Annotated in this window: 33 protein-coding genes and 1 riboswitch; of the genes, 25 read left to right on the forward strand and 8 right to left on the reverse strand. The window is 71.8% G+C overall.

Annotated elements, in window-relative coordinates; translation table 11 throughout:
* The first annotated feature begins 216 nt into the window (after positions 1 to 216).
* The gene (locus ABZ318_RS20935) at positions 217 to 3,117 is read left to right on the forward strand and encodes a vitamin B12-dependent ribonucleotide reductase (RefSeq protein ID WP_356903970.1); all 2,901 of its coding nucleotides are present in this window, start codon (positions 217 to 219) and stop codon (positions 3,115 to 3,117) included.
* Between the two features lie 140 nt (positions 3,118 to 3,257).
* Here the strand turns inward: ABZ318_RS20935 and ABZ318_RS20940 are convergent, their stop codons facing one another.
* The gene (locus tag ABZ318_RS20940) at positions 3,258 to 3,788 is read right to left on the reverse strand and encodes a TerD family protein (RefSeq protein WP_356903971.1); all 531 of its coding nucleotides are present in this window, start codon (positions 3,786 to 3,788) and stop codon (positions 3,258 to 3,260) included.
* Between the two features lie 229 nt (positions 3,789 to 4,017).
* Here ABZ318_RS20940 and ABZ318_RS20945 point away from each other — a divergent pair, with 229 nt between their 5' ends.
* From ABZ318_RS20945 to ABZ318_RS20960, 4 genes are all read left to right on the forward strand, one after another.
* Positions 4,018 to 4,761, forward strand: coding sequence for an arylamine N-acetyltransferase (locus ABZ318_RS20945; RefSeq protein ID WP_356903972.1), 744 nt, complete (start codon positions 4,018 to 4,020; stop codon positions 4,759 to 4,761).
* Positions 4,762 to 4,803: 42 nt separating this feature from the next.
* Positions 4,804 to 5,409 (forward strand): YdbC family protein, encoded by a 606-nt coding sequence (locus ABZ318_RS20950; protein ID WP_356903973.1) that lies wholly within the window; start codon positions 4,804 to 4,806, stop codon positions 5,407 to 5,409.
* 94 nt (positions 5,410 to 5,503) lie between these two features.
* Positions 5,504 to 6,163 (forward strand): histidine phosphatase family protein, encoded by a 660-nt coding sequence (locus tag ABZ318_RS20955; protein ID WP_123455766.1) that lies wholly within the window; start codon positions 5,504 to 5,506, stop codon positions 6,161 to 6,163.
* A gap of 12 nt (positions 6,164 to 6,175) precedes the next feature.
* Positions 6,176 to 7,084 carry an ADP-ribosylglycohydrolase family protein gene (locus tag ABZ318_RS20960; protein WP_356903974.1) on the forward strand — a complete coding sequence of 303 codons (909 nt, stop codon included), beginning with the start codon at positions 6,176 to 6,178 and terminating at the stop codon, positions 7,082 to 7,084.
* Positions 7,085 to 7,138: 54 nt separating this feature from the next.
* Here ABZ318_RS20960 and ABZ318_RS20965 read toward each other — a convergent pair whose 3' ends face one another.
* A complete protein-coding gene (locus ABZ318_RS20965; protein ID WP_356903975.1) occupies positions 7,139 to 8,677 on the reverse strand; it encodes an MFS transporter in 1,539 nt (512 codons plus the stop codon).
* A gap of 148 nt (positions 8,678 to 8,825) precedes the next feature.
* Between ABZ318_RS20965 and ABZ318_RS20970 the strand changes: the two genes are divergently transcribed.
* The 3 genes from ABZ318_RS20970 to ABZ318_RS20980 all read left to right on the forward strand — a co-directional run bounded on the left by ABZ318_RS20970 (position 8,826) and on the right by ABZ318_RS20980 (position 11,010).
* Positions 8,826 to 9,443: a TetR/AcrR family transcriptional regulator gene (locus ABZ318_RS20970; protein ID WP_356903976.1), complete on the forward strand. Its 618-nt coding sequence runs from the start codon at positions 8,826 to 8,828 to the stop codon at positions 9,441 to 9,443.
* A 117-nt stretch (positions 9,444 to 9,560) separates the two neighbouring features.
* Positions 9,561 to 10,271, forward strand: coding sequence for a ribonuclease HII (locus ABZ318_RS20975; RefSeq protein WP_356903977.1), 711 nt, complete (start codon positions 9,561 to 9,563; stop codon positions 10,269 to 10,271).
* A gap of 106 nt (positions 10,272 to 10,377) precedes the next feature.
* On the forward strand, positions 10,378 to 11,010 hold the full coding sequence (locus ABZ318_RS20980; RefSeq protein ID WP_356903978.1) for a hypothetical protein: 633 nt from the start codon (positions 10,378 to 10,380) through the stop codon (positions 11,008 to 11,010).
* A gap of 66 nt (positions 11,011 to 11,076) precedes the next feature.
* On the opposite strand, the gene ABZ318_RS20985 is transcribed toward ABZ318_RS20980, so the two are convergent.
* Both ABZ318_RS20985 and ABZ318_RS20990 read right to left on the reverse strand, forming a co-directional pair.
* Entirely contained in the window at positions 11,077 to 11,706 is a 630-nt protein-coding gene (locus ABZ318_RS20985) for a hypothetical protein (RefSeq protein WP_190159119.1), read from the reverse strand.
* A 231-nt stretch (positions 11,707 to 11,937) separates the two neighbouring features.
* Positions 11,938 to 14,121, reverse strand: a complete 2,184-nt coding sequence (locus ABZ318_RS20990; protein WP_356903979.1) for a RecQ family ATP-dependent DNA helicase — start codon at positions 14,119 to 14,121, stop codon at positions 11,938 to 11,940.
* Positions 14,122 to 14,262: 141 nt separating this feature from the next.
* Between ABZ318_RS20990 and ABZ318_RS20995 the strand changes: the two genes are divergently transcribed.
* The 7 genes from ABZ318_RS20995 to ABZ318_RS21025 all read left to right on the forward strand — a co-directional run bounded on the left by ABZ318_RS20995 (position 14,263) and on the right by ABZ318_RS21025 (position 24,666).
* A complete protein-coding gene (locus ABZ318_RS20995) occupies positions 14,263 to 15,714 on the forward strand; it encodes a DUF4192 domain-containing protein (RefSeq protein ID WP_356903980.1) in 1,452 nt (483 codons plus the stop codon).
* 115 nt (positions 15,715 to 15,829) lie between these two features.
* Positions 15,830 to 17,914: a glycogen debranching N-terminal domain-containing protein gene (locus ABZ318_RS21000; RefSeq protein WP_356903981.1), complete on the forward strand. Its 2,085-nt coding sequence runs from the start codon at positions 15,830 to 15,832 to the stop codon at positions 17,912 to 17,914.
* Between the two features lie 109 nt (positions 17,915 to 18,023).
* Positions 18,024 to 18,788 carry an NUDIX domain-containing protein gene (locus ABZ318_RS21005; protein ID WP_356903983.1) on the forward strand — a complete coding sequence of 255 codons (765 nt, stop codon included), beginning with the start codon at positions 18,024 to 18,026 and terminating at the stop codon, positions 18,786 to 18,788.
* Positions 18,789 to 18,910: 122 nt separating this feature from the next.
* On the forward strand, positions 18,911 to 20,731 hold the full coding sequence (locus ABZ318_RS21010; protein WP_356903984.1) for an ABC transporter ATP-binding protein: 1,821 nt from the start codon (positions 18,911 to 18,913) through the stop codon (positions 20,729 to 20,731).
* 160 nt (positions 20,732 to 20,891) lie between these two features.
* Entirely contained in the window at positions 20,892 to 21,779 is an 888-nt protein-coding gene (locus tag ABZ318_RS21015) for a FadR/GntR family transcriptional regulator (protein ID WP_356903985.1), read from the forward strand.
* Between the two features lie 377 nt (positions 21,780 to 22,156).
* Entirely contained in the window at positions 22,157 to 23,704 is a 1,548-nt protein-coding gene (locus ABZ318_RS21020; protein WP_356903986.1) for an RNA polymerase sigma factor, read from the forward strand.
* Between the two features lie 143 nt (positions 23,705 to 23,847).
* Positions 23,848 to 24,666, forward strand: coding sequence for a serine protease (locus ABZ318_RS21025; RefSeq protein ID WP_356903987.1), 819 nt, complete (start codon positions 23,848 to 23,850; stop codon positions 24,664 to 24,666).
* 205 nt (positions 24,667 to 24,871) lie between these two features.
* On the opposite strand, the gene ABZ318_RS21030 is transcribed toward ABZ318_RS21025, so the two are convergent.
* On the reverse strand, positions 24,872 to 25,105 hold the full coding sequence (locus ABZ318_RS21030; RefSeq protein ID WP_030687247.1) for a hypothetical protein: 234 nt from the start codon (positions 25,103 to 25,105) through the stop codon (positions 24,872 to 24,874).
* A gap of 433 nt (positions 25,106 to 25,538) precedes the next feature.
* Here ABZ318_RS21030 and ABZ318_RS21035 point away from each other — a divergent pair, with 433 nt between their 5' ends.
* The 5 genes from ABZ318_RS21035 to ABZ318_RS21055 all read left to right on the forward strand — a co-directional run bounded on the left by ABZ318_RS21035 (position 25,539) and on the right by ABZ318_RS21055 (position 32,013).
* Positions 25,539 to 27,656: a DNA topoisomerase IV subunit B gene (locus ABZ318_RS21035; RefSeq protein ID WP_356903988.1), complete on the forward strand. Its 2,118-nt coding sequence runs from the start codon at positions 25,539 to 25,541 to the stop codon at positions 27,654 to 27,656.
* A gap of 238 nt (positions 27,657 to 27,894) precedes the next feature.
* Positions 27,895 to 29,010: a histidine kinase gene (locus ABZ318_RS21040; RefSeq protein ID WP_356903989.1), complete on the forward strand. Its 1,116-nt coding sequence runs from the start codon at positions 27,895 to 27,897 to the stop codon at positions 29,008 to 29,010.
* Between the two features lie 74 nt (positions 29,011 to 29,084).
* Positions 29,085 to 29,840: a response regulator transcription factor gene (locus ABZ318_RS21045; RefSeq protein WP_356904000.1), complete on the forward strand. Its 756-nt coding sequence runs from the start codon at positions 29,085 to 29,087 to the stop codon at positions 29,838 to 29,840.
* Positions 29,841 to 29,947: 107 nt separating this feature from the next.
* The gene (locus ABZ318_RS21050) at positions 29,948 to 30,424 is read left to right on the forward strand and encodes a DUF485 domain-containing protein (protein WP_356904001.1); all 477 of its coding nucleotides are present in this window, start codon (positions 29,948 to 29,950) and stop codon (positions 30,422 to 30,424) included.
* Complete coding sequence (locus ABZ318_RS21055) at positions 30,421 to 32,013, forward strand: cation acetate symporter (protein WP_356903990.1); 1,593 nt, start codon at positions 30,421 to 30,423, stop codon at positions 32,011 to 32,013. The genes ABZ318_RS21050 and ABZ318_RS21055 overlap by 4 nt, the downstream gene beginning before the upstream one ends.
* Positions 32,014 to 32,030: 17 nt before the next feature.
* Here the strand turns inward: ABZ318_RS21055 and ABZ318_RS21060 are convergent, their stop codons facing one another.
* Positions 32,031 to 32,720 (reverse strand): response regulator, encoded by a 690-nt coding sequence (locus ABZ318_RS21060; RefSeq protein WP_356903991.1) that lies wholly within the window; start codon positions 32,718 to 32,720, stop codon positions 32,031 to 32,033.
* Positions 32,717 to 34,441: a sensor histidine kinase gene (locus ABZ318_RS21065; RefSeq protein ID WP_356903992.1), complete on the reverse strand. Its 1,725-nt coding sequence runs from the start codon at positions 34,439 to 34,441 to the stop codon at positions 32,717 to 32,719. Before ABZ318_RS21065 ends, ABZ318_RS21060 begins: the two co-directional genes overlap by 4 nt.
* Before the next feature lie 111 nt (positions 34,442 to 34,552).
* On the opposite strand from ABZ318_RS21065, the gene ABZ318_RS21070 reads away from it, so the two are divergent.
* Positions 34,553 to 35,605, forward strand: a complete 1,053-nt coding sequence (locus tag ABZ318_RS21070; protein WP_356903993.1) for a GTP-binding protein — start codon at positions 34,553 to 34,555, stop codon at positions 35,603 to 35,605.
* Positions 35,606 to 35,635: 30 nt separating this feature from the next.
* Here the strand turns inward: ABZ318_RS21070 and ABZ318_RS21075 are convergent, their stop codons facing one another.
* Positions 35,636 to 38,092, reverse strand: a complete 2,457-nt coding sequence (locus tag ABZ318_RS21075; RefSeq protein WP_356903994.1) for a DNA topoisomerase IV subunit A — start codon at positions 38,090 to 38,092, stop codon at positions 35,636 to 35,638.
* Positions 38,093 to 38,273: 181 nt separating this feature from the next.
* Between ABZ318_RS21075 and ABZ318_RS21080 the strand changes: the two genes are divergently transcribed.
* The 4 genes from ABZ318_RS21080 to ABZ318_RS21095 all read left to right on the forward strand — a co-directional run bounded on the left by ABZ318_RS21080 (position 38,274) and on the right by ABZ318_RS21095 (position 43,044).
* Positions 38,274 to 39,629 carry a pitrilysin family protein gene (locus ABZ318_RS21080; RefSeq protein WP_356903995.1) on the forward strand — a complete coding sequence of 452 codons (1,356 nt, stop codon included), beginning with the start codon at positions 38,274 to 38,276 and terminating at the stop codon, positions 39,627 to 39,629.
* Positions 39,626 to 41,023, forward strand: a complete 1,398-nt coding sequence (locus ABZ318_RS21085) for a pitrilysin family protein (protein ID WP_356903996.1) — start codon at positions 39,626 to 39,628, stop codon at positions 41,021 to 41,023. The genes ABZ318_RS21080 and ABZ318_RS21085 overlap by 4 nt, the downstream gene beginning before the upstream one ends.
* A gap of 200 nt (positions 41,024 to 41,223) precedes the next feature.
* Positions 41,224 to 41,389: riboswitch (cyclic di-AMP (ydaO/yuaA leader) on the forward strand.
* Between the two features lie 12 nt (positions 41,390 to 41,401).
* Complete coding sequence (locus tag ABZ318_RS21090; RefSeq protein ID WP_356903997.1) at positions 41,402 to 42,172, forward strand: M23 family metallopeptidase; 771 nt, start codon at positions 41,402 to 41,404, stop codon at positions 42,170 to 42,172.
* 188 nt (positions 42,173 to 42,360) lie between these two features.
* Positions 42,361 to 43,044, forward strand: coding sequence for a GntR family transcriptional regulator (locus ABZ318_RS21095; protein WP_356903999.1), 684 nt, complete (start codon positions 42,361 to 42,363; stop codon positions 43,042 to 43,044).
* Positions 43,045 to 43,211 lie beyond the last annotated feature (167 nt).

A 43,211-nucleotide genomic window follows, 5' to 3' on the forward strand; every position in this document is an offset into this window, starting at 1 on the left:
GTGCAGATCTGCGTGTCGCGGCTGCGCAAACTCCTCGCCGGCGCGGACGGCGAGGTCTCGATCACGACCCGGCCGCCGGGGTACGCTACAACGGCTGACGTGCCCCGGGCGACCCCCTGTGGTCCCTGTGGCAGCAGTACAGAACGACGTACAGAAGACGGTGCCCTGGGACTATCTGGGTGCCAAAGTGTGTTTTGCCCGTATATGGGAGGCGGCATGACAGAGACGGCGAGCGGCCCGGCACGTGGTTCCCGCACCAAGGGAGCCAAGTCGGCGAGCAAGGGCCTGCGCATCGAGCGCATCCACACCACCCCCGGCGTGCATCCGTACGACGAGGTGGCGTGGGAGCGCCGTGACGTCGTCATGACCAACTGGCGCGACGGCTCGATCAACTTCGAGCAGCGTGGCGTCGAGTTCCCCGACTTCTGGTCGGTGAACGCGGTCAACATCGTCACCAGCAAGTACTTCCGCGGTGCGGTCGGCACCCCGCAGCGCGAGACCGGTCTCAAGCAGCTCATCGACCGGATCGTGAAGACGTACACGAAGGCCGGCGAGGACTACGGCTACTTCGCCTCGCCCGCCGACGCCGAGATCTTCGAGCACGAGCTGGCCTACGCCCTCCTGCACCAGATCTTCAGCTTCAACTCGCCGGTCTGGTTCAACGTCGGCACGCCCCAGCCCCAGCAGGTCTCCGCCTGCTTCATCCTGTCCGTCGACGACTCCATGGAGTCCATCCTCGACTGGTACAAGGAAGAGGGCATGATCTTCAAGGGCGGCTCCGGTGCCGGCCTGAACCTCTCCCGCATCCGCTCCTCCAAGGAGCTGCTCTCCTCCGGCGGCAACGCCTCCGGCCCGGTCTCCTTCATGCGCGGCGCCGACGCCTCCGCGGGAACGATCAAGTCGGGCGGTGCCACCCGCCGCGCGGCCAAGATGGTCATCCTCGACGTCGACCACCCCGACATCGAGGACTTCATCGAGACCAAGGTCAAGGAGGAGGAGAAGATCCGCGCCCTCCGCGACGCGGGCTTCGACATGGACCTGGGCGGCGACGACATCACGTCCGTCCAGTACCAGAACGCCAACAACTCCGTCCGCGTGAACGACGAGTTCATGAAGGCCGTCGAGGCCGGCGGGAAGTTCGGCCTGCGCGCCCGCATGACCGGCGAGGTCATCGAGGAGGTCGACGCCAAGGCGCTCTTCCGCAAGATGGCCGAGGCCGCGTGGGCCTGTGCCGACCCGGGCATCCAGTACGACGACACGATCAACCACTGGCACACCTGCCCCGAGTCCGGCCGCATCAACGGCTCGAACCCGTGCAGCGAGTACATGCACCTGGACAACACGTCCTGCAACCTCGCCTCGCTGAACCTGATGAAGTTCCTCAAGGACGACGGCAAGGGCAACCAGTCCTTCGACGTCGAGCGCTTCGCCAAGGTCGTCGAGCTCGTCATCACCGCGATGGACATCTCCATCTGCTTCGCCGACTTCCCCACCCAGAAGATCGGCGAGAACACCCGCGCCTACCGCCAGCTCGGCATCGGCTACGCCAACCTCGGCGCCCTGCTGATGGCCACCGGCCACGCGTACGACTCCGACGGCGGCCGCGCCCTCGCCGGCTCCATCACCTCCCTGATGACCGGCACCTCGTACAAGCGCTCCGCCGAACTCGCCGCGGTCGTCGGCCCGTACGACGGCTACGCCCTCAACGCCGAGCCGCACCAGCGCGTCATGCGGCAGCACGCCGACGAGAACACCAAGGCCGTCCGCATGGACGACCTGGACTCGCCGATCTGGGCCGCCGCCACGGAGGCCTGGCAGGACGTCATCCGCCTCGGCGCCAAGAACGGCTTCCGCAACGCCCAGGCCTCGGTCATCGCCCCCACCGGCACCATCGGTCTCGCGATGTCCTGCGACACCACCGGCCTCGAGCCCGACCTCGCCCTGGTCAAGTTCAAGAAGCTCGTCGGCGGCGGATCGATGCAGATCGTCAACGGCACCGTCCCGCAGGCCCTGCGCCGCCTGGGCTACCAGGAGGAGCAGATCGAGGCGATCGTCGCCCACATCGCCGAGCACGGCAATGTGATCGACGCCCCCGGCCTGAAGACCGAGCACTACGAGGTCTTCGACTGCGCCATGGGCGAGCGCTCCATCTCCGCGATGGGCCACGTCCGCATGATGGCCGCCATCCAGCCGTGGATCTCGGGCGCCCTCTCCAAGACCGTGAACCTGCCGGAGACGGCCACGGTCGAGGACGTCGAGGAGGTCTACTTCGAGGCCTGGAAGATGGGCGTCAAGGCGCTCGCGATCTACCGCGACAACTGCAAGGTCGGCCAGCCGCTCTCCGCCAAGAAGAAGGAGAACGAGAAGGCCGAGGTCACCGCGAAGTCCGAGGCGACGATCCGCGAGGCCGTCGAGAAGGTCGTCGAGTACCGCCCGGTCCGCAAGCGCCTCCCGAAGGGCCGCCCGGGGATCACCACCTCCTTCACCGTCGGTGGAGCCGAGGGCTACATGACCGCCAACTCCTACCCGGACGACGGTCTCGGCGAGGTCTTCCTGAAGATGTCCAAGCAGGGCTCCACCCTCGCCGGCATGATGGACGCCTTCTCCATCGCCGTCTCCGTCGGCCTGCAGTACGGCGTCCCGCTCGAGACCTACGTCTCGAAGTTCACCAACATGCGCTTCGAGCCCGCCGGCATGACGGACGACCCGGACGTGCGGATGGCGCAGTCGATCGTCGACTACATCTTCCGCCGCCTGGCGCTGGACTTCCTGCCCTTCGAGACCCGCTCCGCCCTCGGCATCCACTCGGCCGAGGAGCGTCAGCGCCACCTGGACACCGGCTCGTACGAGCAGCCCGACGACGAGGACGTCGACGTCGAGGCCCTCGCCCAGTCCGCGCCCCGCGCCCAGGAGCTGAAGGCCGTCGCCGCCCCGGCCCCGGTGGTCAAGGCCGAGGTCCCGGCCCCGAAGCAGGCGCACACCTCGGCGGAGCTCGTCGAGATGCAGCTCGGCATCAGCGCCGACGCTCCGCTCTGCTTCTCCTGCGGCACGAAGATGCAGCGCGCCGGCTCCTGCTACATCTGCGAGGGCTGCGGCTCGACCAGCGGCTGCAGCTGACCCCGCTCCGGTGCGCTGAGGGGCGGAAGCCGCTGAGCGCACCGGATCGCCCGTGAGGGGGTGCCGACCACCGGTCGGCGCCCCCTTCGCACGTTGGCCGACGGGAGTTCGGCGCCCCTTCTCGTGTGCGCCGCCGGGCGTCAGGACACCCCGGAGCCCAGGAGCGTGCCGAAGGTCTGCGGGTCGGCGTCGAAGCCGCGGGTGATCGAGCGGTACGTCCAGCCGTCCGTCCCGTCACGGGTGAATTCCACGACCGTCGCCGAACGGGCCCCAAGGACGTCCGCGAAGTCATGGGTCAGCAGGTCGGTGTAGCCCTCGCGGACCCGTATGCCCGTGTTCGCTATGTCGCCGAAGGTCAGCCGCCCGCCGCCCTGTTGTATGGCCACGCCCACCACCACGCGCGCGTACCGCGCGTCCAGCCGGTCCAGCTCCAGGGTCATGGCCTCGTCGTAGCCGAACCCCTGGCCCGTGCGGCTGTCGCGGTGGAGCGTGATCGTGCCGTCCGGGGAGCGACTGCCGAAGTGCACCAGATGGACCGGCGCGCCGTGCGGGTCGCCCACTGCGAAGACCCCGGCGACGAGATCCAGGTCGTGGGCCGGCGCGCCGGCCGGGGCGGGGTCCCACTTGAGCGTGACCTCGACGCGTCCCACCCCTTTGTTGAGTCCGCTCATGGTGCTTCCCCTCTCCGCGTGCGCCCCCGCGCACGCCTCGCCTCGTACCGTCGACCCGTCCAAAAGCCCTTGGTCATGGGCCGATTGCTCATGGTGTCATGTGCCTACGACAGAGGACCCGGCGCTTGAGGGGGAGAGCGGTTTGTGGAGCGGTGACGAGCTGGATCTCGACGCATATCTGGCTCGAATCGGATACGACACCGGACAGGGCGGGGAACTCGCTCCCGACGTGCGGACCTTGACGGCCCTGCACCGGGCGCACGTCGCGGCCGTTCCGTTCGAGAACCTCGACGTCGCCCTCGGGCGGCCGGTTCCCCTGGACCTGAAGAGCCTCCAGGGCAAACTCGTCGAGCGGCGCCGGGGAGGCTACTGCTACGAGCAGAACTCCCTCTTCGCGGCGGCCCTCGAACGGATCGGCTTCCAGGTGGCCGGCCGCGGCGCGCGCAACCGCTCGCGGGGCGCGGCCCTGCCACCGGTCACCCACGCGCTCCTCGCGGTCACGGCCGAAGGCGAACAGTGGATCGCCGACGTCGGGTTCGGCTGGCAGGGGCTGCTGGAGCCCGTGCCGCTGCGAGACGGCGTGCGCGTGGAGCAGGGCGGCTGGACGTTCGGCGTCCACGTCGAGGACGAGGGCGTCCACGTGCTGCGCTCGCTGCGGCCGGAGGGCTGGAAGGACCTGTACGCGTTCTCGCCCCAGGCGTATCTCCCCGGTGACTTCACCGTCCTGAACCACTACAGCTCCAGCCATCCGCAGTCGCGCTTCCTCGGCCAGGTCGTGGCCCAGCGGCCGGGCGCGGACGCCGGCAGATCCCTGTTGCGCGCGACGTTCTCGATCCTGCGCCCGGACGGATCGGCCGAGGAACGGATCGTGACCGCCGGAGAGTTGGCCGCGGCCCTGGAGGCCGAGTTCGGCATCGAACTGGACGCCGAGGAGCGCGCGGGTCTGGAGCGACTGCACGCGGAGGGAGCCTGACGGGGTCTGCCGGGGTGCTCTCCGGCCCCGTACGATGGCGCGGTGCTGGTCAAGTGGATTCGCTGCACCGTGGTGGACCGTCGAGGGTTCGAGCGGGGGCAGCGGAAATGGGCGGGGCTGCTCGGTGAGCCGGGATTCCGGGGACAGGGCGGCGGGTGGAGCCGGGGTCGCCCGGACGTCGCCCACATCTTCGCGTTCTGGGAGAGCCGGGCCTTCTACGATTCGTTCATGGCCCGGTCGCACGACCGTCTGGCGGCCGCGCAGGCGGGCACGTTCAAGGACATCCAGGTCAAGCTCTTCGACCACCGCTTCGACGTGAAGACCGGGTTCGAACCGCGGTTCGCCGACGCGGACGTGGCGCGGGTGGCGCACTGCCGGGTCCACGAGGACCGTGCCGAGCACTTCGCGCTCATGCAGGAGAAGGTGTGGAACCCGGCCATGGCCGGGTCTCCCGGCATGTTGCGGGGCCTGTTCGGCGAAGCGCCCGGCAGCGAGTTCCTGGTGCTCTCGATGTGGCAGTCCGCCGCCGAGCACGGAAAGTACCGGGTCGAACGCGTGGAGCGGCTCGGGCTGCGGGCCCGTACCGCGGCCGACGTGGCGGCGCTGAACGGAGACGTGGTGCAGCTCGAACCCTCCTGGACGGTCTGAACCCGCCGACGCCGTCCCGGGGCATCTCCCTCGGATGGACTCCGGGCGCCACCTCGGCTGAGCCCGCAGGAGAGCGGCGATCTAGGGTCGGGGTATGGCACGACCGCGGCGCATCGTTCTCGTACGGCACGGAGAGTCCGAGGGCAATGTCGATGACACGGTGTACGAACGCGAGCCCGACCATGCCCTGCGACTGACCGAGACCGGCCGGCGCCAGGCCGAGGAGACGGGGGAGCGGCTGCGGGAGCTCTTCGGCGAGGAGCCGGTCAGCGTCTACGTCTCGCCGTACCGCCGCACCCACGAGACCCTCCGGGCCTTCCGGCTCCCCGCGAAGCAGGTCCGGGTGCGGGAGGAGCCCAGGCTTCGGGAGCAGGACTGGGGCAACTGGCAGGAACGCGAGGACGTCCGCCTGCAGAAGGCCTACCGGGACGCGTACGGCCACTTCTTCTACCGCTTCGCCCAGGGCGAGTCCGGTGCCGACGTCTACGACCGCGTCGGTGCCTTCCTGGAGAGCCTGTACCGCAGTTTCGAGGCGCCCGACCATCCGCCCAACGTCCTGCTCGTCACCCACGGGCTGACCATGCGGCTGTTCTGCATGCGCTGGTTCCACTGGACGGTCGCGGACTTCGAGTCGCTGTCGAATCCCGGCAACGCCGAGACCCGCATGCTCCTGCTCGGAGAGGACGGCCGGTACCGTCTGGACAGGCCGTTCGAACGCTGGCGTACCCCGGAACCGTACGGACCCACCGGATAGAGTGGCAGACCGATGACCGCTGACTCCTCATTCGACCGGCGCTTCGACCGCGCCCTGGCCAGCCTGCGCGGGCTGTCCGTGGGAGACGCCCTGGGCTCCCAGTTCTTCGTACCCTCCCACTACCCCCTGCTGAAGCGGCGCGAGCTCCCCGCCGGCCCCTGGCAGTGGACCGACGACACCGAGATGGCCTGCTCCGTCCTGGCCGTCCTCGTCCACCACGACCGCATCGACCAGGACGCCCTGGCCCGGTCCTTCGCGGAGCACCACGACTTCGACCGCGGCTACGGTCCTGCCGTCAACCGGATGCTCCGCCTCATCCGCGAGGGCGGCGACTGGCGCGAGCTGGCGGCCGCGCTCTTCAACGGCCAGGGATCCTGGGGCAACGGCGCCGCGATGCGGATCGCCCCGCTGGGCGCCTGGTACGCCGACGACCCCGAGCAGGCGACGCACCAGGCCGAGATCTCCGCGTACACGACCCACCAGCACCGGGAGGCCGTGGTGGGCGCCATGGCCGTCGCCGCCGCGGCCGCGATCGCCGCCGACCCCGCCGGACCGCCCATGCCCGAGGCGCTGCTCGACGGGGTCATCGCCCTGGTGCCGCGCAGCGCGGTCGGGGCGGGTCTGCGCCGGGCCCGCGACATGCTCGACTACGGCGATGCCGGCACGGTCGCCGCGGTCCTCGGCAGCGGCCGCCGGACGAGCGCCCATGACACGGTCCCCTTCGCGCTCTGGTCGGCAGCGCGAGGGCTCGGCGACTTCGAGCGGGTGTTCTGGACGACCGCGCAGGTCGGCGGCGACGTCGACACGACCTGCGCCATCGCCGGCGGAGTGGTCGCCTCCACCGCGGCCGGCGCACCGCCGGAGGAGTGGCTCCGGCAGACCGAGGACCTCCCGGGGTGGGTCCGGGAGAGGGCGGCCTGAGGCGGCTCGGTGTCCCCCGGCCCCGAGAGGGGGCCGGGGGACACCGGGATGTGATCAGGCCACCGGCCCCGCGGCTTCGGCGCGGCCGCTCAGTGCTTCCAGGTCGCTCTTGCGGACCCGGATCACCAGGACGGCCGTGACCAGCGCGATCAGCACCATGCCGGCGGCGGCCGTGAAGGCCGAGGAGATGCCGGAGGTCAGCACCTCGTGGCCCCAGGGCGCGGGCAGCTCCTTCGCCTTCAGCGCCTCCGCCTGCTGCTCGGGCGTCGAGTGCGCGAGGAAGTCCGGCAGCTGCCTCTCGCTCTCCTCGCGGCCGGCCGTGCCGAAGACGGTGACCAGGATGGAGAGGCCGAGCGAGCCGCCGACCTGCTGGGTCGCGTTGAGCAGACCCGACGCGGCGCCCGCCTCGTGCTGGGCCACTCCGGAGACGGCCGTGAGCGTGAGCGTCACGAAGTTGAGGCCCATGCCGCAGCCGAACACGACCATCGGACCGAGCACTCCGGTGACGTAACCGCTGTCGGACGAGATGAACGTCAGCCAGAGGAGCCCCACGCCGGTGAGCGTCGCACCGGTCACCATGAACGGCTTGGGGCCGAGGACCGGCAGGAGCCGCTGGGCGAGCCCCGCGCCGACGCCGATCGCGACGGTCACCGGGAGGAAGGCCAGTCCGGACTGGACCGGGCTGTAGCCCAGGACGTTCTGCACCCACAGCACGATGAAGAAGAACATGCCGAACATGGCGGCCGACAGGCTGAGCATGATGACGTACGTGCCCGAACGGTTGCGGTCCGCGAACATGCGCAGCGGCGTGATCGGTTCCTTGGCCCGCGACTCCACCACGGCGAACGCCACGAGCAGGACCACGGCCGCGGCGAAGGAACCGATGGTCAGCCCGTCCTTCCACCCCTGCTCGGAAGCCCGGATGAACCCGTAGACCAGCGCGGCCATGCCGAGTGTCGACGTCGTCGCGCCCGCGATGTCGAACCGGCCCGGGTGGCGCTCGGATTCCGCGATGTAGCGCGGGGTGAGGAAGGCGATCAGCAGGCCGATCGGCACGTTGACGAAGAGGACCCAGCGCCAGTCGAGCCACTCGGTGAGCGCTCCGCCGGCGAGCAGGCCGATCGCGCCCCCGCCGGCCGAGACCGCGGCGAACACGCCGAACGCCCGGTTGCGCTCCGGCCCTTCGGGGAACGTCGTGGTGATCAGCGCGAGCGAGGTCGGCGAGGCGATCGCGCCGCCCACGCCCTGCAGGGCCCGTGCCGCGAGCAGCTGCCAGGGTTCCTGGGCGAAGCCGCCGAGCAGCGAGGCGAACGTGAAGAGCAGGATGCCGGCCATGAACACCCGGCGACGGCCCAGGATGTCGCCGGCGCGTCCGCCGAGGAGCAGGAGGCCGCCGAAGGTGAGCGTGTAGGCGCTGAGCACCCACGACAGGTCGGTGGTCGAGAAGGAGAGCGCGTCCTGGATGTGCGGCAGCGCGATGTTCACGATGGTGGCGTCGAGGACGACCATCAGCTGGCAGGCGGCGATGACGGTCAAGGCGATGCCCGGCCGACCTCCGGTGCGAGCCGGCGCGTCCTTGATCTGTGTGTCCACCGGAGAAGTTGTCACTATGGAATCCCCCACGGAAGAATTAGTGAACGTACGCGTTCACTGTTCTCCACGGTAGTGAGTCCCCCTCAGTGAACGCAACCGTTCACTGAGTGCTGCCGACGAATCGAATCGCGTCAACGGAGAGATCCTGATGGTTACTTCGCGCTCCACGGCCGCCGCTCGGCCGGAGGGGGCGGTGCTGCGGCGCCGCGGACCCGTGCTCGAGAGAGCGATTCTGGAGGCCACGCTCGACCAGCTGAGCAGTGTCGGCTGGAGCGGTCTCACGATGGAGGGTGTCGCGGTCGGCGCGCAGACGGGCAAAGCCGCGGTGTACCGGCGATGGCCGTCGAAGGAAGACCTCGTCGCGGACGCCCTCCAGGCCGGACTGCCCACGCTCGACGAGGCTCCGGACACCGGCCGTGTGCGTCAGGACCTCTACGAGCTGTGCCGCCGGATCCGCGACGTGATGTACTCCAAGCCTGGTTTCGCCCTCCGTGCAGTGCTTCACGAATGCGATGCCGAGTCCGCCGAGCGCTTCCACGGGCTGATCGAGACGGGCGTGATCCAGCCCTGGAATGATCTCTTCCGGGATGTACTGCGGCGTGGAATCACACGCGGAGAGGTGCGAGGCGACGCGATCGACGACCTCGTCCTCGAGGTGATCCCCGCCATGATGATGTACCGCTCCAAGGTGTGCGGAAGCGAATGGCCGGACAGTGAGATCGCCGATGTGATCGACCGGATCATGGTGCCCCTCCTGCGTGCCTGAGACCTTCGAGGCGTGGTGCGGGTGAGCTTCGGGGCGGGGCGGGACGGGTGCCTTCGGGCGTCTGCGGCGAATCCGGGTATCGCAGGTGACGTCAGGCGGCGTAACCTGTCTGGCGCCATGCCGTACGAACCTCCCACCCACACCGTCGAGCGGTCGCTCCGAGCCACCACCGGCGCCAAGATCGTCGCCGGGGTCGACGAGGTCGGGCGCGGAGCGTGGGCCGGCCCCGTCACGGTGTGCGCGGCCGTCACCGGCCTTCGCCGACCTCCCGAGGGGCTCACCGACTCGAAGCTGCTCACCCCCAAGCGCCGCAACGCGCTGGCCGTGGAGCTGGAAGGGTGGGTCACCGCGTACGCACTCGGCGACGCCTCCCCGCAGGAGATCGACGAACTCGGGATGACCGCGGCGCTGCGGCTCGCGGCCGTCCGGGCCCTCGAAGGCCTTCCGGTGCGGCCCGACGCGGTGATCCTGGACGGCAAACACGACTACCTGGGCAGCCCCTGGCGGGTCCGCACGGTGATCAAGGGCGACCAGTCCTGCATCGCCGTCGCGGCCGCCTCCGTCATCGCGAAGGTCCGGCGCGACGCCCTCATGGCGGAGCTGGAGGCCGAGGGCGGCCAGTACGCGGCGTACGCCTTCGGTGCCAACGCGGGCTACCCTTCGCCGGTCCACAAAGCGGCACTCGAAGAGCTGGGGCCCACTCCCCACCACCGTCTCTCCTGGTCGTACCTGGACGCGCTGCCCCAGTGGCGCCACCTCAAAAAGGTCCGCCTCTCCGCCGAGGCGGCCGCGCTGGAAAGCGGGGGCCAACTCGGCTTCGACTTCTGAACTTCCGGTCACGGAGGCCCTGCTCAGGGCCGCCCACGCGGCCGGGGTGCACATGTGTGCCCACCCGCCGGTGCTTCGCGCAGCGGCGTTTGATAGACATCCATTCATGCCTCTCATCCCCGAGGAGCCTCAGATTCACGAGAGCGCCCAGGGTCCCCGCGCCGCCACGGCCGCCGGCCGCCCCGCGTCGACCCCCCGTCCCGTACCCGGCCCGCGTTCCGCGGCCTCTCCGCGTCCCGGACGCCCCGTTCCCGGTCCGGCCAGGCCTGCCGCGCCGGCACCGCGCCCCGGTGCCGGACAGTCTCCGGCCAAGGCCCCGGAAAATCGTTCCGACCAGCGATCCACCCCGCAGCTCCAGCTGATCCCGGCCCCGGTCGACGGCGCGCTCGACGCTGCCGAGGAGGCCCTGGACCTGCTCCTGGAGAGCGGACGGGCGCCCGGCGAGATCCTGGTGCTCACCACCGGCGACCCGCACCCGTGGGCGGCGCACGAGCTGTCCTTCGGTGAGACCGCCTACTGGGCCCAACAGGACACCGCCGAGGACGTGTTCTTCGCGGACGCCTCCGCCGTGGAGCGGGCCGCCGCCCGCCCCGTGGTGATCGTCGCCGTCAACGGCGGAGACGAGGGGACGGCCGCCCGGGCCCTTCCGGCGGCGATGGCCCGCGCGGGCGCGCTGCTCGTCGTCTGCGGCGACCCGCAGCGCATCACGGCGCTCCTCGGGGCCGGCGCCGGCGTCTGACCGACCGCGCTCCTCCGCCGGGCCCCCCCACCGGGGCCGGCGGGGGGCCCGGCCCCGCTCGCGCGATCAGCGTGCGGCGGCCCGGCGCAGGGGTTCGGTCGCGCCGCTCGCGGTCCTCGGTGTGAGCCGGTCGAGCTCGGCCGGCCCGTCACCCAGCGGCAGGGGGAGCGAGTCGGAGCTCGGTCGACGGCCTCCCCGGCCCTCGCCGAGCACCTGCCAGCCCGCTCCGGTCAGCGTGATGTACGCGCCGCAGCGGAGCCCGTGCAGCGTGCAGGCGTCCCGAAGCCCCCACATCCAGGCTCCGTCCTCCTCCGTCCAGCGTTCGTCGCCCTCGCGGCAGTACAGCAGGACCGCGGTCCGCACGGGCGCGCGTCTGCGGAGGTCGTGCGGGATGACCCGCCGCAGATGGGCCAGGAGCGCGTTGCGGAACTCCCAGCCGTCCGCCGCGACGGGGCGTCGGACGAACGAGGCACTGGCGGCGAGCCGCTCCTCGTGGTCCAGGACGGCGAGGACCGCCGTCGAGGGCGTGGGCGCGTGCCGCGAGTGGAGGCCGCTGACGACCTCACGAGGGTTGCGCAGCAGGGGAATCCCCGCCGCGGCCCATTCGGAGGGTTCGAGTATCCGGGCGAGGCGGCTGGCGGACTCGGACGACGATCTGAGCGAGGCGGCTGTGGGCGGAGCGAATCCGAGGGTCACGGTCCTCCCTTCGGATACGCGCCCGCTGGGCGGCGGGCAAGGTCGGGTGAGGGCGCACCACGGCACAGTCCTTCCGGACCGCTGACGGGCCGTGTGGGGCGGTTTCCCAATTCTTGCTGGCCCGTGCGCGAGCGGCAACGAGCAATTGAGACCGCTGACGGGAATGGGTCGGTATGCCACTCATATCCCTGCCCAGTTGCCCATTGTTCACTCCCCGTTCCCCCTCCTGTTTCACCCCTGGACGGCGAGCACCAGCGGAAACACCCCCTCCGCTCCGGCCCGCCGCAGCAGCCGCGCGGCCACCGCCAACGTCCAGCCGCTGTCGGAGAGATCGTCGACCAGGAGAACCGGCCCGCCGGCGCCGGCCAGCCGCCCGGCCAGCTCCGGAGGGACCGTCAGCATCCGCTGCAGACCGACGACCCGCTGGGCGCTGTTGGTCCGCGAGAGCCGGAGCTCCTCCGCCTCCGGCGCGTACTCCACCACACCGAGGAAGGGCATCCTGCCGATCTCGGCGATCCGCTGCCCGAGCGAACCCACCAGATGCGGCTTGCGGTGCGAGGCGACCGTGACCACACCGGCGGGCCTGGCCGGCGCGTCCGGCGCCCCGGAGGCCCACCCGCCGGGCCCCTTGGCCCAGTCCGCCAGCACGTGCACCACCGCCTGCACGACATCGTCCGGCACGGGCCCGTCCGGCGTGCCGTCGGCCAGCAGCGGACGCAGCCGGTTGCCCCAGCCGATGTCCGAGAGCCGCCCCAGGGCCCGACCGCCGAAAGACTGCTCCCCGAGCGGGATACGGCCCTTCAGATCGACCCCGACCGCGGCAAGCCCGGTGGGCCACATCTTCCGCGGCTCGACCTCCACACCGGGACGCCCCAGCTCGCCCTTGGCCGCGTCCAGCGCCGCCTCGGACACCTTCGGATCGAACCGGCTGCCCGCGCAGTTGTCGCAGCGCCCGCACGGAGCGGCCTCCTCGTCGTCCAACTGACGCCGCAGGAACTCCATCCGGCACCCGGTCGTCGCCGCGTAGTCGCGCATCGCCTGCTGCTCGGCCGCCCGCTGCCGCGCCACCCAGGCGTACCGCTCGGTGTCGTACGCCCAGGGCTGCCCGGTGCTCTCCCAGCCGCCCTTCACCCGGCGCACCGCGCCGTCCACGTCCAGGACCTTGAGCATGGTCTCCAGCCGGGTCCTGCGCAGCTCGACCAGCGGCTCCAAGGCGGGCAGGGACAAGGGCCGGCCCGCCTGCGCGAGCACGTCGATCGTGCGGCGCACCTGCTCCTCGGGCGGAAAGGCCACCGAGGCGAAGTAGCGCCAGATCGCCTCGTCCTCCTGCCCGGGCAGCAGCAGCACCTCCGCGTGCTCCACCCCTCGCCCGGCCCGGCCGACCTGCTGGTAGTACGCGATGGGGGAGGACGGCGACCCCAGGTGCACCACGAAGCCCAGGTCCGGCTTGTCGAACCCCATCCCGAGGGCCGAGGTCGCCACGAGCGCCTTGACCCGGTTGGCCTGGAGGTCGTCCTCCGCCTGCTGCCGGTCGGCGTTCTCCGTCCGACCGGTGTAGGAGGACACGATGTGCCCGCACTGGCGCAGATAGGCGGTGACCTCGTCGGCCGCGGCGACCGTCAGCGTGTAGATGATGCCGGAGCCGGGCAGCTCGCCGAGGTGGTCGGCGAGCCAGGCCAGCCGGTGCGCCGCGTCCGGCAGTCGGACCACACCCAGACTCAGGCTCTCCCGGTCGAGCGGCCCGCGCAGGACGAGGGCGTCCGTGCCCGCCCCCGTGCCGAGCTGCTCGGCCACGTCCGCCGTCACCCGCGCGTTCGCCGTCGCCGTCGTGGCCAGGACCGGGACACCGGAGGGCAGGTCCGCCAGCATCGTCCGCAGCCGGCGGTAGTCCGGCCGGAAGTCGTGTCCCCAGTCCGAGATGCAGTGCGCCTCGTCCACCACGAGCAGCCCGGTGGCGGCGGCCAGGCGGGGCAGCACCTGGTCGCGGAAGTCGGGATTGTTGAGCCGCTCGGGGCTCACCAGGAGCACGTCCACCTCGCCGGCGGCCACTTCCTCCTGGACCGTCTCCCACTCCTCGGTGTTGGACGAGTTGATCGTCCGCGCGCGGATGCCCGCCCGGGCCGCCGCCTCCACCTGGTTGCGCATCAGCGCGAGCAGCGGGGAGACGATCACGGTGGGGCCGCTGCCGCGCTCGCGGAGCAGCGAGGTCGCCACGAAGTACACGGCCGACTTGCCCCAGCCGGTCCGCTGCACCACCAGGGCCCGGCGCCGGTCGGCGACGAGCGCCTCGATCGCCCGCCACTGGTCCTCGCGCAGTCTGGCCCTGCCGGTCGGGTCGGAGACGAGACGGGCGAGCACGGCATCGGCGGCGGTTCGGAGGGCGGCGCGGTCTTCCAGCGGAGCTGCTTGGGTCATGCCTCCATGCAACCCGATGCCTCGGACATCGCGCGAATGAGACCTCGAACCTGTGGACAACTCGACGGTCGGCGGATGCCCCGTTCCAGGAGTTATCCACAGGGGTTTCGGATTTCGGGAGATCACGAGACCGTCCTGACCATGAACGCGAATCACCACGAATCCAGTGGACTCTCCCGTACCCAGCAGATCACCCTGCGCGGCCCGGCGGAGCTGGCCGACGCCCTGCCGTTCGTGCTGGGCTTCCATCCCACCGACTCCGTCGTCCTGGTCGCCCTCCACGGCGAGCACGGCCGCTTCGGGGGCCGGGTCAGGCTCGGAATCCCGCGCTCGCCCCGGGAGTGGGCGTCCACCGCCGACCACCTCGCCGAGTGCCTCGTCGAGGGAGGCGCCCGCACCGGCTCCCGGCCGGACGGCATCGTCGTCTTCCTCTGCCAGGACCCCGAACCCGGCGAGACGGGCCGCAGGGTCATGGAGCGGCTGCGGCCGTTCGCACAGCGACTGCGGACCGCCTGCGGCGCCCTCGACATCCCCGTCTACGAGGCCCTCTGCATCACCGACGGGCTCTACTTCTCGTACTGCTGTCCCGACCAGCGCTGCTGCCCGCCCGACGGCACCCCGCTCGCGCTCAGCGGCACCTCGGTGATGGCGGCGGCCGCGACGTACGCCGGAGTGCAGGTACGGGGTTCTCTGCGGGACATGGAGGCCCGACTGAAGCCCCGCGGCGGGCCCGGGGACGAGGAGCAGCGGGCGGCACTCGACGCGGCCGCCGCCTCGATCGTCCCCCGGATCCTCGAAGGCGCCGAAGCACAGGGACGGGAAGAGGTACGCGAAGCCACGCTGCGACTCGCCCGAGAGATCCTCCGCCGGTTCGTGAACCCGAAGAGCCCGAGCGGCCCCGGAGGCCGACCTGGTGCGGTGGGCGCGCCGAGCACGACGCGCCCGGTGCGACCGCTCGTGCCGGGACGAGCCGTCGATGCCACGACCACGGCTGCGGACGACGCGGCCGACGACGCCCTGATCACGACCGACGAGGCGGCAGCTCTGGTCATCGGCCTCCAGGACCGGGTCACCCGGGACCGTGCCGCCGAGTGGATGGAGGGCTGGGAGGGGACCGCCGCCCTGCGGCTCTGGCGCGTCCTGGCCCGGCGCTGCGTCACGCCCTACCAGGAGCACGCCGCCGCGCCCCTCACCCTCGCCGGCTGGACGGCCTGGTCCACGGGCGACGAGCCGACCGCCCGGGTCGCCCTCGGGCTCGCGCTCGACGCCGACCCCGAGTACGTCTTCGCCCGTCTGCTGCACCAGGCGTGCAACGAAGGGCTGAACCCCGAGTCACTCCGTTCCTGTCTGCGCAGCGAGCGGGATGCCCGGGCCGCCTCGGAGCAGAAGGATCCGTCGCCCTCCCGGCGGGTGCGGATGCGGGCCGCTCGTAGGCCGGGCACCCCGCTGACCCTCAAGAAGCCGGGCCGGCAGACCGGCGGGACCGGACGTCGGGCGACGGCCGGCGTCCGCCCCGGCGGGCCCGCGACGGGGAGGCCGGGGAGCGGGACTCCACGGCACGGCGGACAGCGCGGCTCCAGGAGCGGCCGATGACGACCGTGACCCGGCCGCCCGCGAGCGCGTTCACCTCTCTGGCGGAGTCGTACGAACCGTCCCGCCGACAGCCTGCCGGCCGCCCGGTCCGCACAGAGAGCACTCCGTACCCGCCATGGCTCCCAGCCCCGTTCCGGCCCCCGGCCGCCCCGCCGGACCGCCCACCAGCCAGTCGTCCGGACACGCCTCCGGACACACGGCAGGCGCCGGCATCGCGTTCCCGCGCGCGACGCGTCCCGCGGAACTTCCCTCGGTGCACGGCGCGCTCCTCTGCGTGGCGCTGCCCGCCCTCGCCGTCTGTGCCGAGCACGGGCAGCTCACCGGTGAAGGACCCGAGGGGGTGTACGAGGCGGGGCGACGTCTCCTGTCCCGCTGCGTCCTGCGGGTGGCGGGACGTGAACCCGTCGCGCTCCAGGGCCGCATGGCGGCCTCCGACCGGGCGGTGTTCCTCGGCGCCCTGCGCGTCCCCAGCGACACCGGCCCCGACCCCGCCCTCACCGTCGAACGCGTCCGGAGCGCCGACGGAACCGAGCGGATCACCCTGCGCAGCGCCGCGACCCGGCCCCTCCGGCTCCCCGTGGAAGTCGCTCTGGGCACGGATCTCGCGGACCTGGGCACGGTGGCGTCCGGGAGGACCGGCCCCGAACTCGCCGCGAGCGTCCACGGCACCGGACTGCGATGGACCGGCGACGGCCGATCCGTCGCCGTCACGGCGGACCCGCCGCCCATGGACTCCCTGGCGGCGGCTGGAGTACTGCGCTGGGAAGCCGAACTGGCGCCCGGAGCGGCGTTCACGCTCCGTCTGCGGGTGCGAGGGGAGTCGGCCGCCCGCCCCATCGCCTCCACGGGGGCGGGCTCCGGACGGCCCGGCGGCCACCTCCTGGCCGAGGCCCGAGCCGAGGGCGACGACCCGAGGCCGGGGGAACTGCTCCGCGCCTCCGTCGACGACCTGCGCGCCCTGCTCCAGCGAGATCCCACCCACCCCGCGGACGTGTACCTCGCGGCCGGCGTCCCCTGGCGCTGCGGACCGGTCACCTCCGAGGCGCTCTGGGCGGCCCGCATGGCCCTGCCGCTCGGCACCCGGCTCGCCGCCACCACCCTGCGCGCCCTCGGACGCACCCAACTCCCCGGCGACGGAGCGGAGTCCGGCCGCCTTCAGGGGCCCCTCAGGGACTCGGGCCCGTACCTCCCGCCCCGCTGCACGGGCATCGAAGCCACCCTCGCCTTTCCGACCGTGCTCGCCGAGGCGCGCCGCTGGGGGCTCCCGTCCGCGGACCTGGAGGAGCTGCTTCCCGTGGCGGAGCGCTGCCTCCACTGGCTGCGGCGTACGGCCGGCCGGAACGGGTTCGTGCCGGACCCGGGGCCCGCCGGGCCCTGGCGGGCCGAGACCCAGGCACACGCCCACCGCGCCGCCCTGCTCGGCGCCGATCTCCTCGACGGCTGCGGGCGTCCCGGCGGAGACGCCCTGCGCGACGGGGCGCGGACCCTGCGCGAGCGGTTCCGGCGCGAGTTCTGGCTCGACGACCCGGCGGGCGGCCGTCCCGCCGTCGCCCGGACACAGGACGGCCGGACCTGGCCCCAGCTGGGCGGATGGGCCGCGCACCTGCTCGACACCGGGCTGCTGGGCGGCGGTCGGTACGCACCGGGTCTCCTGGACAGGGCGGAGACGGAACAGGTGGCCAGGCTACTCGGTACCCCGGCGCTCGACTCCGGCTGGGGGCTGCGGAGTCTCGGGACCAAGGAGCCGGGCCACAATCCCTTCGGCCACCGGGCCGGAGCGGTCAGGGTGCACGAGACGGCGGTCGCCGTGGCCGGTCTCGCCGCCGCCGGTCACGAGAAGGAGGCCGCCTCCCTCCTGCGGGGACTGCTCGACGCGGCGGAGGCCTTCACCCATCGGCTCCCGGAGATGTACGCGGGGGAGCAGCGGACGACGGGTGGGCGCCCGGTGCCCCACCCGGCGGCGTGCCGACCGGCGGCCGTCGCGGCCGCCGGAGCGGTTCAGGCGCTTCTCGCCCTGGCGGGCATCAGACCTGACGCGCCGGGCCGCTCGGTCTCGGTGCACCCACTGGCCTCCGCCCCGCTCGGCGCGATCAGGCTGTCGGGGCTCGTGGTGGCCGGGGAGGCCTTCGCCGTGCGGGTCGGCAGGCTGGGGCTCGGTATGGTCGAGGAGGCCGCCGAGGGTCTTCAACTGGGGGTGTGAAGGGATGCCGGGCGCAGAGACGCGGGAAGCCTCGCGGCGCGGTGAGGAAGTCGCGGCCGATGCTTTGGCGAGGCGTGTTTATCGTCAGGAAGACGACTATGATCGCGGCATGCCTCCCTACGACCCGTCGGCCTTTCCTCCCTTCGCCGTGACCGTCGACCTGGTCGTGCTCACCGTGCGGAGCCACGCACTCTGCACCCTGGTCGTGCGGCGAGGAGAGTCGCCGTATCAGGGGCGTTGGGCACTGCCCGGCGGTTTCGTGCGGGCCGAGGAGGATCTGGGAGCCGCGGCGGCGCGTGAACTGGTCGAGGAGACCGGCCTCTGCGCCCACGACCCGGCCGCCCCGCCACCCGTGCCGACCAACGGCGCGCACCTGGAGCAGCTGGCGACGTACGGGGCGCCCGACCGCGATCCGCGCATGCGGGTGGTGAGCGTCGCGCACCTGGCGCTGGCACCGGACCTTCCCGCCCCGCGCGCGGGCGGCGACGCGAACAGTGCCCGTTGGGCCCCGGTCGAGGAGCTTCTCGGTGAGGACGAGGCCGCCGAGGACGGGGGACCGGGGGCACTCGCCTTCGACCACGCCCGGATCCTCGCGGACGGAGTGGAGCGCGCCCGCTCCAAGATCGAGTACTCCTCCCTGGCCACGGCCTTCTGTCCGCCCGAGTTCACGGTCGGAGAGTTGCGCCGCGTCTACGAGGCGGTCTGGGGTGTGTCCCTCGACCCGCGCAACTTCCACCGCAAGGTGACCGGCACGCCCGGCTTCCTGGTCCCGGCCGGGGGCACCACGACGCGTCAGGGAGGGCGCCCCGCGCAGCTCTTCCGGGCAGGTGGGGCCACTCTTCTCAACCCGCCGATGCTGCGTCCCGAGGTATGAGAGCCGTGCGCATCCGGCACCCCTGGGCGTCAAACGTGCGCGGAAAGTCCGAAATGTAGCGTTATCTTGCTGCGGTAGCGCCGCCCTGCCGCGGAGCGGTGTCACCTACCGCGAGAGAAGCGATGCTCCAGGCAATCGGACTGACCAGCACTCCCCGCCGCGATCGCCCGCCCGCCGTGGACGATCTGACCTTCGAGGCCCGGCCGGGCGCCGTGACCGCACTCCTCGGCCCCCGGGGGTCCGGCAAGACCACGGCCCTCCGGCTCATGCTCGAACTCGAGCCGGGCCGTGGGGTCACCTACTTCCGGGGCCGGCCGCTGCACCGCATCGCCCATCCGCCTCGCGAGGTCGGCGTACTCCTCGGCGACGTCCCCGGACACCCGTCCCGCACCCTCCGAGGGCAGCTGCGGATGCTCTGCGCCGCCACGGGAGTTCCCGCCGCGCGGGCCGATGAACTGGTGCGGACCGTGGGGCTCACCGGTCTGGAACGTCGGCGGATCGGCACCCTCCCGATCGGTGCGGACCGTCGACTCGGGCTCGCCGCGGCCCTGTTGGGAACCCCTCACACCCTGCTGCTCGACGAGCCGGCCGCGGGGCTCTCCGTACCCGAGAGCGCGTGGCTCCACGAGCTGCTGCGCGCGCACGCCGCCGAGGGGGGAACCGTGCTGTACACCACGGAGGACCCCAAGGACGCGGCCGGCAACGCCGACCGTGTCGTCACCCTCGACGGCGGTCGGCTCGTCGCGGACCAGGACGCCGTCGAGTTCGCCCGCACCCGCCTGCGTCCCCGGGTCGTCGTCCGGACCCCGCACGCCGCGCGCCTGGCCGCGGCCGTCACCCAGGAGGCCAGAGCCGCCCGCCGTCCCGTCGAGGTGGTCGCCGAGGACGGCAATCGCCTCTCCGTCTACGGGAGCGACTGCGCGGCCGTCGGTGACACCGCCTTCCGGCACGGCGTACCGATCCACCGGCTCGCCGACGAGAGAGGAGGTGACGGTGGCGCCGCTGCCGGCCGAGGCAGCGGCGTTGCCGGGCAGGTGCGAAGCGCGCGGGAAGGCGAGGAGGCGGGGGCCCCCGAAAACCGTGCCGCCGCGTCGGCGGGTGCCGGGCAGCCGTCCGGGGCCACGGACCGGAAGGCCCAGGGCGGGAGGCGACCCGCTGCGCGTCGACCCGTGCGCTCGCCTCTGCGCCCGCTGCGGTACGAGCTCCACCGCCTCCTGGGCGTGCCCTCCACCCCGCTCGTCGTGGCCGCCGTCCTGCTCGTCTCCGTGACGCTCGCCCTGCTCCTCGGCCGCGGGGGCCGAGCCGAGCTGCCCGCCGTGGTCACCGGCTGGCCCCCGATCTCCCCGCTGCCGCCCGCGGCCCTCGGGGCCGGGCTGCTCGGGGCCTTCTCCTTCGGAGAGGAGTACCGCTATCCCGCACTCACCACGGGCCGCGGAGCCGTCCCCCGCAGACCGGGTCTGCTGCTCGCGAAGCTCGCCGTGGCCGCGGTCGTCGCCCTGGTGCTGGGGGCGCTCGTCGTGGGGGTCGACCTGGGGGTGCTGCGGTTCGTCTACGGCGCCGAGTTGGTTCCCGTACCACGGAACTGGCCGACCCTCTGCTCGAGTTGGCTGGGCCTGGTCGTCGGCTGCGCATGGGCGGGGGTGCTCGGCGCCGGGGTGTTCCGGGCCGCCGCGGCCGGGGTGGCGGCGGTGCTCGCGGTGCCCGTCGCCTTCGTTCCGCTGTTGCAGAAGGTACTGACGGGGCCATCGGTGCGATCGGCGGCCGGACTCCCGGCACGGCTGCGCGAGTTCGCCGGCCCGCAGTGGTCGCCGGCCCTGGATCGGTGGCTCGCGGGGGTGTTGCGGGTGGTCGGTCAGCCCGCAGGGGTGGCGCTCTCGTTGACGTTGACAGGGTTGCTCTGCGCCTATGTGTTCACCGGCCTTCGCCGTAAGGCCCGTTGGTGATCACTTGTTGATCGAATGGCTCCGGTTCCCCGTCAACTACCTTGAAATATGTCGCAAATGTCCGATTAATCGTCAATTGTGTAGCGAGTGCCGATCACCCTTTCGTGTGCTTTTCACCAAAGACCTCAAGGGCCACGGAGGCAACGCCGACAAAGGATGCGTGAGTACCCTTGCGCACACCATGATGACCGCCGCCCGCCCCGTCGACTCCGGCCTCGGCGCCCCGGGCGATCTCGACCGCTACCCCTACCCGGAGGCGCCCGCCGCCGGCCGTGTGAGCCCGCCCTCCTGGGAGGGCGTGGACACCGACCTGGGGCGCGTCGGCCGCCGGCCCGCCGGCAACCGAGGCCGCGGACTGCACGGGCAGCTCGTCCAGCAGCTCGGCCAGATGATCGTCTCCGGCGACCTCGGGGCCGACCGCCCGCTCGTCCCCGAGGAGATCGGCCAGCGGTTCGAGGTCTCGCGCACCGTCGTGCGCGAGTCGCTGCGCGTGCTGGAGGCAAAGGGGCTCGTCAGCGCCCGCCCGAACGTCGGTACGCGGGTCAGGCCCGTCAGCGACTGGAACCTCCTCGACCCCGACATCATCGAATGGCGCGCCTTCGGGCCGCAGCGCGACGACCAGCGCCGCGAGCTGAACGAGCTGCGGTGGACGATCGAGCCCCTGGCCGCCCGCCTGGCCGCCGGGCACGGCCGCGAGGACGTGCAGCAGCGCCTCGCCGACATGGTCGAGATCATGGGGCACGCGTTCGCCCAGGGCGACGGCATCACCTTCTCGCGGGCCGACGCGGAGTTCCACTCCCTCCTGATCCAGCTGGCCGGGAACCGCATGCTGGAGCACCTCTCCGGCATCGTCACCGCCGCCCTCCAGGTCTCCGGCGGTCCCGTCACCGGCTGCGACCGGCCGAGCGAGGCCTCCCTGGCCCACCATGCCCGGATCGTGGACGCGCTCGCCGCCGGCGACGCCCCCGGAGCCGAGAGCGCCATGCGGCAGCTGCTCACGGTCCACCCCGAGGTGGAGCGCGTCGTCCCCGCCCCTCGCGAACACTGACCCGCGGGCTGTGGCCGGGAGCGCGGAGGCGCGCGCACCGCGTGCCGCCGGGTTCCGGGCGCCACCCGGGACCCGGCAGGGTCTCCCCGGGCGGCACCCGGGGTCCGGCGGCGCGAATGTGCGGCGATCGCCCGCTCTGGCCGTTTCGCCGCAAATGAGGTGTGACTCGGGCCACGAAGATTGGGCGTAACACTCCTCCGAGCCGTGCGATGACCTAAGAGGTGACAGCCGAGGAAGGAATACAGCAGCCGACGGAGGCGCTGTGCAGTTCCCCGGTCCAGCCCGCGCCGTCGACACATTCCCCGTCGGCGGTCGTCGGCTCCAGCCCGATCCAGGGCGGGGCCGGAAGCCGTTTCCATCGTTCCGAGAGGTTGTTCGTGTCGGCCAGCACATCCCGTACGCTCCCGCCGGAGATCGCCGAGTCCGAGTCTGTGATGGCGCTCATCGAGCGGGGAAAGGCTGATGGGCAGATCGCCGGCGATGACGTGCGTCGGGCCTTCGAAGCCGACCAGATTCCGCCAACCCAGTGGAAGAATGTTCTGCGCAGCCTCAATCAGATCCTCGAGGAAGAGGGTGTGACGCTGATGGTCAGTGCAGCGGAGTCGCCGAAGCGCGCCCGCAAGAGCGTCGCAGCGAAGAGCCCGGCCAAGCGCACCGCCACCAAGACCGTCACTGCCAGGACGACCGTGACGAAGAGCACCGTCTCGGCCTCCACGGCCCCCGCGGCCGAGGGCACCGACCCGGCCGACGAGGCCGGATCCCCCGCCAAGAAGGCGGCCGCGAAGAAGACCGTCGCCAAGAAGGCGGTGGCCAAGAAGACCGTCGCCAAGAAGACGGCGGCCAAGAAGACCACGTCCAAGAAGGACGCCGACGAGCTCATCGAGGGCGAGGAGCTCCTCGAGGACGTCGCACCCGGCAAGGGCGACGACGAGGAGACCGAGGGCGAGAGCAAGGGCTTCGTCCTGTCCGACGAGGACGAGGACGACGCTCCGGCGCAGCAGGTCGCCGTCGCCGGTGCCACCGCCGACCCGGTCAAGGACTACCTCAAGCAGATCGGCAAGGTCCCGCTGCTCAACGCCGAGCAGGAGGTCGAGCTCGCCAAGCGCATCGAGGCCGGTCTGTTCGCCGAGGACAAGCTCGCGAACTCGGACAAGCTGGCTCCGAAGCTCAAGCGCGAGCTGGAGATCATCGCCGAGGACGGCCGCCGGGCCAAGAACCACCTCCTGGAGGCCAACCTCCGTCTGGTGGTCTCGCTGGCCAAGCGCTACACCGGCCGCGGCATGCTCTTCCTGGACCTGATCCAGGAAGGCAACCTGGGTCTGATCCGCGCCGTCGAGAAGTTCGACTACACCAAGGGCTACAAGTTCTCCACGTACGCCACCTGGTGGATCCGCCAGGCGATCACCCGCGCCATGGCCGACCAGGCCCGCACCATCCGTATCCCGGTGCACATGGTCGAGGTCATCAACAAGCTCGCGCGCGTGCAGCGCCAGATGCTCCAGGACCTGGGCCGTGAGCCCACTCCGGAGGAGCTGGCCAAGGAGCTCGACATGACCCCCGAGAAGGTCATCGAGGTCCAGAAGTACGGCCGTGAGCCGATCTCCCTCCACACCCCGCTGGGTGAGGACGGCGACAGCGAGTTCGGCGACCTCATCGAGGACTCCGAGGCGGTCGTGCCGGCCGACGCGGTCAGCTTCACGCTGCTCCAGGAGCAGCTGCACTCCGTCCTCGACACGCTCTCCGAGCGCGAGGCGGGTGTCGTCTCCATGCGCTTCGGTCTCACCGACGGCCAGCCGAAGACGCTGGACGAGATCGGCAAGGTCTACGGCGTGACGCGAGAGCGGATCCGCCAGATCGAGTCGAAGACGATGTCGAAGCTCCGTCACCCGTCGCGCTCGCAGGTCCTGCGCGACTACCTCGACTGATCCGTACGAGGTACACGGCGACACACGGAAGGGCCCGGTTCCCCGAGAGGGGGAGCCGGGCCCTCCGGCTTTGCCCGGGTGCACGGCGGGGACGCGTGCTGGACGCTGGGTGAACCGACATCACCCGAGAGTCAGGAGGCTCCATGCGTGGTTTCCTCACCCGAGCATTGACGGGCGCCCTGGGCCTGGCCGCCGCGGCGGCGGGGCACCTTGCCACCGCCGGTCCCGTGGCCGCCGACAGCGTCGTGGTGGGCGGACAGCCGGCCCGGATCAGGGACGCGCCGTGGGTCGTGGCGCTGTCCAGCCGTGACCGGTTCGGGGGTACGCGGGCGGGGCAGTTCTGCGGGGGCGTGGTCGTCGCGCCGACCAAGGTGCTCACGGCGGCCCACTGCCTGGGCCGTGAGGTGCTCGGCGGGGAGCCCTGGGAGGTGCGCGACTTCGTGGTCATCGCCGGTCGCGCTGCGCTGCGCGGTCAGGAGGGGGAGGAAGTCCGGATCTCCGACACCTGGATCAACCCCGACTACGACCCGACGAGCAACTCGGGCGACCTGGCCGTGCTGACACTGGTGAGCGCTCTTCCGCAGTCGTACGTGATCGGCGTCGCCCGGTCGGAAGACGCGGCGTACGCGCCCGGGACGGAGGCGGACGTCTACGGCTGGGGCGACACGACCGGGCACGGGGCCTACTCCTCCGCGCTGCGGACGGCGCGCGTCCAGGTGCTGCCGGACACGGCGTGCGAGCGGGCGTACCCGGGCGGTTTCGGTGTCCGCTACCAGCGCGGGACGATGCTGTGCGCGGGCGACCCGCAGGGAGGGAAGGACGCGTGCCAGGGAGACAGCGGGGGCCCGCTGGTGGCCAAGGGGCTCCTCGTCGGCCTCGTGTCCTGGGGCAGCGGCTGCGGGCAGGCGGAGAACCCGGGCGTCTACACGCGGGTCTCCGCGGTGCTCCCGGCGCACTTCTGACGCACGCCTCGAAGGACGGGCGCGGGTCCGCTCTGAATCCCGACGGGGACGGAGGACGCCGATTCCGCCGAGGACAGGGAGACGCCGATTTCGCTGGAGGCGGAAGGGCGTCGGGTACGAGAACGGGCGGTCACCCCCGCGAAACGCGTGGGGCGACCGCCCGTCGTCCGGTCAGCGACCGGCCCTGGGCTCGTCGTGGATGGCGTCAGGCGTGGTCTTCGCCCATCGTGCGGGCCGGCACGTCCGTGAGCCGGTCCGTCTCATCCTGTATCTCAACGGCGATCTTCTTGAGTTCCGGCTCGAACTTGCGTCCGTGGTGGGCGCAGAAGAGCAAGTCACCTCCGCTGGTCAGAACGACGCGCAGGTATGCCTGGGCGCCGCAGCGGTCGCAACGGTCAGCGGCCGTCAGGGGGCTCGCGGGGGTCAGAACAGTAGTCACGTCGCCTCTTCTCTAGCTCGACGAGCTGTCGTACCAGGGTCAACATCCAACCAGGCCGAAAACGTTCCCGCTCGTGGCTTTTCCTTGAAACTTCTTCCCAAGGTGGCTGTCTGCTGCCGGTTGGCGGCGAATGAGCCGTATTGCGTCGCTCTACGGATTTCGCGTTGCTTGTGTCGGTTAGCCCTCCCGGCGGGGATGCCGGTTGTTCATGAGGACGTGCCCGGAGCCTAAATGGTTCATGCCTGGAAGGGAACGTGATGTTCACGTCACCCCATCGAGGGATCGAACATCCATGCGAGGCTGGACTAGCATGAGGAATCGGGGAGGGTGGCGTTACAACGGCTCTACCAGGCATCGGTACCCTCTGAGCGGTGACCGACGCCGGGCCTTACCCCACCGGGCCAGATTTCAAATTCAGCGAGGAGCGAACCGCGTGACCGCCGAGACGTCCGTGCCGTCCAGTGCGCTGCTGACCGCAGACCGTGACGGTTCCAACTACACCGCTCGGCACCTGCTCGTACTCGAAGGGCTCGAAGCGGTCCGCAAGCGCCCCGGCATGTACATCGGGTCCACCGACAGTCGCGGCCTGATGCACTGCATCTGGGAGATCATCGACAACTCGGTCGACGAGGCCCTCGGTGGCTACTGCGACCACATCGAGGTCATCCTCCACGACGACGGCTCCGTCGAGGTCCGGGACAACGGCCGGGGCATCCCGGTCGACGTCGAGCCGAAGACCGGTCTCTCCGGCGTCGAGGTCGTCATGACCAAGCTGCACGCCGGCGGAAAGTTCGGCGGCGGGTCGTACGCGGCGTCCGGTGGTCTGCACGGCGTCGGCGCCTCCGTCGTCAACGCCCTGTCCGCCCGCCTCGACGTCGAGGTCGACCGGAACAGCGCGACCCACTCCATCTCCTTCCGCCGCGGCGTCCCCGGCATCTTCACCGAGCCGGGCCCCGACAGCCCCTTCGACCCGGCCAACGGCCTGATCAAGGGCAAGCGCGTCCCCAAGACGCGCACCGGCACGCGCGTCCGCTACTGGGCGGACCGGCAGATCTTCCTCAAGGACGCCAAGCTCTCCCTGGAGACGCTCCACCAGCGCGCCCGGCAGACCGCCTTCCTCGTCCCGGGCCTCACCATCGTCGTCCGCGACGAGCGGGACCTGGCCGGCGTCGGCAAGAGCGAGGAGACCTTCCGCTTCGACGGCGGCATCAGCGAGTTCTGCGAGTACCTCGCCCAGGACAAGGCAGTCTGCGACATCCAGCGCCTCACCGGGCAGGGCACCTTCAAGGAGACCGTCCCGGTCCTCGACGAGCGCGGCCACATGACCCCGACCGAGGTCACCCGCGAGCTCGCCGTCGACGTCGCCCTGCGCTGGGGCACCGGTTACGACGCCACGGTCAAGTCCTTCGTCAACATCATCGCCACCCCCAAGGGCGGCACCCACGTCTCGGGCTTCGAGCAGGCCGTCACCAAGACGGTGAACGAGGTGCTGCGCTCGGCCAAGATGCTGCGCGTCGCCGAGGACGACATCGTCAAGGACGACGCCCTGGAGGGGCTCACGGCCGTCGTGACGGTCCGCCTCGCCGAGCCGCAGTTCGAGGGGCAGACCAAGGAGATCCTCGGCACCTCCGCCGCCCGCCGGATCGTGGCCAACGTGGTGGCCAAGGAACTCAAGGCCTTCCTCACCTCCACCAAGCGGGACGCCAAGGCGCAGGCCCGCGCCGTGCTCGAGAAGGCCGTCGCCGCGGCGCGGACCCGGATCGCGGCCCGGCAGCACAAGGAGGCGCAGCGCAGGAAGACCGCGCTCGAGTCCTCCTCGCTGCCGGCCAAGCTCGCGGACTGCCGCAGCGACGACGTGGAGCGCAGCGAGCTCTTCATCGTCGAGGGAGACTCGGCCCTCGGCACGGCCAAGCTCGCCCGGAACAGCGAATTCCAGGCCCTGCTGCCGATCCGCGGAAAGATCCTCAACGTCCAGAAGTCGTCCGTCGCGGACATGCTGAAGAACGCCGAGTGCGGTGCGATCATCCAGGTCATAGGAGCGGGCTCGGGCCGCACCTTCGACATCGACGCCGCCCGGTACGGCAAGGTCATCATGATGACCGACGCCGACGTCGACGGCTCCCACATCCGCACCCTGCTGCTCACGCTCTTCCAGCGCTACATGCGGCCCATGGTCGAGCAGGGCCGGGTCTTCGCCGCGGTGCCGCCGCTGCACCGGATCGAGCTCGTCCAGCCCAAGAAGGGCCAGGACAAGTACGTCTACACGTACTCGGACAACGAGCTGCGGCAGACCCTGCTGGAGTTCCAGCGCAAGGGAGTCCGCTACAAGGACGCCATCCAGCGCTACAAGGGTCTGGGCGAGATGGACGCCGACCAGCTCGCGGAGACCACGATGGACCCGCGCCACCGCACCCTGCGCCGGATCAACATCGGCGACCTGGACGCGGCGGAGCAGGTCTTCGACCTCCTCATGGGCAACGACGTGGCGCCCCGCAAGGAGTTCATCACCGGCTCGGCGGCGACGCTCGACCGCTCGCGCATCGACGCCTGAGCGTCTCCACCCGTGGGTGGAGCTCCACGCTCCACCCACGGGCCGATCACATCGACGCCTACTCTCCGTAGCATCGAAGTGTCGGAGGGGGACGGACATGGGCGAGAAGCGCGATCCAGGGCTCGTGAGCACGAGTGCGAGTGCGAGTAGGGGCGGACGGGAGCGGACCGACAGGGGGCGTCCGCGCGGTGCTTTCTGGCGCTCCTGGCCCTCGCGGGAGGCACTCACCCGCGTCGGTGTGCCCCGGGGCCGGATCGTCCTCGACCACATCATGATCGTGGGCCTGAGCGTCCTGGTGGTGACCGGCTGCTACACCTCGGGCGCGTTCGACGGCTGGTACGCGCCCTTGCCCCCGCTGGGGTTCGGGCTGTGTGTGATCGTGGCGCTGCGGTATCACCACACGACCCTGGACCACCGCCTGGCGGCCTCGCTGGGACTGCTCGCGGTGATCGCGCTCTGCGGCCTCGGAGCCTATGCGGCGGGCGCCCCGACCCCCGCGACGGTGATCTGGATCGTCGTCTCGGTCATGGCGATGGAGAGACTGCCGCTCCCCGCGGGACTGGCCACCGTGGCGGTCCTCGTGCCCGGGTTCGTGGAGGCCGACGAGACGGGGATCGTCGGGGCCGGTCTCACCACGGCGGCCGTACTGCTCGCCGGCTACTCGCTCCGGCTGGACGCCGAGGCACGGGGGGCCGGGTTCCAACTGCTCGCCCAGGAAAGGCTCGCCCGGGAGGCGGAGGCCGCCTCGGCGGCGCTCGCCGAACGGGCCAGGATCGCCCGGGAGATACATGACGTGCTCGCGCACAGCCTCTCCGCCCAGATGGTGCACCTGGAGGTCGCACGGCTCCAGATCGAGGCCGGAGCGGACCGCTCGGAGATCCTCAAGCTCGTGACCTCGGCCCGTTCCATGGCCAGAGAGGGGCTCGCCGAGACCCGTCACGCGCTCTCGGCCCTGCGCGGGGACATGGCGCCGGTCGAGGACTACCTGCGGGAGTTGGCGCGGGAGGACCGTGCCGAGGTCGATGTCACCGGCGAGCGCCGGGACCTGCCCGCCGAGGCCTCGCAGGCGGTGCGGCGGGTCGCGCAGGAGGCCCTCACCAATATCCGCAAGCACGCGCCGGGTGCCCGGGCCAGGATCCGGTTCGCCTACGGGACGGACGAGGTCTCCCTGGAGATACGAGACTCCGGGCCGCCTCGGGCGGTCGACGGCGCACCAGGGGCGGAGGAGCTGGGGTCCTCAGGCTCCGGGTACGGACTGCTCGGCATGAGAGAGCGGGCCGAACTGCTCGGCGGCAGCCTGGACGCGGGGCCTGAGGGACCCGGGTTCACGGTGCGGCTGCGGGTGCCGGCGTGAGCGCCGCGAACGGCGACCGGGTCGTACGAGTCGTCGTCGCCGACGACCAGGCCGTCGTGCGGGAGGGGATCGTGATGCTGCTGGGCCTGCTTCCCGGGATCGAGGTCATCGGGGCGGCCCGGGACGGGGAGGAGGCGGTTGCGCTCACCGCCGAGCTCGCTCCCGACGTCGTTCTGATGGATCTGCGGATGCCCCGCTGCGACGGCGTCGAGGCCACTCGTCGGATTCGCGACCGGCACCCCGGGACGGAGGTCGTCGTGCTCACCACCTACGCCGACGACGACTCGTTGTTCCCGGCGCTGAGGGCCGGGGCGCGCGGTTACCTCACCAAGGACGCCGGCGGGGAGGAGATCGAGCGGGCCGTTCGGGACGTGATCGACGGGCGGGCCGGGCTCTCCCCCTCCGTGCAGCGGCGGCTCCTCGAGCGGCTGATCGACCGGGAGGACCAGGACGACCGGGAGGGCCAGGGTGACCGGGAGGGGCAGGGCGAACGGGCCGGTCGGACTGGTCCTGGGACCGGGACCGGGCCCAGGGCCGGGTCCGGGCCGCGGTCGGTGACGGGCGGGGGCCCTGGGGCGGCGCCGGGGACGGGCGGCTCGTCCGGACCGTACGCCGACGGGCTGACCGAGCGGGAGACGGAGGTGCTCGCGCTGGTCGCGGACGGCCTGTCCAACTCGGAGATCGCGGGGCGGCTGCGGATCTCCACGGCCACGGTGAAGACCCATATCAACAACCTCTTCGCCAAGACCGGGGTGCGCGACCGTGCCCAGGCCGTGCGGTACGCATATCAGCACGGTCTGGTCAGGGCGCCTGGGAGAAGAGTCACCTGATGGGGTGAAGAGAGGGGGGAGAAGAGTCCGGGATGTTCCCGCTCTGTCCATCCTTGGGCACGCGGCCGAAACGGTTCGCTGACAAGGAGAGTTGGTCGGTGGAGCAGGTGGACAGGCAAGAGGGGCGCGACGTTACGGCGATGGCGGTCGACGACCCCTGGCACGACGCGACGGCTTCCGGTTGGAGCGGGGAGGCAACGGCCGGGGTGCCCGGAGACGGTCGCCCCGACGCGGTGCCGAGGCAGCGGGTCCACAGCGCGGCGGAGATCTATCTGGAAGTCCAGCGGAGTCCCGCTTTCCAGGAAGTGCGGGGCCGCTACCGCCGGTTCGTCTTCCCTGCCACCCTGGCGTTCCTCCTGTGGTACCTCGCCTATGTGGTGGCGGCGACCGTCGCACCCGGGCTGATGGCGCGGCCGGTGGCCGGAGCGGTCAACGTGGCGATGGTCGCGGGGCTCGGACAGTTCCTCACCACCTTCCTGCTGACCTGGGCGTACGCGCGCCATGCGCGGCTGCGCAGGGATCGGGCCGCGCTGGAACTGCGCTGGGACACGCAGGAGATGACCCGAGGGGTGGTGCAGCCGTGATCGGAAGCCACCAGACCCTGGCGCTCGTGCTGTTCAGCGTGTTCGTCGCCGTGACCCTGGGGATCACTACCTGGGTGAGCCGCCACCGCCACGGTTCGGCGGAGGAGTTCTACGCCGGAGGGCGACTGTTCTCCCCTCTGGAGAACGGGTTCGCCATCGCCGGGGACTACATGTCCGCGGCCTCCTTCCTGGGCATCTCCGGGCTGATCGCGCTCTACGGCTACGACGGCATGCTGTACTCCGTCGGCTTCCTCGTCGCCTGGCTGCTCGTGCTCCTGCTGGTCGCCGAACTGGTGCGCAACTGCGGGCGGTTCACGCTGGCCGACGTCGTCGCCGCGCGGATGGCGGAGCGGCCGGTGCGGATCGCCGCCGGAACGTCCTCGGTGGCCGTCTCCGTGCTGTACCTCGTGGCCCAGATGGTGGGCGCGGGGAGCCTGGTGGCGCTGCTGCTCGGCGGTTCCAGCGAGGCCGCGCGTTCGTGGACGGTGATCGGCGTGGGCGCGCTGATGGTGATCTACGTGACGCTCGGCGGCATGCGGGCCACCACGTGGATCCAGATCGTCAAGGCGGTCCTGCTCATGGCGGGCACGATCGCGCTCACCGTCCTCGTCCTGATCCGGTTCCACGGCGACGTGAACAGCCTGCTCTCCACCGCGGCCGAGCGCAGCGGGCACGGCCTGGGCTTCCTCGCGCCCGGGCTGCGCTACGGCGGGGACTGGACGGCCCGCCTCGACTTCATCAGCCTCGGACTCGCCCTCGTCCTGGGCACGGCGGGGCTGCCGCACATCCTGTCGCGCTTCTACACCGTGCCGACCGCCCGTGCCGCCCGTCGCTCCGTCGTCTGGTCCATCGGGCTCATCGGCAGCTTCTACCTGATGACCATCGTGCTCGGCTTCGGCGCGGCCGCGCTGATCGGCCCCGACGAGGTCCGTGCGTCCAACGCCTCCGGGAACACCGCCGTGCCGCTGCTCGCCCTCGACCTCGGCGGCGGCGCGGGCTCCACCGGCGGCATCGTGCTCTTCGCGGTCGTCGCCGCCGTCGCCTTCGCGACCATCCTCGCCGTCGTCGCGGGGATCACGCTGGCCTCCTCGGCCTCCGTCGCCCACGACCTGTACACCTCGCTGCGCCGTCGGCACGCGAAGCAGTACAGCGAGGTGGCCGTGGCCAGGGTCGCCGCCGCCGGGATCGGGGCCGCCGCCATCGGCCTCGGACTGCTCGCCCGCGATCTCAACGTGGCCTTCCTCGTCGGCCTGGCCTTCGCGGTCGCGGCCTCCGCCAATCTGCCGGTGCTGCTCTACTCGCTGTTCTGGCGGAAGTTCACCACCCGGGGCGCGGTCTGGTCGGTGTACGGCGGTCTGATTCCCGCGGTGCTGCTCGTCCTGGTCTCCCCGGTCGTCTCGGGCAGCCCGGAATCGCTGTTCCCAAGCGTCGACTTCCACCTCTTCCCGCTGCAGAACCCGGGAGCGGTCTCCATCCCGCTCGGCTTCCTGGCCGGATGGATCGGTACGGCCACCTCGCCCGAACCGCCCGACGAGGCCCGGCACGCGGAGACCGAGGTGCGCTCTCTGACGGGCGCGGGTGCCGTCTGACCGCCCCGGGCGGGGCGTCAGCCGGTGGACGGTGAGCTCGCCCAGGCGTACCGGTGCTCGGGGCGGCCCGTCTCGCCGTACCGGAGGGAGAGGCGGACCCGGCCGGTGCGTTCCAGGAGCTTGAGATAGCGCTGTGCGGTCTGGCGGCTGACGCCGGCCCGCTCGGCGATCTCCTGCGCGGACAGCGGGCCGTCGGCGGCGAGCAGTACCTGCCGGACCACCTCGGCCGTGGTGGGGGAGTGGCCCTTGGGCAGGTCGGGCGTCACGGCGCCCGCCGACAGGGCCCCGAAGATCCGGTCCACCTCGGCCTGCTCGGCCTCGCCGCCGGTCTCCAGGGCGCGGCGGAGCTTCGCGTACGCCTCCAGCTTGGCGCGGAGCCCGGCGAAGTTGAACGGCTTGACCAGGTACTGCAGTGCCCCGTGCCGCATCGCCGACTGCACGGTGGCCACGTCACGGGCCGCCGTCACCATGATCACGTCGCACTGGTGGCCGCGTGCGCGGAGTTCGCGTACCGCCGCGAGCCCGTTCTCGTCGGGCAGGTAGTGGTCCAGGAGGATCAGGTCGACCGGCTGTGCGTCCAGGGCGGCGAGCGCCTCGGCGGTCGAGTGGGCGAGGGCGACGACCCGGAAGCCGGGCACCTTGGCGACGTAGGCGGCGTTGATCCGCGCGACCAGCACGTCGTCGTCCACCACGAGTACGTCGATCATCGCGCCTCCTCGGAGGACGCCGGGGAGAGGGACGCCGGGCCGGAGGACGCCGGGGCGGAGGACTCCGGGCCGGTGGACTTCGGGTCGGCGGATTCCGGTTCGGTCAGGGCGTCCGGGAGGACGACCGTGAACACGGCGCCGCTCTCGGCGCCGTCGGCCACCTCGGCGGTGCCGCCCCGGCGCTCGGCGAGCCGGCGCACCAGGGCGAGGCCGAGCCCGCGCTTGCCGTGGGACGGCAGCGCCTTCGTCGTCCAGCCCTCGGTGAAGATCAGCTCGCGGCGGTCCTCCGGGACGCCCGGGCCGCTGTCCGAGACCCGCAGCACCACCGTACGGCCCTCGGCGCGGAAGGAGGCCTCGATGCGGGCGCCGGGGGTGCCGGCGACGGCGTCCAGGGCGTTGTCGACCAGGTTGCCGACGACGGTAACCAGCTCGCGAGGGTCGACGAGCCGGTCCGGCAGCAGGGAGTCGGGCGCGAGCCGCAGCGAGACGCCCCGCTCGGCGGCGACGGTCGCCTTCCCGACCAGGAGCGCGGCGAGGAGCGGGTCGTGGACCTTCTCCGTGACCTGCTCGGCGGTGGCCCGGTGCACGCCGACCACCTCCGTGACGAACTCGACCGCCTCCTCGTGCATCTCCAGCTCCAGGAGACCGAGGAGGGTGTGCAGCCGGTTGGCGTGCTCGTGGTCCTGGGCGCGGAGCGCGTCGATCAGGCCCCGGGTGGAGTCGAGCTCGCGTCCGAGGCGTTCCAGTTCGGTGCGGTCGCGGAGGGTCGCCACCGCGCCGCCGTCGTCCGTGGGCATCCGGTTGGCGATCAGCACCCGGTGCCCCCGGACGGTGAGCAGGTCCTCGCCGGTGACCCGGCCCGCGAGGACGTCGGCGGTGCGTCCGGCGCCGAGGACCTCGTCGAGCGGCCGGCCCGCCGCCTCGGGGCCGAGGCCGAGGAGGCGCTGCGCCTCGTCGTTCATGAGTCGTACGGACCCGTTCCGGTCGAGGGCCACGACGCCCTCGCGGATGCCGTGCAGCATGGCCTCGCGCTCGGCGAGCAGGGCGGAGATGTCGGAGAAGGCCAGGTCGTGGGTCTGCCGCTGGAGCCGCCGGGAGATCAGGTAGGCCGCGAGCGCCCCGGCCGCGAGCGCGCCGCCCGCGTAGGCGAGGAGGCCGGGGATGGCGGCCAGGAGCCGGTCGCGGACGCTGTCGTACTCGATGCCGACGGAGACCGCGCCGACGATCCGCCCGTCGGCGTCCCGCAGCGGCACCTTGCCGCGTGCCGAGCGGCCCAGGGTGCCGCTGTCGATCTCCATCACCTCGTGACCGGCGAGGGCGCTGCTCGGGTCCGTGGAGACGACCCTGCCGATCTCGGCGGGGTCGGGGTGCGACCAGCGCACCCCGTGGGTGTCCATGACCACGATGTACTCGGCGCCCGTGGAGGTCCTGATCCGCTCCGCCTCGGTCTGGACCGGGCCCCGCGCGGACGGCGGGCTGCCGGTGAGGTCCGCGGCGAGCCGGGGCGACGCGGTGGTCCCGGCGATGGCCAGGGCCCGCCGCATGGCCTGGTCGTCGAGCTGGGCGCTCAGCGGGGCGAGGAAGAGGCCGGTGGCGAGGACGGTCACACCGGCCGCGACGGCCAGCTGCATCAGCAGGACCTGCGAGAACACCCGCTGCGGCCACCCGAACCGTCGACGGCGCGCCTGGGGGCGCGGGGGGCCGGTCTGTGCGGGGCTCATGCCGGAAACGGTAAGGGGACGCGGCCCGGGACCGGAAATGGTGACGGAACGGACGCCTATTCTGGGGGTTTCCCACACCCGTGGGACTCGAAGGAATCGGAGGCACGTCCCTTGAGCACGCAGCAGATCCCCGTCGTCGTCCTGGCCGGGTTTCTCGGAGCCGGGAAGACCACGCTCCTCAACCACCTGCTGCGCAGCGCCCGGGGCACCCGGATCGGAGTCATGGTCAACGACTTCGGTGACATCGGCATCGACGCGATGACCGTCGCCGGCCAGGTCGGCTCCACCGTCTCCCTCGGCAACGGCTGCCTGTGCTGCGCCGTCGACGCCGGCGAGCTCGACGAGTACCTGGAGGTCCTGACCCGGCCCGAGTCCCGGCTCGACGTGATCGTGATCGAGGCGAGCGGGCTCGCGGAGCCGGAGGAGCTGGTCCGCATGGTGCTCGCCAGCGAGAACGAGCGGGTCGTGTACGGAGGGCTCGTCCAGGTCGTCGACGCGTCCGAGTTCGCGGCCACCCGGCAGCGGCACCCCGGGACCGACCGGCATCTCGGCCTCGCCGACCTCGTCGTCGTCAACAAGGCGGACCGGGTGGCCGCGGACGAGCTGCGGAGCGTCCGGGAGACGGTGGCCGCACTCGCCGGGCGAGCCGCCGTGGTCGAGGCCTCCCACGGGCGCGTCGACCCGGAGCTGCTCTTCGACCGGGTCGTACCGGAGGGCGAGATCGAGGGCCAGATGTCGATCGAGGACATCCTGTACGGCTCCGAGGACGCCGACGACGCCCACCCGCACGCGGCCTACGAGAGCCTCTCGGTGACGGCCACGACGCCGCTGCACCCGCGCCGCCTCATGGCCTTCCTCGACTCGCGCCCCGAGGGCCTCTACCGGATCAAGGGCTTCGTCGACCTCGGCCCCGCAGATCCGGCCAACCGCTACGGCGTGCACGCGGTCGGCCGCTTCCTGCGCTTCTACCCCGAGCCCTGGCCCGCCGGCGAGGAGCGCCTCACCCAGCTCGTCCTGATCGGCTCCGGCATCGACACGCCCGCCCTGCGCAAGGAGCTCGCCGCCTGCGAGCTGAACGGCCCGCAGGACGCCCCCGACGAGCACGGCATGTGGGGCGTCCTGCGGTACGTACAGCGGACGGAGGAGGAGCCGGACGAGTCCTAGGACCCGTCCGGCCCGAGCCGCGGGCGGGTCCTAGCTCGCCGGGCCCGCCACCACGTCGACCGGCTTCGCCAGGGGCGTGCCCGAGCCGTCGCGGCGGGGGTCCGCCTCGGGCAGCTCCACCGGGGTGCCGGTCTTCTGGGCGGCGCGGGCCGGGGTGGCGCCCGCCCAGGCGAAGGTCAGGACGTCCTCGCCCTTCAGGAAGCGCTGGCAGCGGACACCGCCGGTCGCGCGGCCCTTGCGCGGGTACTGGTCGAAGGGGGTCAGCTTCGCCGACGTGCCCGTCGAGGAGTCCAGGGTGCCCGTGGAGCCCGCGACGGTGAAGACCACGGCGTCGGCCGCCGGGTCGACGGCCGTGAACGAGATCACCTCGGCGCCCGCGGCGAGCTTGATGCCCGCCATGCCGCCCGCCGGACGGCCCTGGGGCCGCACCTGCGAGGCCTGGTAGCGCAGCAGCTGGGCGTCGGAGGTGATGAACACCAGGTCCTCCTCGCCCGTCTGCAGCTCCGTCGCGCCGACGATCCGGTCACCCTCCTTGAGGGTGATGACCTCCAGCTCGTCCTTGTTCGCCGGGTAGTCCGGCACCACGCGCTTCACCACGCCCTGCAGCGTGCCGAGGGCGAGGCCCGGCGAGGACTCCTCGAGCGTGGTCAGGCAGACCACCGTCTCGTCCGCCTCCAGGGAGAGGAACTCCGACAGCGGTGCGCCGCCCGCCAGGTTCGGGGTGCTCGCGGTGTCCGGGAGCTGCGGCAGGTCGATCACGGGGAGGCGCAGCAGCCGGCCGGCCGAGGTCACCACGCCGACGTCACCGCGCTGGGTGGCCGCGACCACCGAGACGATCACGTCGTGCTTGGACCGCTTGCCGTCCTCCGCGGGCGGGAGGTGCTCGGTCACCGTCCGGGCCAGCAGGCCCGTCGAGGAGAGCAGCACCCGGCACGGGTCGTCCGCGACCTCCAGGGACACGGCCGCGACGGGCGCGCCCGCCGACTCCAGGAGGACCGTCCGCCGGTCCGTGGCGAACTTCTTGGCGACGGCCGCCAGCTCCGCCGAGACCAGCTTGCGCAGCTCCGCGTCGGAGTCGAGGATCCCGGTCAGCTCGTCGATCTCGCCGTTGAGCCGGTCGCGCTCGGTCTCCAGCTCCAGGCGGTCGAACTTGGTGAGGCGGCGCAGCGGGGTGTCCAGGATGTACTGCGTCTGGATCTCGCTCAGCGAGAAGCGCTCCATCAGGCGCTCCTTGGCCTGGGCGGAGTTCTCGCTCTCCCGGATGATCCGGATGACCTCGTCGATGTCGAGCAGCGCGACGAGGAGGCCCTCGACCAGGTGGAGCCGGTCGCGCTTCTTGGTGCGGCGGAACTCGGAGCGGCGCCGGACCACCTCGAAGCGGTGGTCGAGGTAGACCTCCAGGAGCTCCTTGAGGCCGAGGGTCAGCGGCTGCCCGTCGACCAGCGCCACGTTGTTGATGCCGAAGGACTCCTCCATCGGCGTCAGCTTGTAGAGCTGCTCCAGGACCGCCTCGGGCACGAAGCCGTTCTTGATCTCGATGACCAGACGCAGGCCGTGGCTGCGGTCGGTGAGGTCCTTGACGTCCGCGATGCCCTGGAGCTTCTTGGAGCCGACCAGGTCCTTGATCTTGGAGACGACCTTCTCGGGGCCCACCGTGAAGGGCAGCTCCGTCACGACGATGCCCTTGCGGCGCGCCGTCACGGTCTCCACGGTCGCGGTGGCGCGGATCTTGAAGGAGCCGCGGCCCGACTCGTACGCGTCCTTGATGCCGGAGAGGCCGACGATCCGGCCGCCGGTCGGCAGGTCGGGGCCGGGCACGAAGCGCATCAGCGTCTCGAGGTCGGCGTTCGGGTGGCGGATCAGGTGGCGGGCGGCCGCGACGACCTCGCCGAGGTTGTGCGGGGGCATGTTCGTCGCCATGCCGACCGCGATCCCGGACGCGCCGTTGACCAGCAGGTTCGGGTAGGCGGCGGGGAGCGCCACCGGTTCCTGCTCCTGGCCGTCGTAGTTCGGCGCGAAGTCGACCGTGTCCTCGTCGATGGACTCGGTCATGAGGAGCGCGGCCGGGGCCATCCGCGACTCGGTGTACCGCATGGCGGCCGGCGGGTCGTCGTTGCCCAGGGAGCCGAAGTTCCCGTGGCCGTCGACGAGGGGGAGACGCATGGAGAAGGGCTGTGCCATGCGGACCATCGCGTCGTAGATCGACGCGTCGCCGTGCGGGTGGAGTTTGCCCATCACCTCGCCGACGACGCGGGCGCACTTGACGAAGCCGCGGTCGGGGCGGAGCCCCATCTCGCCCATCTGGTAGACGATGCGCCGCTGGACGGGCTTCATGCCGTCGCGGGCGTCGGGGAGGGCGCGCGAGTAGATCACCGAGTACGCGTACTCGAGGAAGGAGCCCTGCATCTCGTCGACGACGTCGATGTCGAGGATTCGCTCCTCGAACGCGTCGTCCGGCGGCGGTGTCTTCGTGCTGCGGCGGGCCATCGCGGCTGCGGCTCCTTCACCAACAAGGTTGATCTGACGCGGACCATTGTGGACCGTGCCACCGACAACGCCGACCGCGACCCGGAAGAGGGACATCACGAAGGGTCGGGAACTTCGCCAGGTGTCGGCGCGCTTGCATACAGTGGCAGGACTTTTTCACATCGCGATCGAAGGGACGTACATGCCCATGGGTCACACGGCCACGGCCGAGGCCGGCTCCGGCGGCCTGACAGCGACCGAGCACCGGTTGGCGAACGGCCTGCGCGTGGTGCTCTCCGAGGACCACCTGACCCCGGTCGCCGCGGTCTGCCTCTGGTACGACGTCGGCTCGCGCCACGAGGTCAAGGGCCGCACGGGCCTCGCCCACCTCTTCGAGCACCTGATGTTCCAGGGCTCGAAGCAGGTCCACGGGAACGGCCACTTCGAGCTGGTGCAGGGCGCCGGCGGCTCGCTCAACGGCACGACGAGCTTCGAGCGCACCAACTACTTCGAGACCATGCCCACGCACCAGCTGGAGCTCGCGCTCTGGCTGGAGGCCGACCGCATGGGCTCGCTGCTCGCCGCCCTGGACGACGAGTCCATGGAGAACCAGCGGGACGTCGTCAAGAACGAGCGCCGCCAGCGCTACGACAACGTGCCGTACGGCACGGCCTTCGAGAAGCTGACCGCCCTCGCCTACCCGGAGGGCCACCCCTACCACCACACGCCGATCGGCTCCATGGCCGACCTGGACGCGGCCACCCTGGAGGACGCGCGGAACTTCTTCCGCACGTACTACGCCCCGAACAACGCGGTGCTGTCCGTCGTCGGCGACATCGACCCGGCGCAGACGCTCGCGTGGGTCGAGAAGTACTTCGGCTCCATCCCGGCCCACGACGGCAAGCCCGAGCCGCGCTCCGGCGACCTGCCCGAGGTCATCGGCGAGCAGCTGCGCGAGGTCGTCGAGGAGGAGGTCCCGGCGCGTGCGCTGATGGCCGCCTACCGGCTGCCGCACGACGGCACGCGCGAGTGCGACGCCGCCGACCTGGCCCTGACGGTCCTGGGCGGCGGGGAGTCCTCCCGGCTGCACAACCGCCTGGTCCGCCGCGACCGTACGGCCGTCGCCGCGGGCTTCGGCCTGCTGCGGCTCGCCGGGGCGCCCTCGCTGGGCTGGCTGGACGTCAAGACCTCCGGGGGCGTCGAGGTCCCGCGGATCGAGGCGGCCGTCGACGAGGAGCTGGCCCGGTTCGCCGAGGAGGGCCCCACGCCCGAGGAGATGGAGCGCGCGCAGGCCCAGTTGGAGCGGGAGTGGCTGGACCGGCTCGGGACCGTCGCCGGTCGCGCCGACGAACTGTGCCGGTTCGCCGTGCTGTTCGGCGACCCGCAGCTCGCCCTGACCGCCGTCGACCGCGTCCTGGCCGTCACCGCCGAGGAGGTGCGGGCGGTCGCCGCGGCCAAGCTGCGTCCCGACAACCGCGCGGTGCTCGTCTACGAGCCCCTGGCGACCGAGCAGAGCGAGAACGCCGACGGCGACGAGGAAGAGGGAGCGGACCAGTGACCGACGCTGCCGTGTCTTTGACCAGCATGGACTTCCATCCGCAGCCCCGGCCGGGCGCAGCCAGGCCGTGGGCCTTCCCGGCCCCGGACCGCGGGAAGCTGGACAACGGTCTGACCGTGCTCACCAGCCACCGCCCCGGCCAGCAGGTCGTCGCCGTGGAGATCTTCCTGCCGGCCCCGCTGGACGCCGAGCCCGCCGGTCTCGACGGTGTCGCCACCATCATGGCCCGCGCGCTCTCCGAGGGCACCGACCAGCACAGCGCCGAGGAGTTCGCGGCCGAGCTGGAGCGCTGCGGCGCCACGCTCGACGCGCACGCCGACCACCCGGGCGTACGGGTCTCCCTGGAGGTCCCGGTCTCCCGGCTGCCCAAGGCGCTCGGCCTGCTCGCCGAGGCCCTGATCGCCCCGGCGTTCCTGGAGACCGAGATCGAGCGCCTGGTGCGCAACCGTCTCGACGAGATCCCGCACGAGACGGCCAACCCGGCGCGCCGCGCGGCCAAGCAGCTCTCCAAGGAGCTGTTCCCGGCGGAGTCCCGGATGTCCCGGCCGCGCCAGGGCACCGAGGAGACCGTCGCCGCGATCGACGCCGCCGCCGTCCGCGCCTTCTTCGACGCATACGTCCGGCCGGGCACGGCCACCGCGGTGGTCGTCGGCGACCTGACCGGGGTCGACCTCGACAAGGTCCTCGCCGAGACGCTGGGCGCCTGGACCGGTGAGCCGGCCGAGCCCCTCCCGATGCCGCCGATCACCGCCGACGACACCGGACGGGTCGTCATCGTGGACCGCCCCGGCGCCGTCCAGACGCAGCTGCTGATCGGCCGGATCGGCCCCGACCGGCACGACCGCGTCTGGGCGGCCCAGGTCCTCGGCACGTACTGCCTCGGCGGCACCCTGACCTCCCGTCTGGACCGGGTCCTGCGCGAGGAGAAGGGCTACACGTACGGCGTGCGGGCCTTCGGCCAGGTGCTCCGCTCGGACGCCGAGGGGAACGGCGCCGCGATGCTCGCCATCAGCGGATCCGTCGACACCCCCAACACGGGCCCGGCTCTCGAGGACCTGTGGAAGGTGCTGCGCACCCTCGCCGCCGAGGGCCTCACCGACGCGGAGCGCGAGACCGCCGTGCAGAACCTCGTCGGGGTGGCGCCCCTCAAGTACGAGACGGCCGCCTCGGTCGCCGGGACGCTCGCCGACCAGGTCGAGCAGCACCTCCCGGACGACTTCCAGGCCCAGTTGTACGCGCGCCTGGCCGAGACCGGCACCGTCGAGGCGACGGCCGCCGTGGTCAGCGCCTTCCCGGTGGACCGGCTCGTCACCGTGCTCGTCGGTGACGCGGCGCAGATCGCGGAGCCGGTGCGTGCGCTCGGCATCGGTGAAGTGACCGTCGTGACGGGCTGATTCCGGCTCCGAGGCGACAACGGGAGGGCCCCGACGGCATAGTTCGTCGGGGTCCTCCGCTTTGTCCGTATTGGGATCAAGGGTGATCGTTTGCCCTGTGGCATGTCTTACAAAAGTCGTGTCCGGTTGGTGATTGAAAGACGATCCGCATAGCGTCGGGGCGGCTGTTCGTCAGTTGCACGTGCCGCAACCGCGGCATCGGACAGTCATCGCCGAGTCCCCGTCAGGCGCGAGCCTGGGGAGCCGGGGACCCGCACGCAGTCCCTGGGGTGAATCGGGCGCCTTCGTCTCGTACGGAGGGGCTCGTAGGAGACCTTCCTGCTCCGAACCCGTCAGCTAACCCGGTAGGCGAGAAGGAAGGAAAGGATCAGCCCTTACATGGCGTTCACCCGTGCCACCGGGAAGCATCGTGCTCCGAGCCGGATGGCGCGCCGCAGCGCGGGCATCGCCGGCGCCGCGACGCTCGCCACCACCGGCGTCATCGGAACCCTCGCCTCCCCGGCGCTCGCCGCCGACACGGACCACCGCTCCGTCGAGGACACCGGTCTCACCCAGGTGATCACCGAGGACTCCCTCGTCGACCGGATCAACGCCCAGGCCGCCGCCCAGGAGCAGGAGGCCGACGAGGCCATCGCCAAGGCGAAGGTCCAGGCCGAGGCGAAGCGCAAGGCCGAGGCCCGCGCCAAGGAGATCCGCCTGGAGCGCGAGCGCGCCGCCCGCGAGGCCGAGCGCCGCCGCCTGGCCTCCTTCCAGCTTCCCGTCGCCGGCTCGTACGTCTCCACCGGCTACAAGACCGGCGGCTCGCTCTGGTCCTCCGGCAGCCACTCCGGCGTCGACTTCCACGCCGCCTACGGCACCCGGGTCGTCTCCGTCGGCTCCGGCACCGTCGTCGAGGCCGGCTGGGGCGGCGCGTACGGCAACAACATCGTCATCCGGATGAACGACGGCACGTACACCCAGTACGGGCACCTCTCCTCCATCGGGGTCTACGTCGGCCAGACCGTCGAGCCGGGCCAGCAGATAGGCATCTCGGGCTCGACCGGCAACTCCACCGGGCCGCACCTCCACTTCGAGGCGCGCACGAGCCCCGAGTACGGCTCGGACATCAACCCGATCGCGTACCTCCGCGCCCGCGGCGTCAACGTCTGATCCCGCCCGCCGCGCACCGCGTCGCAAAAGCCCCGGCTCGTACTGAGCCGGGGCTTTTCGCTGACCGGAAGACGGCCATGGATTCCGTCGGGGCATCGGAAATTCCGGCGTGCTGCAATAGAGTCGAAGATCGGCGCAGAACAGGCGCCGCTCGAATTGTCTCGCGCGCACCAAGGCGGAGGTCGGACATGCGCATTCCCGCGCATTCGGTATGCACGGCGATCCGGGACGACATCGTCTCCGGCGTGTTCGAGTGGGGTGCTCGGCTGACCGAGGAGCAACTCGCCCGCCGGTACGGGGTCTCCCGGGTCCCGGTCCGCGAGGCGCTGCGCACCCTGGAGTCCGAGGGCTTCGTCGTCACCCGCCGTCACGCGGGCGCCCAGGTCGCGGAGCCGACCGAGCAGGAGGCCGCCGATCTCCTCGACATGCGGGCGCTGCTCGAACCGCTGGGCGCCGCCCGGGCCGCGCAGCGGCGCACCGAGGCGCACCTCAAGGTGCTGCGCGGCCTGGTCAGGCTGGGGCAGGAGCGGGCCAGGCGCGGCCAGGGCGAGGACCTGCGCTCGCTCGGAGGCTGGTTCCACGAGACCCTGGCGCAGGCCTCCGGGAGCCCGGCCCTCACGGCGCTGCTCACCCAGCTGCGGCACAAGATCGCCTGGACGCACGTCGTGGAGCAGCCCGTCCAGCCGGTGGAGGCCTGGGCGGAGCACGGCGCGATCGTGGACGCAGTGGCGCGCGGCGACGCCGAGCGGGCGCGGGCGCTGACCGCGCTGCACGCGGAGCGCTCACTGCCGCTGCACCGGCTGAAGAATCCGGGGCGCGGCCGTGTGAGGGTCCCGCAACATCCCGTCAACACGACGAGTGCCCGGAATTAACACGCGCGCCGTATAAAGACAAAAGGCATTCGGGCCGGGTTTTCGTGCTGCCCGGAAACGTGTCTTTCTCTGTCGGGAACAGGGTCAGGGAAAGCGAATGGCCGTGGGCGGGGGGATTAGGACCGGCCCCGGCCTTGGTAGGGCGGGGGGGCCGGGGGAGACCGTGT

Origin of the sequence: Streptomyces sp. NPDC006197, assembly GCF_040613865.1 — a bacterium.
Lineage (GTDB): Bacteria > Actinomycetota > Actinomycetes > Streptomycetales > Streptomycetaceae > Streptomyces.

Coding starts and splice junctions, on each gene's coding strand:
- ABZ318_RS21060 (WP_356903991.1), bottom strand. CDS start 32,720: ATGATCGACGTACTCGTGGTGGACGACGACGTGCTGGTCGCGCGGATC.
- ABZ318_RS20940 (WP_356903971.1), bottom strand. CDS start 3,788: ATGAGCGGACTCAACAAAGGGGTGGGACGCGTCGAGGTCACGCTCAAG.
- ABZ318_RS21045 (WP_356904000.1), top strand. CDS start 29,085: ATGCTGCTGGGCCTGCTTCCCGGGATCGAGGTCATCGGGGCGGCCCGG.
- ABZ318_RS20975 (WP_356903977.1), top strand. CDS start 9,561: ATGCCGTACGAACCTCCCACCCACACCGTCGAGCGGTCGCTCCGAGCC.
- ABZ318_RS21025 (WP_356903987.1), top strand. CDS start 23,848: ATGCGTGGTTTCCTCACCCGAGCATTGACGGGCGCCCTGGGCCTGGCC.
- ABZ318_RS21010 (WP_356903984.1), top strand. CDS start 18,911: ATGCTCCAGGCAATCGGACTGACCAGCACTCCCCGCCGCGATCGCCCG.
- ABZ318_RS21080 (WP_356903995.1), top strand. CDS start 38,274: ATGCCCATGGGTCACACGGCCACGGCCGAGGCCGGCTCCGGCGGCCTG.
- ABZ318_RS20970 (WP_356903976.1), top strand. CDS start 8,826: ATGGTTACTTCGCGCTCCACGGCCGCCGCTCGGCCGGAGGGGGCGGTG.
- ABZ318_RS21065 (WP_356903992.1), bottom strand. CDS start 34,441: ATGAGCCCCGCACAGACCGGCCCCCCGCGCCCCCAGGCGCGCCGTCGA.
- ABZ318_RS21000 (WP_356903981.1), top strand. CDS start 15,830: ATGGCTCCCAGCCCCGTTCCGGCCCCCGGCCGCCCCGCCGGACCGCCC.
- ABZ318_RS20990 (WP_356903979.1), bottom strand. CDS start 14,121: ATGACCCAAGCAGCTCCGCTGGAAGACCGCGCCGCCCTCCGAACCGCC.
- ABZ318_RS20960 (WP_356903974.1), top strand. CDS start 6,176: ATGACCGCTGACTCCTCATTCGACCGGCGCTTCGACCGCGCCCTGGCC.
- ABZ318_RS20980 (WP_356903978.1), top strand. CDS start 10,378: ATGCCTCTCATCCCCGAGGAGCCTCAGATTCACGAGAGCGCCCAGGGT.
- ABZ318_RS21075 (WP_356903994.1), bottom strand. CDS start 38,092: ATGGCCCGCCGCAGCACGAAGACACCGCCGCCGGACGACGCGTTCGAG.
- ABZ318_RS21090 (WP_356903997.1), top strand. CDS start 41,402: ATGGCGTTCACCCGTGCCACCGGGAAGCATCGTGCTCCGAGCCGGATG.
- ABZ318_RS21095 (WP_356903999.1), top strand. CDS start 42,361: ATGCGCATTCCCGCGCATTCGGTATGCACGGCGATCCGGGACGACATC.
- ABZ318_RS21005 (WP_356903983.1), top strand. CDS start 18,024: ATGCCTCCCTACGACCCGTCGGCCTTTCCTCCCTTCGCCGTGACCGTC.
- ABZ318_RS20995 (WP_356903980.1), top strand. CDS start 14,263: ATGAACGCGAATCACCACGAATCCAGTGGACTCTCCCGTACCCAGCAG.
- ABZ318_RS20935 (WP_356903970.1), top strand. CDS start 217: ATGACAGAGACGGCGAGCGGCCCGGCACGTGGTTCCCGCACCAAGGGA.
- ABZ318_RS20955 (WP_123455766.1), top strand. CDS start 5,504: ATGGCACGACCGCGGCGCATCGTTCTCGTACGGCACGGAGAGTCCGAG.